The following is a 57671-nucleotide window of genomic DNA, read 5'->3' as shown; positions in this document are numbered from 1 at the left end:
TGGGTTTCCCACAGGTCGCGGGTGGTGAAGGTGCGGCCGGGTGCGGGGGTGTCGCGCACGGTGGTGGTCGCCGGGAGGTCAGGGGTGGGCGGAGCGTCGTGGATGAAGGTGACGTCGATGGTGGCCGCGTTGCGGGGCCGGTCTGCGTGGAGTGGGGCGCGGTCGAGTTCGGCCACGGGGTCGTCCAGGTCCGTGCGCAGGAGGATGGGGGTGTCGGGTGGGCAGGAGCGGCGGCCGAGGTAGGGGGCGAAGACCGGCTCGGCAAGGGCGTGAGCGGCGAGGGCGATGGTGTCACCGGGGCCCGTGACGGCGACGGTGAACGCGGCGTCCGCGAGGTACCACCGTTCGGTGATCATCGTTCCCTCCCCGGGCTTCTTCCGTTTGCCGTCGGCGGTGGGTGGGGTGAGTTCCCTGGGATAGCCGCCGCCGATGGTGTGGAAATCCATCTCGCGGTGCCCGGGGCGGTCGACGCGGATGACGTAGCGGAGTTGGGCAAGGTCAGTGTTCTCGTGGTCGCGGGGCCGGCCGAGCGCGGAGGCGAGAAGGCCCGTGAGGGCAGACCTGGTGGGCGAGGTGCTGGTGGGCCTCACTTTGAAGTCGGCGGGTCCACCCCAGCTTTGCAGTGGGGCGGACAAGTGCATCAGGAAGCCGGTCAAGGGTCCTCCTTGGTGTGGTGGGGCGGATGCGACCTCCGCGTGCGCGGAGCGGTCCCGGGACGGTGTGCTTCAGCTCCGCGGGTGCAGGTGGCAGGCCGGGTCAGCTGGTGTGCTTGGTGATGGTGGCGAGGGTTCGGGTGATCAGGTCATCGACCGCGTCCACGCGGTCTCCGAGGGCGGTGAACTCGGTGTCGCTGAGGGTGACGTGAGCGTGGTCGGCGATGCGGCTGGTGCCGAGCATGCGGGCGTGGGCGGCTGCGTGGGCGTTGAGGGCGTCCAGTGAGGCGGTGACGTAGCCGTTGGTGGTGGCGGGGATGGGGGTCTCGAACGCGCCGACGAGGTTGACGGGCCGGTCGGTGCGGACGGCGATGTGGATGAGGTGGGGGACGGTGTGGGGTGCGGTGCCGGAGGCCTTGGCGGGCATGATCGCCAGCGGGAAGGCCCGCAGGAATGCTTCGGTGACCTGCTGGGCGGTGGCGGTGTCGCCGTCGAGGTTGTCGATGAGTTCGCGGACGTTGAGGGTGGCGTAGCGGTAGAAGGTGGCGGAGGTGTAGCGCTGGTCGCCCATGTGGCCTGCGCCGGTTTCTTCTCCGGCGTCGTGGATCAGGTCGTCCACGGCGGAGAAGAAGTCGATCTGGGACGGGCCGGCGTGGGTGCCGATGCTGTGGGCCATCTGGATGGCGCCGGCGACGGTGGATCCGGCTTCGTTGGCAAGCATGCGGCCGTAGGCAGCGATGGATGCGTTGCGCTGGCGGAAGACTTCCAGCACAGCTGACTGGAGCTCCTTGCGCTCGGCGGCGGGGATCTTCTTGTAGGCGGTGGCGAGGGGACCGGTCTCGACGGCCTCTTCCTCCTCGGAGTCGGCGTCAGCGTCCTCGGTGTCGCTCTTGGCCTTCTTGGCTTCGGCCTTCGCCTTGGCTTCGGTGATGGCCTTTGCCGCGGCGCCGGCAGCCTTGGTGAGGACGTCGCGGCGGCTGTTGGCGATCTCGGCGAGGGAATCGAATGCGGTCTCCGGCAGGAACAGCAGGGCGTTGGTGCCACCGGCGTCCGACAAGCCGAGGCCTTTGACGTCGGCCGCGAGGATCAGCATCTGCGCGGCGGCAAGAGCGGTGGTCTCGTCCCAGCCGGTTGCGGTCAGGCGCTTGGCGACGGCGAGGGGGGTGCCGCGGGTGCGGATGGCGCGCGTACCGAGGGCCTCTTCCATGTGCGTGCGACTGTGGCGGCGTCCGTGCTGGGATGAGAGGCGAGGGCGGGACACGCCGCCGTAGGTGGCCATCTTCGGGGCGCCCTGCCGGTCGCGGTTGAGGTTGCTGTAGGGGGCGGAGTGGATGATGTGGACGTCGATGTAGAGCGGGGTCACTTACTGGTCTCCTTCGAGCCTGCGGGAGTGGTGTAGGAGCGGGCCCAGTCGATCCGGACGTCGGGCGCCCAGCGCTGGTAGCGGATGCTGTCGCGGAGCAGGACCGGCCACCTGACCGGAATGTTGCTGGAACGCAGAAGGCTGATGGTGGACGGGAGTTCGGCCATGAACGCCTCGTAGTCGAGTTCGCACAGGTGAGAGAGGAGGCCGGTGGCCGTCTCGCGGCGCATGCCGACGCGCGCAGCGCGGGCGAGGGACCAGCCGAGGTTCTCCCACGGCTTCGCCGGGGCGGGTTGCTTGACGGTGAGCGGTTTGTCGCCGGCGCGGGGGTTGGGCGCGTCGTGGACGGCGTACAGGGCCGCGACGAGCAGGAACGGGTGTTCGGCTTGGCGGAGAGCGTGGTGGGGGGTGTCCTCACCGACAGGGATGCCGCCGGCGGGCATGAGGTGCACGTAAAGGGGCCAGGGGTTGTCGAGATGGTCGGCGAGACCCTGCCGTAGGGTTGCGCGGCCTTCGGGGGTGGCGCAGGCGCGGCGGACGGTGTTCATGAACCGCTCGCAGGTGGCGAGACTGTTTTCCTTGGACGGCGGTGATTCGGTCGTCACGGTCGGGGCTCTTTCTCGTGGTCGCGGATCAGGTGGTCTTCTTCGTGGTGCGCCGGACCTTGGGGTGGGTGAGGGTGGCTCGCGCCTGGGCGATGGGAATGAGGCCCGTGGGCGTGGAGGCGTCGGCGCGGGTGGCGTCGTCGTACAAGGCGATGGCAAGTGAGTGCAGTTGGGGGTCGGTGTCGGCGTTGAGGGCCTGCCAGAAGCGGCTGTCGGCGCGGTCCCAGTAGGCGGCGATCGCGTCGTTGGTCCAGGGGCACTCGGAGCGAGGATCGGGACTCATCGCGTTCCACGCAGACCGCAGGGCGGCCGCCAGGGCCTTCGCAGTGTCCTCGGCCGTCTTGCGGGTGGATGCGACCAGAGCCGCCCTTTCGGGGTGGCGGCCCGAGGTGTAGTCGGCGATCGGGACCGGGGTGATTTGCTCGAACCAGATCTCTTCCTTCTCCTGCTTGTCCTGGTGACAGGCGAGAGCTCGTGCGCGGATGGGGCCGAGTCGGTCGAGGGCCTCGATGGGGAGGGTGTCGAGGAGCCGGATCCACGCCGGCGGGGTGGTAGCCGCCTTCGTGGTGTCACCGGGGCGCTGGATGTGGATAAGGGAGTCGAAGTCCCGTACAAGGGCGCGGGCGTGGTTGGCGCGGACGGGACCGCCCTTGCTGCGGTTGATGAGGAACGGGTCGCCAGCGGCGGCGACGGCCTCGGCCGCGACTTCGAGAGCCTTCTTCGCGCCGGCCTCCTTCACGGCGGTGGGTACGGGGGATCGCCATGCTGCCCAGACGGCGGTGATCTGGCCGGTGGCCGGGTCGGCATGGGTGAGGGTGGCGTGCGCGGCCCGGTTGATGAGCCGGGACACGGGGCCGGATGGCAGTTCAGGGTGGAGGGGGTCGGGCAGGGTGGCCTGTTCCCACTCGGGCAGGTCGGGTCCGGTGACGGGGATGTCGGTGGGGTGGGGTGCCGACAGCAGGAGGTTGGTGTATTCGTTGCCGGTCTCGGGGTGCCAGGAGATGACGGACCGAAGCGGGGCGGCAGCCATGGACTTGTGCGTGATGCCGTTGTGGCTGCGGTTCGCTCCGAGTCCGCACGGCCCGTACTGCCGCCACGCGAGGATCCACCAGAACGCCTCGTACGGCGTGATCGGTGCATCCTGCGGAGTCCGGTTCAGCCAGGGCTGATTGTTCCCGGACGCTCGGGTCATAACGAGCTTCGCCGGCGGCGCCGGGTCGCCGCACTCCTCAGCGAGGCGTGGGTCCTGGAGGAACGGCCGCTCAGGGTCGTCCAGGTTGAACCGGTGACCCCACCTGGCGACGTAGGCGCTCACCTCTGTGGGATCAAGGTGACCTTGATCAAGGAGTAAGTCCCAGCGGTCGTCCCACGCGTCGGGGCCAGCGATGTCCAGGCCGCTGACGCGGATGAACAGTGCCACGAGGAGCCGGCGCAGGGCGGAGGAGACGGCAACGTTAGGGACATCTAGCGTGCCGAGATGCGCAGCCGAGAGCACCTCACCGAGAGGAGTAAGAGTCGTCAGGCCCGGAGCGGCAGCAGGCAGCGCGCCAGGCACCAGACGCGAGAGTTCGGTGGGGTCGGCGGTGTGGCACCACTTCATCGGCACGCACGGCGACATCAGCACATTGAACACAGAGAGTAGCTCCAGCCGGGACGGTGGCTCCCGGTAAACGGGAGCGATAAAACGTCAACTGCCTGCGTAAATAAGGGTCGTTGACCTGCTGTCTGATCAGCGACAGGGTCAACATAAAGTGAGATAAGACGGGCGCGCAAGCGAATGAATTAACTGTCAGTGGCGACCTGTACAGTGGCCGCGGAAGCACTCCGCGTGCCCCAGAAGTAGCCACCGGGGGAGACCGCGACCTGAGCCGGACGCGAGTTCCAACCGAGCAAAAGTGGCCTCACCATTGCGGGCGGCCTGTAACAGCCACGCAACCTTCCAGGCACGCACTCAAGAGTCGCTGTCGCCCGTGTGACCTCGTAGGCGAGCGGGCCTCGCGTGACGCCCTTCTTCTGGGAGCGGCGGGAGGCAAGACAGCCGATCCGGCCGATCTGCCAGATATATGCAGCCATCCTCGCAGGGCACGGACACGCCAGAAGGCGCACTAGCTACAACCTGACCAAAGGTCTTCTTCTGGGTGGGGGTTGCTCGTGCTCACGATCAATGTGGCGGTGTTGCTGGCGGTCATCATCGTCGTGCGGCTGCGCCGGCGGACCGAGGCGCGCAACCGCAACGACGAGAAGCTGACGGTACTGATCGTCCTGGTCTTCGGCGTCCTCGTTGCGCCGACCGCGTTCGGGCGGGGCGTGTTGGACGTCGTGGCGAAGCTAGCGGCAGGCATCACCGACTCCAGCCGCTGAAGCGCGAGGGATGCCACCCGATGCGGCGGGGTCGCCCCGCGGGCGCAACGCGCAGCAGCTGCTCGCCGACGCACGCACGGGCTGACTGTGTAGCCAGCCCCGGGCAGTAGAAAAGGCCGGCACCGCTCAGTCCGCCGAAGCGGGTGGCACGGGGTACCGGCCAGCCGAAACGACATTCCGAGCCGGGTCGTCGACGCGGGCACGCGCGAGGCGCTCGCCGACTTCCTCACCGCATACCCGGCCGTCGCCCAGCACGACAGCTACGTCACCACGCACGCCCTCCGTCTTGGCTCCGAGGCACCCCCTGACTACAGCCGTCACGAGGACGGCCGCGGCGGACTGACGGTCAACTGGCAGATGCCCCACGGACCAGCCACCACAGACGAGCGCCGCGAGTACCTGCGGACCATCACGCGCTCCTACGCCGGGGAACGGTATTTCCTGCCCGTCCTCCCCTCAATGAAGCAAGAACTGCATCCACTCATGGCGTGGTGGGCCGTTCTGTACACCCTGTCCATGCTCGCCCGCTACCAGCCCGCGACCTGGGTCAAGCTCATCAGCGTCGATGACAGTCAGCACGCCCTCCCGATTGAACGGCTTCTGGAACGCGCGATCAGCCACCTTCCTGTCCTGATCGCGGACACCATCACCGAAATCAGCACCTGAGCGCGGGCACGACGACGCCCTGGCCATCACCCGAGACGGGCCTGTGCTTCCCCAGCGTCCGGCCGTCCTGTACAGGCTGGGTACGACCAGGCGCTGCCGCTCTCGGGAGGACAATGTCGATCTGATCGAAGGGGAGGCAAGATGAGCGGGTTGAGGGACCTCGAAGAGTGGGTCGGACGGGTACCAGACGCCGATGTTCGGCCACTGGTGAAGGAGGCCTACCGCGCCTACACAGCAGGCGCAGCCAGGGCCGCGATCGTCCTGACCTGGACAGCAGTCTGCGCCGACCTGATAGGCAAGATCCGCCAGCTCCATGAGGAGGGCGAGGGCGACGCAAAGCCGCTCGTGCAGCAGGTCGAGTCCGCCCAGGGCCACCTGGACGCCACAGCGGTGCGCACCATGCAGAAGGTTGAAGACTCACTGCTTGACACCGCCTTGACGCTGGAGCTGATCGACGCATCGCAAAAGCTCCAGCTGCAGCGCTTGCGCGAGGACCGCAACATGTGCGCTCATCCCTCGCTGCGCCCACTAGGAGAGTTGTTCGACCCCCAGCCCGAATACGCACGTGCTCACTTGGCCGCCGCCCTGGACGCAGTACTGGTTCACCCGGCCAGCCAAGGACGCAAAAGCATGCAAGCCTTCACGAACCACGTTACCGACCCAGGCTTCGTCGGCGATCCGGTCCACATTGCGCAGGTCTTCTACTATCGCGTACGCCCGACCTCCCGACGCCGCATCACCGACCTCGCTGCCAAGCACGCCCTCCTGGAGCTGCCCGCAGACGGGATCACAGACTCTGAACTCGCCGATCGAATGGCGACCTGCCTTCGAGTCTTCGCAGCCCAAGAACACGACCTCGTCCGCAACGCCATCACCCGAGCAGCACAACGCCTGCTCACCGCGCCGACACCGGTGCAACTACGGGCAGCCGGACGAATGGGAGACCTCGAACCATTCTGGTCAGGAACCGACGAGCCGATGCACAGCCAACTCGACGCCCTCATACGCACGGTAGGCGCCACCCACGCCGAGGAGAGCGCATGGCACAAGATGCTGAGCCCTGACGAACTCCAGGCGCTGGCCCTGGCCACAGACCCCCGCGTACGCGCCACCCTTCCCAGCCTAGAGAAGGCATTCACCGACCTGCCAGCCCACAAGCGGGCCGCGGTCATAGCGCAGAGCCCCAGCACCTACTTCGCAGAACATCTGGCAGCCCTCATGGCCGATGCCGGCGGCTTCGACCACGGCGAGTCCCTGGCGCGAACGGCAGTACTGCCCTGCGCCAGCTACCTGACGCACGACCAACTCCAAGCACTGCTCTCAGCTTGGGAAGAGAATCCGCAATGCTGGGGCCGCCTCATGCCCTACTACCTCGTCAGCCTTTACCAAGCGACCAGCCACCTCGGCGACTCCCGGAAGAAGCTGTGGCGCCAACTGCTGGAATCACTTGACCAGGAACGCCCGGCATACGCGGTGATCGCAGCGGCCATCGAAGAAACCCCAGAAACGGCCACAGAGGAATAGTCAACGGCCTTAAGCCAGATAAGCGGCAACGAGGCTTTGAGCGACGATAGACCGCTGAGGTGTCCGTGAGGCCCGCCACCGTCTTGGCGAGCCTCAGACTGGCCTAGTGACGACTCGTCCACCAAAAGGCCAGAGAAGACACTAAAAGCCCCCCAACAGCAGTTGACGCCCTGCGGATCAGTCCGTCGGGGGCCGTGCGCATGTGCGATCTATCGGTTTGGCGACAGCGGAGTGAGCGACAGCGAGGCTTGAGGGTGCTCATGCTGGGCGTGGGTTGTTTCGGGGCTGAGGGGGCACTGTCCGGGAGGTCAGAGATCCACAGAGCATCGCTGTCGTTGAGCGTTATCGCGTGAGGGGTGACGCTGTCTCAGTTTGGTTAGTTCTGATGCGCTGAAATCCACCACGGCGACTGCAGGTTCGGCCATGTGCTCATGCATCGCATCTGCGCTGAAGGCACTGGGGCATGTTCGAGCGATGGCAGTCAGCGGCGTGTGCGCCAGGTTCCGTACAGAGCCGCGACAGCGCTGATGACGCCAGCGAAGCCCGCTTCGCCGACGGCGAGGTAGATGCCGGCACAGGACGCGAGAAGCACCACGAGCACCACGGCGTCAGGAGCCGGCACCTTGCGTGTCCTGGGTGCCACCGTTGGGTTCTTTCGGGTGCGGGGCCGTGTGGAAGCAGGGTTCATAGAAGTGCTGTCTGCGTTGGTCATGACTCCAGGAGACCGCCTTCGCAGCCGTCTTCCCAGTGACTCGTACGACCCCGTACGGCCCCGGACAACACCATTGAGGATTGGCCCGATCCCGGACGAGGCTGGACGTCCGGATCCGTTCGGCACAATCCGCGTACGCACGCCGACACAGGGCTCTACCGTGGCTTTTCGTACCAGAGAAGGGAGATCTGATGATCGGCGAGGAGTCTGCAGTGGATCCGCAGGGCAACGAAGTGATCAACGCGTTCGAAGCCGCGCTGACCGCCTTCGCCGAAGAGCTGACCCTGCTCCATATTGCTAGCGGTTCCCCCTCCTACGCGACCATCGCCTCCGCCTCAGTGCGATCGAGACTGACGAAGTCCGGCCTGACCGAGATGCTCACTGGGAAGCGGCTGCCCTCGCAGGAAGCACTTCTAGAGTTCGTTCGGGTCGTTACCACCCCGAGCGGGTTGGACAAGCCGACCGCGGCGAAGTTCCGTGCAGATCCCGACATGGTCCAGGAGTGGCGCGACCGCTGGCAGCACGTCAAAGTGCTGCAGCGCCAGGCCCAGCGTGCGAAGAAGCGCCTGCGTGTGACAGACAAGCAGGTCCACGACGACACCAGCTACGAACCTGAATCCCTGCACATAGCCGAGCAAACCCGTACGAGCGAAGACACGAGCGGCGACGACACCTGCACGACGACGCAGCAGGAAGACTCGGGTGACGTGACGGCCGAGGAGTACGTCCGCATCGTCGAATCGACGTTCGATACCAGCATTCCGAAGGAAGCACGAATTACCGCCTGTATGGCTGGGAGCCTCGTGAGCCTTGTAACCATTTGTATCGTTGCGTTGGCCTGGGCTGATAATACCGAACTCTTCGTGAAAATTATGTACTCGGCTAGTGTTCTGATGGTGCCCTGGGCAGCCGCATTAGCGGACATCATCAACCGAACTCAGGTGTTGGACGCGAGACGGCAGATCGTTCTGCTTTACCTTCTTGCTGCCGGCGTTATGGCCGGACCTACAATTTCCTATCTGGAGGGCCATCTAGCCGAAGGCCCGCTACCGGTTCAAATCGTCATCTACGCGGTGATGTTGGTCACCACTACCATGCCGCTAGCGTTGCTGAGTGGTGCTGTGGACGGTCTCTTCCCTGAACTCGAGGATGAGGTGAAGGACCTGATCAGGAAAGACCGAGCGAGAGTCCAACAGCTCAATGCAGACAAGCAGAAAGCAATTCAGCGGGCCCGCAGCTGGCGTCGCTACTATGAGCTGCAGGGTGAGCCTCTGGTTTCACGGCCCCAGCCGGTTCCTCGTGAGGATGCTTCAAGCTGACTGTGGCGACTCAGAGGACTTTGTTCGGCGGTTATTCACTTGTTGCGGCCCCCCTGAAAGTGAGCAGCTCTTCGAGGGCTGACCTGCGCATTGCTCAGTTTGATGAGCGGGGCGCACTTGAAGTTACTCGTAGGTAGGTTGTTGGGGTGTGTCGGTTGAGTGGGTGTGATCTGCGGTTCTTTCTGGGTTGCTCACGCTGAGCGTTGACTGCTCAGATTTGCTGGGCGGCCGGTTGTGGCGGTCGAGAACAGGTGGGCTGGCCGTGGCCGGATAGTTTCTCTCGACTGGTGTCGGCTCTGCTGGTACCACCATCGTTCTCGCCGGGTCGCTCGCCACCTGGTTGCCGTCGGGCCCCTGACAGTGCCCACAGCGCAGGCCGGGGTGTGGTCGGCGGGACGTGGGTGCAGCGTGGCTTGTCCACAAGGTTCCGTACGCCGAGTATGAGCGGCATGATCGAACGTGACCACGCGCCGAATGCCGGCACGGGACTGCTCGGAGCGTACTTCAGCCGCCGCAACCGCCAGGCACCTACCGACGACGGTGTCGGCACCGGCAGGTGGATCGCCATCGATGAGTCCGGCTATAACGGTGATCAACTCCATGGCCGCGACCGCTACATGATCCTGGGTTCGGTGGCCATCGATGACGCCGAAGCCGCCGCGATCGTGGACACGCTGAGACGTGATGCGGGGATCCAGCAGTCCGCGACGGAGGTGAAGTTCCAGAAGATGTTCACCGGCGGGGGAGCCAGCCGGCGCCGCCGGCTCCTGGGCGAACTGCTGGGGCCGGGCGGGTCCTTGCACGATCGTGCTTCGGTGTACGTGATCGACAAGCACTACTTCGTGGCGGCCAAGCTCGTCTCCCTCCTGCTGGAGGAGCGGTTCAACGCCCTGGGTTACGACATCGACAGCAACGGCGTGGGCCGGCAGCTGGCTCTGGACCTGGCCACGGAAGGCCCCCGAGCCCTGGGCCGCGACGGCTTCGACCGGCTCATTGCCACCGCCGTGGGCTTCTTCTCCAAGAAGAACCGCACGGGCGACCAGGTCACGGTCGACGACTTCTACGCCGTCATCCGGGAGTCCTATGCCTACGCCCGCCGCCGCAAGGCGCCCCAGGCGAAGAAAGCGGCAGAGGTCCTGGACATGTTGCGCAAGACCCGCCCGGAGGCGGAGGAGTTCGCCCGTGAGCGTCCGGCCGAGGCTACACCGACCGGAGAGCACGGCCTTCTGGATGACGCGATGGACCCCCTCGTCACTGCGGTGCCCACGGTCATTCTCCACGCGTCGATACGCTACGGCGGCAAGCTCCAGGTGCTCGCGGACGATCAGCGGCTGCTGACCGATGACAAACTCGAGGTGCTGGAGCGCGGGGCCACGGCCGTGGGTCTGGTCCACGGCCTCATCAAGGAAAACCACCTTCAAGATCTGGTACGCGGCCGTTCGGTGGACCACCCCTCCCTCCAGCTCGCTGACCTGATAGCGGGCGCGGGGCGTGTGGTTGCGCGGTGGCATGACGGCGAGGATGAGCCCGCTGGAGACGAGCTTCACCTGGTGGTGGCGCCGCTGGTGGATCCCGGGGGACTGCTCATGGACGAAGGGCATGAGGATTTCGCACGAGTCGATTCCGCGCGTGCGAAACGCCGCTGACGCCAACAGGCTTCGGGAACCGGTGGCGTGATCGGCGTAAGCCGGCCGGTGTGGTGCGGAAACCGGCTGCTCCGCCGACTCCGCGCGTCATGTCACTGCCCCCCCGGGTGGACATGCCAGCCGTCATCCGGGGGGCTCTTGGCCTCGTCCTGCATGCGTGGCCTGGGTGAACCGCTGTGGTCAGTGGGAGTTGCCCGCTGTTCCCGGACGCAGTATTTCCGACATGCGGTTGAACGCTTCGGCGGTCCGGGCCTCCTGTTCCTCCTTCGGTAGTCTGACGAAGGCCAGCTCCGATGTGCACCGTTCGCGCAGGTCGTCCCGGTCGAACCAGCGCAGCGGGTGACGGGGATCGCCGGGATCGTAGACGCCTTGTCCGTACGCCTCCATGAGGGTCAGGTCATACCGCCGGTGGCTGTGACTCTCGTCCGGAGGGAGGAGGCCGCCCGCCATGCGGTTCATCCAGTCCTCCCGGATCGCGCGGTCGTCATCGGGTTCATCGACGTCGGGGTCGTAGCCGAACACGTCATCCGCACTCCGGAGTCCGGGGAACATGTCGAGGACGTCGCCGATCTGAGGCGGGTCGGTGTTCTGGATGACGATCCACAGGGCGTACTCGTCGGCCAGGCACTGGGGACGCGGGACACGCCCTTTTCCCAGTTCGCTGCCGATCCGCATGATGCGCTCACCCATGCGTACCAGCCAGTGGTTGTTGACCTGGGTGAGAGCCAGTTCAGGCAGGTCGCGCAGCAGACCGACGTCCCGGATCGTCGCCTCGCCTTTCAGGTAGGCGGCGAACTCGTAGGTGAAGGAGGTGTCCAGGTGCAGCTTGCCGTCCCGGGTGGGGGCGAAATCGGAGAAGTCGACGGTACTGGCCAGCGCCATGGCGTCTGCCGGGGTGAGCGGCTCACCTGTGAAAGACCTGTTGAACAGCTGCACGACATCGCTGACTGAGTGGTCGGTCTCGACGCGCTCTACGTTGCCCGGCGTGGCCCCGGCATCAGTCAGTTGCTTCAGCGCTGTGACGCTGAGCTTCAGTGCTCGGGCGAATCCTTGCAGGTTGTCCGCTCGGAACCCGTCCAGTGCGCCGGCGCTGTCTGCGTTGTTCTCGAAGCGCCGCCAGGTCGCCAGAGATACATCAGCGCGCCGAGCCGCCTCCTGCTGTGTGAGGTTCAGCTCGGCACGGCGCTGTTTCACCGCGTTGTTCGCCGATTCCTTGGCCATGCTCGCCCCTTCGGTGCCCGACAGACAGGCGCAACTTTAGCACTCATTGAGTGCTCATTTGATGTTGGGTGTGGGTTGATTGCGGTGCGGGACAGGGGGGGGCGTCCGTCGCGATCTCTTCGAAGCCAGCCAGGCCACAACGAGAGCCGTCGCTGCTCGGCTCGGCGAGCTTTACGGCTCCGTGGCGGGCAGCCGCCGCGCGAACGCGACGCCTACGGACGCAGCTCCAGACCGCGGATCTGAACGCGCTCAACGCCGTCCCGGCCGGCCGTCATCTGCTGGAGCCGCTCCATCGTCATCTATGCCGACGCCACCGACGAGAGCCACACCACGTACTCACTGATCACCAAGAAGTTCCTGACCAGGACGAGCGGGCCGCCGGGCTGGACGTCGGATGCGGACGATCGACGGGAATCCTGCCAGCGCACGCCTTCGGCTCGTCCCTCCGGCGCCGGTACTCGGCTGTACATCGGATTGCAGGCCAACTCGTCCGAGCCGGACGGATCGTCCAGTCGCCTCTCGGTCGGAGTCGGCGGGGCGTGTACACGTTTTCGGCGCCTGATTCCTCTACCTGGTGAAAGCACATCGAGCCTCGGGAGGCCAACGCCGTGACAGGACAGTGGAGTTGGGTGATAGTGGGCACCGGGGCGGCTGCTGCGGGCGCGGCTGTACGAACCTGCGGATACCTGCTCAGGGAGCAGGTGTGTGCCCGGGCGATGGTCCGGATGGCACGTGAGCTGTCCGCCCGCGGGGGGAGGGCCGAGGTGAGCGACCAGGACGGCACCGCATGGAGCGTCCGCCTGGACGAGCAGGATCCTCAATGACGGCCCCGCCCGAGGAGGAGTTCGACGCTCTGTTCCGTACGTGGTACCGGCCCCTTCTGGCGCAGGCGATCTTCGTCTCCGGAGGGCGCCGCACTCTGGCCGACGACGCGGTGCAGGAGGCCTTCCTGCAATGTTGGCAGCGCTGGAACGCCCCGCACTTGGAACCGGTCAGGGCCTGGCCCGCATGGCTACGCACCACCGTCGTGCGGGAGGTGCTGCGACTGCAGAAGGAAGCCGGCTCGATCGGCTTCGATACAGAGCACCACGACCGGGCCGCGGCGGAGGTGGACATGGCGTCCTGGACGGATGCGCGCGGCGCCTACCGCACCGTGCTGGAGCGCATCGTGTCCCTCAGCGACAAACAGCGCGAAGTCATGGGCCGCTGCGCGATTGCCGGACAGCCGCTGGGGGATGCCGCGAAGGAGATGCGAATCCAGGTAGCCACCGCGCGCGTGCATCTGCACCGCGCCCGCCAGGCGCTGGAAGATGTACGAAGCCAGCTGCAGGAGCTGGGTGTGATCGACACGGGCGAGGGGAGGCAGTGATGACCGGCCACCACGACGAGGATGAAGTTGCCGCACTGCCTGCGGGGGCGGTCCGTCGCGGGCGGAAGGCGGCGAGGGCCGACCACCACGACAAGGACGACATTGCCGCGCTGCGAGAAACCCTCATGGCCAGTGAAGGACCGATCGGATCGCTCATGGCCACGGCCCAGGACGTCGAGTCCGCGCTGGCCAGAGTCAAGCGGCGGACCAAGACACAGCCCACCCCCCAGCAGCCCCTTCGCACTACGTCGTCCGACGCCGACCGTAGTGACGCGCGAGCGATGTTCCTCCAACTGCGCGCGATGCAAGGCGGCAGCCCGGAGTACGCCGAGCTGCGCAACCGGCTGGTCCGGATGTATCTGCCGCTCGTGGAGCACCTCGCACGCCGCTTCCGCAACCGCGATGAGCCGCTGGACGACCTCGCCCAGGTCGCCACCATCGGTCTGATCAAGTCGGTCGACCGTTTCGACCCGGAGCGTGGCGTGGAGTTCTCCACGTACGCGACCCCGACGGTGGTCGGTGAGATCAAACGCCACTTCCGTGACAAGGGCTGGGCAGTGCGTGTACCCAGGCGCCTTCAGGAACTGCGCCTTGCGCTCACCACGGCCACTGCGGAGCTGTCGCAGGAACAAGGCCGACCGCCCACGGTCCACGAGCTGGCCACGAAGCTGTCGATCTCGGAGGAGGAAGTCCTGGAGGGCCTGGAGTCCGCGAACGCGTACTCCACACTGTCGTTGGACGTCCCCGACACCGACGACGAGTCCCCGGCGGTCGCGGACACCCTGGGAGTCGAGGAAGAGGCACTCGAGGGCGTCGAGTACCGCGAGTCCCTCAAGCCGTTGCTGGAAAGCCTCCCGCCGCGCGAGAAGCGGATCCTGCTGCTGCGCTTCTTCGGCAACATGACCCAATCGCAGATCGCGCAGGAGATCGGCATCTCCCAGATGCACGTCTCCCGGCTACTGGCGCGCACACTGGCCCAGCTGCGAGAGAGGCTACTTGCGGAGGAGTGAACTTCCCTATACAGAACCTTCCGTGCTCGCGTTACCCGCTCCCGGGCAGTGCCTTGGGACGCACTGCCCGGCGGCGAAGGCTGCGGGTACGCGAGGCACCCTGGCAGGGCGCCGGCCCCACCTGGGTTCGGGTCGGTGATGGTCTTTTGCGCGGAACCGTCGCTGGGCTACGCGTGGGTGGATGGCTGCCATGGGGGCAAGGGAGGAGAAGGGTATGAGCTCTGGAGAGACAGACGGATTACATGAGGGGGAGCAGTGTCGGCCTTCGGGGGAAGGGGCAAGCGGCAGCGCTGCGCGGCCGCGGTCAGGCAGACGAACGAGCGATGAGGGCGGTCAGGGCTCCACACGGCCGGAAGGTGATGCGGCGGCAGCGGAAACCGGGGACAGCGGCCCGCAGCCGGAGGGAGGGTTCTGGCACAAGCAGAAAAGGATGCTCGAGATCGTCGGCGCCGTTGTTACGGCGATTGCTGGGGTAGCCGGACTGATCTTTCTCTTCTGGCCCGACGTGCAGCCCAAACCTGAGCCCGAACCGGTGCCGGCGGTCGAACTGGTCGACTCGGACGTCCACCGGGAGCAGAACGTCGCTGCCGATGTGGTCTTCGACGGACAAGTCACCGAACAGGCTCGGGTACCCGCATCCGTCGTCAGCGCGACGCTGAGGAACAGCGCAGACAATCCCGTTCTGATCTCCCGTGCCGAAGTGAACCTTGTCTCCGCTGCTGAGGTGTTCTGCCGCTACGGGGCCGGGCCGACTGACATCACTGCGCAGTACGACATCAAGATCCCGGCCGAAGCCCGCGAGGGAGCCGTCATCCCCCGGAAAATGAAGTACACCCTGCCGCCGCATGCTCAGGAGCGGGTTGCGTTCACGGTGGGGCCGAGCGGTACGGAGAGGGATCGATGCCCTGGATCTACACCTTCACCATTTCCCTGTACATGGACGACGGTGCCACGGTCACGGTGCCCGAGGTCACCTACCTGGCTCCGACCGATAGAGCCACGGCGTTTCTCGCCATGGCGGATCAGGCCACGGGTCCGTGGCAGCCGGGCGGGCCGGGGCTGATGCCCCCTCCTGCATTTCCAAACAAGCCCGATTTGTAGCGCAGTTGGTCAAGTCTGCGCCACGCCCGTCGCCGGAATTGCGGGAATTCAGCGCAGACCTGGCACGCGTTGCTGCTCGGTGAGAGGGCCTCGTGCCCGTTGAGGCCATGGCGGGGCTTATCGGCTGCCCGGCGGCTTCGGCCACGGGCTCCCTGTGGCGGCTGCGTCCAGCAAGTCGCCCAGGCGCAGCCAGGCGGTGGGGCCGGAGTGAGTGGCGGGGCAGGCCGCGAAGCGGTCCCATGCCTCCTGGTCACTTCCCAGAGCCTCGCGTACGGCCGTGACCACAGCGGCGTGCGCGGTTGCGTGGTAGTCGCCCCGGGCGCGCAGCGCCGTCCAGGCCGGCGGGGCGCGCACGAGTGCCGGATCGGCCCCCGTTCTGCTCAGGACCAGTTGGGTCCAGGTCTCACGCCAGGAAGGCCCGCCGCCAAGGCGGGTGCGCAGGCGCTCGGTGAGGCGGAGCAGCACCGTGTCGGGACAGCTGTGGCGGCGCAGCACGTTGTCGAAGTCGTCACGCGACCGGTATCCGCTGGCGGCACAGGACAGCAGGGCCTTTTCTGCGAGGGAGTCGTTGCCGGCGTGCCGGGTCAGGTAGTCGCTCAGTGCCTGCGTCTGGAGACGGGCCAGGTCACGCACGGTCACCTCGTCGGGAGCGCCGACCAGTCCCGCGGCTTCTTGCCCGGTGCCTACCACGACAATCCCTTCTCGGGGGCTCGCAAGACCCGCCCCTCTTCAGTTCGTGCAGGCCCGTTGGCTGACATGGGGAACGGCTATGGGCAGTGGCAGTCAGTGACTCCTGGGACCTCCTTGACCTGACCGCGGCTAGGCCGCGTCTGACAAACGATCACGATGGGGGTGACCGCGTCGTCTAAAAAAGCCATTCGTCCAGGCCAACGATCTACGCTGGCTCGATGGGGAACGATCGACGTGTCCGCCACCTCGTGGTCGACGAGGCTGTCTGGTGTTGGACTGTCCGGCAGCGAGTGAAACCGGACTACGCTGACTGCCGGCTGACGCTTTCACTCTTCCCAGAGGTCACGGCGCAGGGCGTTCGACGTCGATTGGCCTTGGTCTTTGCCCCGGGCCCGGACAGAATCGTTTCGAACTCGCACTTCGAGGCGGGCACGGTCGTGCGCCTCCCGGACCGCGCCTGGCTCAACCTCTACGAGCCCGGAACGGTTCGACGCCTGCTCGACGCCGCGGCGCCTGCTCTGGACACCCGGCCATCGGTGCAGAACCTCAAAGTGAACGGCTGGCCCTACTTCGCTGAAGTCGTGGACTGCCCCAATGCAGCGAAGTCTCATACTTGATCTTGTGGCTGGTCGTGGTGAGTTGACGGATGCGGCGTGGGAGCGGATAGCTCCGCTCTTGCCGGCGCTGGATGGTCGAGGGCGGCGGTGGCGGGACCACCGGCAGGTGATCGACGGGGTGCTGTGGCGCTTGCGGACCGGGGCTCCGTGGCGGGACCTGCCGACGCGCTATGGGCCGTGACAGACGGTCTGCGAGCGGTTCGCCCGGTGGGAAGCCGACGGCACGTGGGCCCGGTTGCTGGAGCACGTTCAGGTCCGTGACGATGCGGTCGGCCGCCTGGAGTGGACAGTTTCGGTGGACTCCACCATCAACCGGGCTCACCAGCACTCCGCCGGAGCCGGGAAAAAGGGGACTTGGACGGGGACAAACTGGAAGATCCACAACGCTCGGCGGCGCGGCAGGCCCTCGGCCGGTCCCGCGGCGGACTGACCACAAAGGTCCACTTGGCAGCGGACGGCCGTGGCCTGCCCCTGTCGTTTGTCGTGACCGCCGGGAACGTGAACGACTCCACGATGTTCGACGCGGTACTGGACGCCATCAAGGTACCCCGCGCCACGGTCGGCAGGCCGCGACGCCGTCCCGACCGGGTGCTGGCCGACAAGGCGTATTCCTCACGGGCCATCCGAGCCAGCCTTCGGAAACGCGGCATCCGGGCCGCCATCCCCGAACGATCAGACCAGGTGGCTAACCGCAAGCGACGCGGCACCCGCGGCGGACGACCACCGGCCTTCGACAAAGAGCAGTACAAAGGCCGCAACGTGGTCGAACGCTGCTTCAACCGACTCAGGCAGTTCCGCGCAATCGCGACCCGCTTCGACAAGCTCGCCGTCCGCTATCAGTCAGGACTGCACCTGGCCTCGCTCATCTTGTGGCTCCGCGACACCACAGCGTGATCATTTGTCAGACACGGCCTAGCAGCCGGGTCTAGAGGAGGTGGACAGGCAGTCGAGTTCGTCGAAGATCTGATCACGGAGCCGTGCACGTGAACCCGTGATCTCAAGGCGGCCCGGGCCAGTCTCGTACGGAGCCAGGCGGGCGCGGATGAGCTGGTAGAGGGCGGGGTGACGGCGGACGAGCTCGTCGTAGGCCCGGGCCCCGGCCCTCTTCAGCACCTCATAACTGGGGTCTCGGCGTTCCGCCAGGGACATGGCGTCGTTGAGCGTAGTGATCAGCCGGATGCATTCCGAGCGTCGCTGCAGCAGCGCGGCAAACAGGCGCCGGCGGCCGTGGAGTCGCTCGAGCTGTGCGGCGCTTCGTGCCGTGCCCGTGAGCGTGAGGTCATGAAGGTGCCGGGTATGCGAGTTCTCTGCGCTCGGCGCGATGTCGGCGAGGACCTCGTTGAGTTGATCGCGCCATCGATTGAGCAGCAGCGGATGGCACAGTGCGTCGTCGCGAGTGTCGTTCCGGCCGGCATCGACCATGAGACGCTGCCGGAAGGCCCGCCTGTCCAGTTCGAGTAACTGCTCCACCGCGTCCGTGAGTGGCGCGACAAGCCACCCGTTGTCGATGCACCGCTTGATCTTCTCCGGAATGGACCTGATATGAACGGTGGCCGAGGGCGCCACTCCCGCCTCTGCCGCGAAGCCACGCACCAAGGCTTCCTTCTCATCGGGGAGGTAGCGGCCCAGCCACATCCGCGCCAGACGCCGTGGATCGCTGGTTGCTGTCGGGAAGGGCAGAATGCCCGCAGCCGTAAGATCCGCCACGCGTTGCTCCTTGAGGAGCCTTTCGGCATCGCGCAGCCGGCCACGCACAGACCGCCACTGTGCCGCCAACAACTCGCCCTCTTCCGAGCGGCCGCCGCCCAGGACGTACATCTCACGTCGGATCTGCCGGTCGTGCATCGCATAGGTGAGGGCGTCGATGCTCTGCTGGATGCAGTCCGGGCCGAAGAGCAGCTCATCCAGGCCGGTCCGCCGGAGCCCACATGCATGCGCCGTTACGACCTTGGCCAGGTCGAGGAAACTCACATGGACCAGGTCCGCCACTTCCTGCATCGGAAGCCGCCACGGCTGCGGGTGCGGTACCCGAGTCGCCTCCAGTCCAGCGCCCGCGAGTACGGGTCCGGTCCGGTGGCGAACTGGCCGGACATGCGGCTCGACCAGATCCAGGGCGAAGCGCATCTTCAGATAGCGGACGGTGCGGCTGCGGTGCAGGGCCCGCGTGGGCCGGTCCCGCAAAGTGCGGCACGCCTGACGCCTCGCTGCCCCGCAAGTGGGGCACGCGATCGTCGAAACCTCGCACGAACGCACGCTCCACAGGGCCCGCCGCGCGGAGGAAGCATCAATCGCACCATCAGGCCACACAGAGTCATGAAAGCTAGAGGACATGCGCTGGAGGCTGCCAGCCGCATACGGTCTGCAGGCCGGGCCGCGCCGCCTCGGCGCCCAGGATGAACGAGAAGCCAGTGCATACGTTCGAGGGATGGGTCTGAGTTCGCCTTGCCAACACTCGATCGAACGACTTCGCGGGTTTCCCGCCATCTGCGGCAACTTTCGCGACGGTCTGCACCGACTGCACTTCCCAGGCCCAGGCTCGGGCCTGGTCGGGGCGGAGCCTCAGGGCGCGAGATCATCGGGTTCCTGACGTCGAAGCCGGGACCACCGTCGACGTGAACGGCCGCAGTGCTCTTTGCCCGAGCGGGCTCAGACCACCCTCCCGATCACGCACTTGGAGGCGACATCATTCGGACCACCGACGAAGCCGCAGGACCTGCTTGCTGGCAAGACACTCCGCCCCCACGGGCCGGGGCCCGGTGCGGGCCTGAGCGGATGCCTGGACCGTGCGCCAGGAACAGATGAGTCCGGCGACGGCCTTCTGTGTTCCGCATCGTCGTCGCCGGGCTTTGACTCCTGTCCGGGTGATCACTAGCATCCCAAATCAAATATGTGATCTGGCATGCAAGGGTGTGCGATGCTACTGACGACAGGCCAGGCAGCGGAAGAACTCGGCTGTGCCATCACCACTTTCCGGCGCCTCGTGCGCGCGGAGCTCCTACCCGGCCTGTCCCGGCGCGGTGTCCGCGTCATGGTCCCGCTAGAGGCCGTCCAAGCACTCAGTACCCGCCACCACGCCCCCCTCGATCAGCTGGACTCCCCAGAGGTCGCCGTCCTGCGTGTCGACACCGTCCAGCCAGCCAAGGAACCCGACCGTGCCTGGACGGGGTTCTCCTCCTTCCTCGCACCAGATGACCTACTCAGCGCTCTGCGCGGCTGGTGGCGCTGTGATCCCGCCGCAGTAGCAGCCGGACAGGTGCTGCCGGTCACCCTGTCCGGTTACGTCGTGGCCGTACTGACCGGCCTTCAACAGTGGGAGAAGAACACCCAGGGCCGCCACGCGTTCCCCAAGGCCCGCCTCGCCGGCTACGTCACCGACCTGGTCACTCCGCACACCGTCATGACGTCCCACGTCAACGACGACCCTCACCTTGCCGGACTGCTGCTGGGCACCCGCCTCGTCTCACACTCTGGCGGCGCGGTCGCCTACGTCCCGGCAAACGCCACAGCCTGAGCCCGGCCCGGAGGAAACCCGATGGACGCACAGAGCTACAACGCCGCGCTTGCCGAACTGCGCACCGTGCGAGACAAGATCAAGAAGCTGCGGACAGAGCTGGCAAAGCTGGAAACCGACCGCGACCAGCGGATCACCCGCGTGGCGGCCTACGGCAAAGCCAAGGCCGAACGCATCGCCCCAGCAGCCGGGATGAGCGTCGCCGACATCGTCGCCCTCGCCCCCGAGTTGGCCCCAGACGACCTTGCCGCCCGCGAGGCCCTAGAGCCCACCACACCCTCCGAAGCCACCATGCACGAGACCGACGACCGGCCGGTGGTTCACCCGCAGACAGCAGCCCCCGCAACGAACAACGCACCGCCCACCCCGCCGCCTCCGCAGAAGTTCACAGAACCGGTCGGTGCCCCGGCCCCGCCCGAGGCACCGGACACGCCACGGACCCTGCCGACCCTTCCTCCAGGAGAAGTGGGCGACGCCTGGTTCTCCCACACCGCGGACCTGGCCTCCACACGACCGAGCTTCACGCAGCAGGCACGGTCCACCGTCTTCCTCGACACCGCCACCGGCGTCCTCGTGCATCGCCACCAGACCCACCACCTGGACCTCGCAGGCCGCTCAGCAGCGGACATCCTCACCGCCGTCTTCCACACCGTCCCCGACGGCGTGGAGCGGATCTACATCACCGCCGGAGACCCCTGGCACCGCGAGGCAGACCGCTACCCCTACCTCCGCGACGCAGTCACCGCCTGGCTGAACGCCCCCACCCCCGGCTGGCGCACCGACACCGGCCGCGGCCGCGACCGCATGGCCGGACACTTCGTCCACGCCCGCAACCCCGTCGGCCGCTACCAGAGCAACGACGGCACCACCCACGTCGAAATCCGCTCGGTGGGGGAGTGGTTCGACCTCGACACCAACGACACCCCCGCCACCGTCCGCGACGCCTTCGTCCTCCTGTGGCAGGCCCTGCGCCGCCACTGGAACGACGCCGTCCTCATGGGCTCCCCCTCGCAGACCGGCCGCGACCTGTGGACCCGCACCATCCCCCAACGCGGCCAGCACGCTGACGGCTTCCCCGTCCTGTCCGAAGAACTGCGCGGCCTGCTCCACGCCACCGCCGGCCAGGGCCGCAACGAACTCATCGCCCCGCCCCGCGTACCTGAACAGCTTCCCGCACTGGTCGAATACGACCGTACCTTCGCCTACGCCAAACACACCTGGAAATCCCCGGTCGGCACCCCCCGCCGCATCCCCTCCGCCACCTTCGCCTCCTGGAGTGAGAAGGAACAGATCCGCGCCCTGTACGGCTGCGGCCACTGGCACGTCCGCGTCACCGTGCCCGACGGCTGGAACCACGTCGGCCTCCTCCCGGCGCCTGCCCCGGGCGACCGGGCCTGGCACTACCCCGCCACTGCCGGCACCACCTTCACCACCTGGGCCGGTGGCCCCGAACTCCACACCGCCCTGACCAACCCCCTTCAGCCGTGGAAGATCGAAATCCTCGACGGCATCCTCTGGGAAGACGGCAAGCCCCTCGACGACTGGGCCAAGAAACTCAAAGACACCTGGACCAACCTCACCGCCCAGGCCCAGATCCACGGCGACCCCCAGCAGGCCCGCGCCGCCCACCTCGCCTCCCGCGCCGTACGCGCCATCCTCCTGTACGGCATCGGCTCCTTCGCCCAGCGTCCCCGCATGGTCACCGGCACCACTCCCCGCACCATGGAACGCGACCTGCCCCCGGACGCTGAGATCATCGGCTTCGACGACGAGCAGATCACCTGGCAGCGCCCCACCGGCTTCAGCCGTGACCCCAACGCCCACCCAGAATGGGCCGCCGCCATCTGGTCCGGTGCCCGCGCTGCCCTCCTCAGCCAGCGCCACCGCGACGACAACGCCTACGCCGGAGCCCTGCACACCCCGCCCGGCACCGTCGTCGCCTTCCGTACCGATGCCCTCTACCTCACCCAGCACCAGAACTGGCCCTATCACCACCAGCCCGGCGACTACCTTCTGCGCGGCCACCTCACCGGCCCCGTCACCGCTCCCACCACCGAGGAGGAACTCCTCACCCTTCGGGACGCTGGAAGGGCCACCCACGCCATCACCCGGCAGGAGGCCTGATGCCGCCCCGCACTCGTCGCCGACGCTCCTCGCAGGACACAGGGAGGAACGAAGCTGCTCAGCTCGCCGACCGGCTCCAGCAGGCTGGCTACACCAAACGTGACATCGCCCGCATCATCGACCGCGACCCCTCCCTGGTCTCGCAGTTCTACTCCAGGAACAAAGGTGCAGCCTTCGTCCCCGCCCTGCGCCAGGTCCTCACCGCCGTCGAAACCGGCGGGATCACCGACCTGCCCGAACTTGCCGCCATCGCGGCCCGCCACACCACCCGCCGTACCACCGCCTCCGGCACCCGCGCCCGCGTCCGCACCAAAGCCCTGCTGATCACCCCGACCGGCTCCGGCACCGGCCGCGTCGCCTCCCAGGCCATCGCCTCCGGGTCCGCCCGCCTGCGCCCCCTTATTGCCGAAGCGGCACTCCGCGGCCTGCGCCTGGCCTTCACGGTCCGCCTCGCCAAGACCGCCTATGTGCATCCCTCCGGCAGCCGCACCGACTCACCCGGGATCCGCCGCGATGTCACCCAGCGCGCTGACCACACCGAAGAACGCTCCTACGGCTCCGCCCAGACCGGCGGCTTCGATGCGACCGATTTCGCCCGCCGCGTGGACGCCGCCGGCGGTGACGTTACCGCCGCCGTGCACCAGTGGCTCTCGGAGACCGGCCGTATCCGCCCCGAAGCCCAGATTCTCCATCTTGAAGTACGCACTTGGCGCCCTCGCTGACGGCTCTGTGTACTCGTGCGGCCAACGGCCCCCCGCTGTGTGCGAGGCGTAGAGTGAAGGTTCCTCCCGTCTGAACTGGATCGGCATCGGTCGGTCACGGGCGGTCCGGGCGGTCCGTTCCACTTCTGGCGGATGCAGAACCAAGTGAGCCTCGCGTATGAACGCACCCAGAGCCTCGTTCATGGGCTGAAGCTGCTGCCGACCCCGTTCCAGCGGCTCATCATCGGGCCATTGGACCGAGTATGATGTGATCCGTTCAGCATCCCTCGGGGGCAGAAGGCCAAGCTGGACGGCCTCCTTCAGCGCATTCGGGTGCACGCCGCCTCTGAGCAGAGCGACCAGCGCGGCCAAATCCTCAAGCTCAGAAGCTTCGCGCGGGGGACGGCCTTCGTTCCTCTTCCCAGCGCTCCCGGAGACCAGGCACGTTGCTCCAGGCTCTCGCCAGCATTCGCCACTCCGGTGGCAACTTCCCAGCGGCGCGCCGAATCCGTTCAACCTGCTGGTCCACGTGCAGGACCGCCTCGGACCGCGCCCCGGGCGAACTCTGCATACACAGTGCGGCGGGCTGTGAGTGCCTGCTGGTCGGCGGCGCTTCGGGTCTGTTCGCGGACGGCTTGCACAGTGGCCTTCGCGCCGGCCCGGGCACCGAAGTAGCGTAGTGGCGCAGCCGCAAGTGCGATGGCGGTCGCCACCGCATCAGGTGAGAAGACGGCGCCACGATCGGTATAGCCAGAATGGCAGCATGATCCCCTCACGGGGAGGACAGGGAACCCAACCGGCCAGGACCCTTGGGACTTTGGCGGAACGACGGCTGCCGCCATGCGGAAGCGCAAGCGATGGACGTCATGACGCAGTGCATCGGGCGCGATCCAGCTGTGGCCGGCCTGCTTGACCCGAGTTGGTGGCTCAGCCGTGATATCAAGCAGGGCTGCAAGCTGGAGAGGGCGGACGTCCTTGGCTCTCCGCCGCCCGCTCCGGGCCAGGCCCGTCGTGCCAACGCTATGTCGCCGGTGATGTGACAACCACACAGCCCAGTCTGCGGGCGGCGAGCGCAGCGGGCTTGGGCTTCTACTTGCTCTTCTCGGCTTGTGCAGCGACCTCGGAAGCAGCAACGGGCTCGGGCCCACCGGTGGCGGTGTAGTAGACCGAGGAGCCCTGCTTGGTGCGCTGGGCACGCTGCTTGGCAACGAGACCTTCGAGCGTGTTGCGAACCACGGTGGTCTGGACAGCACGTTCGGGATGGGCCTGGTTCAGCCCGGCAGAGACCTCTGCGGCGGACCGCGGTTCACTCTGCGCGGCAAGGTGAAGGCGGACGAGTTCGACGAGGGTGGGCGCGTCGCTCTTCGCCCCTGTTGCCTTGGCCGGAGCCTTGGCGGCACGTGCCTTCTTGGCGACGGGCCCCTTGGCCGCTGTGCGACCCCGCGAGGCCGTGGTCTTCTCGGCCTGCGAGCGCCTGCCGCCGGTAGGCTCAACGGCCGTCTTCTTGCGGGGCGAGGGCACGGTGGTGCTCTCAGCAGCCGGTGCGGGCACAGTGGCGGCCAGTGCCTGCTGGATGTTTACCAGCACATTGTGGTCCTGCTGCAGGGCGGTGAGCTTCTCCTGCAGCGTGGCGATGTCCGCGCCGATGCGCTCCTGCTCCTTGGCGTTGCGCTCGAGGTCGCCGGCCACCTGGACGGCATACTGCGAGGCCACTTCGGTTGTGTTCGATGTCTCCGACATGGCGCTGGTTCTCCTTGGTTGCGTGAGGGACGGGGAGGGGAGGTAACTGCCGGGCGCGGATGTGCTGGCTGCGCCTGAGAGGAAAGCCGCTGCACAGCACCTGCCGCGCATACCCCCGTGCGGAGATAGTACGGATGAGAGATGAGGATTGGTCATCCCGGACCACGTCCATGCGTACTCCTGGTCCGGACGCCGCGGGTTGCAGCGTTAGCTGTCCCGGTCTGCCGAATACCGTGGTAGCTGTTGCGGGAACTGCCAGAGCACTTCATCGGTGTCCTGGTGGTGATGCCAGGCCGCCAGTGTGCGAGCCGACACCAGCCGGTCGAGCAACTCCATGGTCTGCTGCGGGGAGTTCCCGCACAGGCGGGACACAGCATCCAAATCCTCCGTGCGGAAGGTATGTGACGCGAGCGCGAGAGCGGTCAGCCGCAACACAGCGGGAGCCGCAGCCGGCAGCACCAGGGGCGTCGGGTGCAGCGCCCAGTGAGCGGCGCGGCGCCGCGCGCCGCGGCCTGGCGCCTGGTCGAGCACGGTGGCGTCCAGTAGCCGTACGGCCACGGATCCGGGCCGGGGACTGGTCGTCTCCAGCCATCCGGCCTGAGCCAGCTCCAGCCACAGTTCCCGGCGCCCGCGCAGCCGCATGCTGCGCAGTAGCCCGTCCGCGACAGTGACATGTCCCCGGGTGTCCGAGCGCAGGGCGCACTGCAGGGCGAGCAGCCGGGCAGCGGGTGAGGTGAACTGGGGGAGCGTGGCAGACAGGTAGGTGAGCATCTCCCGCACACGGGCCCGTTCGTCGGGCCCCGGAGACAGGCCGTGGTGGGCGCGCCGCAAGATGCCTCCCGCCGGCTTGGGCCGGCGTGCGCCGAGCAGCGTGTCCGGCACGACGGCGGTCTCGCTGGTTGCTGCGGCGCAGGCGGCGCAGGCGTCGGCCAGGCGCCAGGAGCGCCCGCCCGCCTGGCGGGTGAGCGCCAGGAGCACCAGCCCCCCGCAGCCTCGGCTGCGGGAATGCCACGTACAGCCCAGGGCGCGGCACTGGCACGTGCGCAGGTGCCCGGGCAACGCCTCGGCACGAGCGTGGCTGGCCAGATGTGTCAGGGCCGCCGAACGGGCCGAGGACACATCCACCGGGTGTGTGTGGGCCTTGCACTGGATGCAGAACAGTCTCGGCCCTCCCGCTCGCGGGCGTAGCTCGACTGTCCAGACGCGCCGCACCGCGGCCTGTGTACCGGCCAGCCTCATCGGCTCGTCGTCCTCCCGTGAACACAACTGGTCTGACAGGCGTCCTGGCAGCAGGCGCCAGGACGGCCAGAACGCTAGTGCAGATTTCCGCACCGTGAATGTCACTCTCGTCAGCGCAGATAGTGCAGAAACCCGCACTGACAGGGCAGGCTTCTGCACCGTCGGATGGTGGAGTGACGATCTTGCCCCCCGATCCCGACTTCAGCGCACTACGCGTGGAATTCGCACGCCTGCGGGGCGAACGCGGCTGGACCTTCGACGAACTCGCCAACCGCAGTGGCCTGGCCCGCCGCACCCTCATCGACCTCGAACACGGTCGAACCCCCGGCAACCTCACCACCTGGCACGCCCTCGCCCACGTCTTCGACGTACCCATCGAGCACCTGCTTGCGGTGCTCTGCGGCAACCACACCCCGCCGGGCGGCAACGACACCTGACCAACCGGCCACGCCCTGAAAATCACGCCGCAGCGAATCACCCGAAGAGGCGAGGGAGAGTCGCACTCGCATACGCACCTCCGCTCACACGTTCGCGAGTGTTGGGCCGTTCGCGGGATCCTCGGCTGTCGTTGCGCCGATCACAGCGTGTCGCCTGACACGGTCCGCGCATGCGTTCCCACCTCACCCGCCTGCACGGCATCCCTCACACCGCGCGCCCCCGCAGGCGACCGCTACGAACAACCGCCACCAGCCCAGACCGATTTCCGACTGCCGGTCAAACTCGCCGCTGCTACGCCTGCGGCAACCCGATCGAGCTCTTCCCGCGCGCGGATCACCGACTCATTGCCCTGCACCCCGCAGAACTGGCCACTGCCGTAATCCCCGAGGACTGCCGCTGGCACCTCAGCGCAGGCATCGCCCACCCGAGCGGTGACGGCAGCCCGTGGTGCCGTATCCCACACCGGCTCGTCTGCCCCCGCCGAACGGACTCGTCACAGTCCCGGCCCCACCTGGACGCCCTCCGCCTCCGGCTCGCCCTGCGAACCCGCCGCCTGATCGACACCGGCCTGCTCACCCCCGCACCGCACCGCTCAGAGCAACCGTCCACCACCCCTGCCCGCCCGGTCGTACGAGCCCTGCTGACCCTCTACCTGGCCAGCGCACCACTGGACAACATCCGCTGCATCGCACAGCGTCCTCACCATCCCCTGTGCGGCCAGCGCCTCCTGGACGCCGGCTTCCCGGCAGGCACCTGGCGCCTCCTGCCCGTCCGCGCCAAGCACAGCCCAGGCCAGTCTCCGCTCCCGGTGGCCGTCTACGATCTCGACCGACTCGACCCGGTCCAGCAACTGCGCTGGCGCGCTCAACACTGCCCGGACCACGTTGCCAGTCCCGTCGAACTCGACCAGACCGAATGGAAGGTCTTCGACCCCCTCCTGCACGCCGACCACATCCACACCCAGCTTCCACGCCCGTCGCGCCGACCCTGCCAAGGAGCGTGATGATGCCCCACCACGCCCTGGAAGTCCTGCTCACCCGTTCCGCTCGTCCGGCCGAGCTCCGCGCAGCCACCCGCTCCATCCCACTCGCTGCCAACCACGACGCCACACGCCTGATGGCACTCTGTCCCGGAAAGACAGCCCGGCGAGCCGCCCACCGTCTGCGCCGCCGTCTCGGTGAACACCTGCCGGTCGACGTCATCACCACCCACTACCCGGACACGCATGGCCAGGTTCTGCTCAACGTCTCTGTGCCGCCCGCCACTCGAGCCGTCCTCGGCCGAACAGCAGAGCAGGCCGGTCAAACCCCCGAACAGGTGCTGGAACGGGCGCTGCACCAAGAACTGACCCAGTACGACAGGGAGGAAACCGAGCGTCTCAGCCGCGCTGTGAATCACCTCCTCATCGGTACCACGCCCGCCCGCCTTCTGACGGCCGTCGGCCACGCGCTGACCCGTTTCCCTGGAGCAGTACCATGGTGACCGCCACTGACGAGCAGACCGCCGCAGCCGACACCTTCCGTAACGGCGATCACCTGTCCTTGCAGGCCGGTGCCGGGACCGGCAAAACCACCACCCTCAACCTGCTCGCTCGCACCACCAGTCGCCGAGGCCGCTATCTCGCCTACAACCGGGCCATCGCCCAGAGCGCCGCCGCGCAGTTCCCCAGCAGCGTTCAGTGCAGAACTGCCCACGCCCTGGCCTACGCGGCAATCGGCCACCGATACCGCCGCCGTCTGAACGCCCCCCGCCGCCCCGCATGGAAGAGCGGGCAGGACCTCGGCATCACCAAGGCCCTCCGCATCGACGAGAAGGAGGTGAGCCCTATGGCTCTCTCCAACGCGACCCTGCGTACCGTTTCCCGCTTCTGTCATGCCGCCGACGAGAGCATCGCTCCTCACCACGTGCCCCGCCTGCGCGGCCTGGAAGATCCTGGCTGCCATACTGAACTCGCCGACCACATCGTTCCGTTCGCCCGTAAAGCCTGGGCCGACCTGCAGCACCCCGACGGCGGCGCCGTCCGTTTCGACCACGACCACTACCTGAAAATCTGGGCACTCACCCGACCTCGGCTCGACACCGACTTTCTCCTGCTGGACGAGGCACAGGACACTAATCCGGTCGTCGAAGACGTCTTCCTGGCCCAGCGCGGCCACGCCCAGCTCGTCATGGTCGGTGACTCTGCACAGGCCATCTACCACTGGCGCGGCGCCAAGGACATCATGACCGGCTTCGACGGCACCCGCCTGGCCTTGTCGCAGTCCTTCCGTTTCGGCCCCGACCTTGCCGCAGAGGCCAACCGCTGGCTCCACCTCGCCGGCGCTCCGCTCCGCCTTACCGGCACCCCCGACATCCCCACAGAACTCGGGACCGTCACCCAACCAGATGCCGTTTTGTGCCGCACCAACGTCGGTGCCATGGCGCAGGTGATGGCGCTCATGGCCGTCGGCAGCCGAGTAGCTCTGGCCGGGGGAGGAGAGAGTCTGCAGGCCCTTGCCCTGGCAGCCCGGGACCTCAAAGAAGGCCGGCGTACCCACCACCCGGAGCTGACCCTCTTCACTCACTGGGGCGACCTCCAGGACTACGCAGCCTATGACCCGGCGGGACGTGATCTGCAGCCGCTGGTCAACCTCGTCGACAGCCACGGCACCGATGCCATTCTCGACGCCGTAGCTCGGCTCGTCTCCGAGCCACAGGCGCAGGCGACTGTCTCCACCGCGCACAAAGCGAAGGGACGGGAGTGGTCCCGCGTGCTCATCGCCGACGACTTCGCCCCAGTCGACAGCTATGAGGGCGCTCCGACGCCTCCCGAACCGATCGACGAGGCAGAAGCCCGTCTGGCGTACGTGGCGGTCACACGGGCACGCCAGTGTCTCGACCTCGGCGGGCTGTCATGGGTCCGTGATCACCCCGACGGTGCTGCGGCGCAGGACGCGTCATGAAGGCCCGCGTACGTGTGAGGGTGCGGAGGGGTGACCGTCATCACCAAGTCAGTGCGCGTGCGCGTTCAGCCGTGCCCAGACGGTCTTTCCGGGTGCTGCCTCGGCGTAACCCCATTGGCTGGTCAGGGCGTCCACGATGAGCAGGCCCCGGCCCGCCACGGCCATACCCCGAGGCGGGTGAGGCAGTGGGGGAGCCGGACTGGGGTCGGAGACAGCGCACAGCACCGTGCCCGCAGTCTGGGCGATACCCAGCCATGCCTTGGCTTCCCGTTGAGGGCTCGACCGCAGCGCATGCCGAACCGCGTTGGTGGTCAGCTCGTTGACCACGAGAGTCAGGTCTTCGGCCACAGCGCCGATGCCCCATGCCACGGCGGTGTCGCGGACGAAGCAGCGGATGCTTTTCAGACTACTCGGGTCCCGCGTGAATGCCCGAGCGGCAAAGTCGGATGTGCTGATGCCCAGGGCAAGTCCCCAGTCCGGTGCCGTGGGTGGCGTCAGCGGTGAACGGGAGGGGCAGCTCATGCTCCGAAGTGGCAAGAGCGCCTCCGCATTCGGCCCTTGGCTCGGCGCCGTCGCCGCATGAGCTGACACTGTTCATCCCCCCGGAAGACGTCCAGTTGTATGGGCCGCGGTCCTCTGCCCTGACTGATAAGTATCCGCGTCGCCCCGCTCCGGATGCAATTGCATCCGTGACTTGCATCCAAATGAGGAGGGGAGGGAAAGCATGTCCCCAGCAACCAGAGCAGCGTCACCCAAAAATGAAAGAAGTCGGAAACGATCGAAAGAGGTCGGACATGGCCCGTGCCTTCAACGGTGTCTCGGCGGACTCTCTTCCAGGAGTGACATGGGTCAAGAGCCGTCACAGCACAGCAGACGGCAACTGCGTCGAAGTGGCGCTACTGATAGGAGGTGAGGTGGCACTGCGCAACTCCCGGCACCCTGACGGACCGGCGCTGGTCTACTCGAGGGCAGAGATCGCGGCCTTCATCGCGGGGGTGAAGGACGGTGAATTCGACCCGATCGCCAGTTACTGACTTCGGCTCGTCAGGGTGAGGCAGGTTCGTCGAGAGTCAGGCCGGTGCCGGCTATGAAGCCGTCGAGGGTGCCGGGCCGGTACTGAAGGCGCTTGAGTCGGTTACGGACGAGTGCTTCGAGCCGGTCGAGCGCGACGACGGCGAGGTTGGCCAGGCTGCGTTTGATGTGTGCCCATACCCATTCGACGGGGTTGAGGTCGGGTGAGTAGGCGGGCAGCAGGAACACTGTCAGCCATGCGCGCTCGGCGATCAACTTGCGCATGGCGTGAGAGACGTGGGTGTTGAGGCGGTCCCAGACCAGCACGATAGGTGCCTTGAGGAGCTGGTGGACGCCGTCGACGAGCGCGATGAAGTCACGCTCGCCCATGCTGCGGCGTTTGCCTCTGCCCGCCCGGTGGGCGCGCAGGCGGTGGCACAGCCGGGTACGGGAGCCGGGCCGCATGGCGATCAGTCCGGCCACCGACAGCCGCCCCGAGCGTCGCCCGCTGACGGTCACGACCGGGGTGTGCCCGCGCCGGCCCCAGGTTCGTCCCCGGGGCGGCTTCCGCGTGAACCCTGCTTCGTCCTCGAAGCAGATGTAGCCCCCGCAGGCCGCCCGGGCTCTTTTACCTCCGCCCAGGTCACCTCCTTCCACACGGTGACGGCCCTCTCGTCGCGCTCGGCGACCCGCCGTGCGGGGACCTGCGGGCTGAAGCCGAGCCGGTGCATCAGCCTCGTGGCACCGGAGACGCTGTAGGAGACGTGGAACTTCCGGCCGATCAGCGTGGCCACCCTCGCCGCGGTCCACACCTGGTCCTCCACCCAGCCGTGGGCGGCCGGGCCCTCATCGAGGTACGCAGCCAGTTTCTCCAGACAGCGCGGGGACAGCCGGCAACGGGATCCGCTCGGGCCGCGGGAGGCCAGAGCCTCATGACCACCGTCCCGCCACAGCTGGTGCCACTGGTAGGCCGATTTCAGGCTCACCCGCAGTCGCCGTGCCACCTCCGGCGGCTTGATCTCCTGCTCGAACAGCTCGGCCGCCTGCATCCGCACCGACTCCCGGCGCCGACGTCCCGCAGCGGTCAGCCCGCCCCCATCCGCATATCTCACACACCACGGAATACAGCCACCGCTCCAGACCCATCAGGGACTTCGCAAAGATTCACCCTGGCGAGCCGAAGTCAGTAACGCCAGCCTGAGACAGTCCAATTGACGCGCCCGTCGCATCGTCTCCTGGAAGACTGACGCTCGTCGTCCGGCCACCACAGGAGACATCATGCCCGTGCCCGCCCCTCCGGTCGATGCACCGACCCTGGAGTACTACCTCGACGCCTCCGCGCGCAGCCCCATCGCGCTGCGGCTGGTCCTCGGGTACTACCTCCGTCACCTGCGCAAGGCGGCACACATCGACGCGGAGCCGGCGGGCAAGTCCATCAGAAGCTCGGAAGCCAAGATTTCCCGGATGGAGCGAGCCCAGGTCACCTGTAAGCACGACGACGTGATGGACCTGCTCACCCTCTACGGTGTCAATGACAAGCACGTCCGCGCCTGCTTCGCCGAGATCGTACGCATCTCCCGCCAGCCCGGTTGGTGGCATCGATTCGACGGAGTCCTGCCGGACTGGTGCGGCAAGCTGATCGGACTGCAGGAGGCAGCCTCTGTCATCCGAACCTACGAAGTGCAGCTCGTTCCCGGACTGCTGCAGACACCCGCCTACACAGAAGCCCTGGTACACCAGGCCTACCCCGCCGCTCCTCCGGAAGAGGTCAAAGACCGGCTGGAACTCAGGGCCCTACGCCAGAACGTCCTGATCCGCCAGGACCCGCCCCGCCTTTGGGCCGTCCTCGACGAAGCCGTGCTGCGCCGGCCCATGGGCGGCGATCTGGTCATGCGAGAGCAACTGCGCTCTCTGATCAGCATGTCTCGCCTCAGCCACGTCACGATACAGATCGCGCCCTTCAACCGGCCGGGGTGCATCGCCGGAGGCTTCCCGATTACGCACCTGCGCTTCGACCTTCCCGCCTTGCCCGACGTCGTCTACCTGGAGCAACTGCAGGACGCCGAGTACTTGGACAAACCAGACGAGACTCAGCACTACCGAAGCGTCCTGGACGGCTTGGCCCAGGCCGCTCTGTCCCCGCAGGAGAGTGTGGAGCTCCTGGACAGCATCATCAGCTGAACCCGGCCAGTCCGCACCTCAGTGCACCACGGCCACCGCTCCGCGCTCGGCCCACCTCAGACTGCCGCCACCCGCAGCACGGTCACCGCCCGGCCGCCACTGGTGCACATCCACCAGCCCCGGAGCCATCTGCTGCAAGCCGCCGAAGAATGCGTCGACCTCCGCCCGCGGGCGCACGCGCCCCCACCGGCCCGCGGCCGCTTCCCGCAGCAATGCACCAGCCTTCCGACGCACCTCGGCATCCTCACTCACGAGATGACTTGCTGCGATGAAACTTCCCGATGCCAGTATTCTCGATGCCTGTTGCAGCACGGTCGAAGGACCAGCGTCTTCGGGAACGTTGTGCAGTCCTGAGACAAGAAGCACGGCCACCGGCGACGCAAAATCGATCATCTCGCGCACCGCTGCACTTCTCAGCAGAGCAAGTGATTCAGCCGGAGCAGCCCGCATGACCAGCGTGTACCGGTCCTCCCACAGCGCGCGGCCATGGACCAGAGCCAGCGGATCGTGATCGGCATAAACGGTGCGCGCACCCGCCTGGATGCGCCGAGCAACGTGGTGTACTCCCACAGAGGTCGGCAGTCCGGCGCCGAAAACCACGTACTGGCGCACCTGGTGATCACGGGCCAGATGGCTGGTTGCCCTCAAGAGGAACCGATGCGCAGCCTGAGCCACCCGAGGTGCTTCGGGAACGAGCTGCGTCAGCCGCTCGCACGCCTCACGGTCGGCGCCGTAGTGGTCCTTGCCGCCCAACAGGTAGTTGTTCATCCGGGCAAGGTTCGGTGATTTGGAGTCGATTACGTCCAGCCGCGGCGTCTGCCCGCGCTCCAAGGTGGCACCCCGCCCCGTGTTGGTACCCGCAGCACGCTGCGTGCTGCGGGTACCCATGGTAAGGAGGCCGCTTTCACCGCGGGTAGTTCTTCGCCGAATCAGCACCCGTGGGTCGAGGCGCGCTGCAGAATCTCTTCCGGAACCCTCTCACTGGCGCGCGCGACCGGATGGCGGATGCGCGGCCGCGGCGGAGGCCGTCAGCTTCCCGGGCAAGGCCCGCTGAGCCATCCGTAACCGGGTAGCGACAACCGGCGGCTCGACACCCATCAGCTCCGCCGCCTGCGCCTCACTCAAATGCATCCGGCATCGCAGGACGACCGCGTCTGCCTGCGCGGGCGGCAACACCTGGCGCACCGGATCCGGCCCGGTGACACCTGCATCACCGTTGCGCAGCACGGAGGAGATCAGGGCGTCCAGCAGCCGCCACGCCACCGCAGCAGGCCGCGGGCTGCTGATGACCGTCGGCCAGATCGTGGCAAGGTTGCCCAGGAGCGCCCTGACCACCTGCTGGCTCATCAAGGGGTCGTGGACCCGCTCCCGCGTGTAGTGCAGGTACCGCTCCTGATACAGAAGGCAGAAGGCGGTGTACTCCAGCGGCAGAACCAGCTCGATAGACGGCGCAGTGGTAGTGGTCTCCACCGCGCCGGCTGCCTGCACCAGCCGGTCCGTCCGACGCAAACGCATGAACATGGCATCCCACTTCCTGCAGCACACAGGGCATCAGGTGGATTCGGACGGGTCAGCAGACCGCGGCTGCGGATCCTTGGGCGGATCCATGCAGAGCAGGAATGTGTAGTGGACCGCCTGCCACAGCGGCCGCACGTCGGCGGGCCAGCCGCCCAGCGCGGTCACCAGCGCCGACGTCTGCTCCCAGCCCGGAACCAAGACGCCCTCGAGGATGTCGTCGATCTCCTGGACGCTCAGCGCGCCATGTGAAGCGCTGCGGACCACGCCGACACGGGGACGTCCTGCCGCCAGGTGCAGACCGCGCAGTGCGGCGTGGAGCCGGTCCACCGCGTCAGTGATCGCGTACTGCGCTGGCGGCACCTTCCCGTGCGCACTTTCGAACAGCACGCTCAGCTCTGCCGGGTCGCCTCCGAACAACTCGGTCAGCGCACCCACCACGGCCCAGGCCGGGGTTCGCTCTCCGGAAAGGATGCGCGAGACATACGAGGGAGACAAGCACGTCCGCTCGCCCACGTCCCTGATCGTCAGGCCACTGGATCGGTGGAGATGCGACAGCGCCGAGGCCAGTTTCGCCGACGCCCGCTCGGCCACCTTGGACAGCTGACCGTCTGCCGCGGCGTTCGGGCCCTCCGTCATCGGGGCAAGAGGCTGCTGCACCTCAGCACGCTCGGCAGCCCGCCTTCCCAGGCGTTCTCGCACCCGGTTCTCCGGCCACCGTGTACGGGCCGTGGTCACGCTCAGCTGCGCCGCCTCGGCTACCTGCTCCCAACTCGAGCCCTGGGACCGCGCGTCCTGAACGGCGGCCGCCGTGTAGTAGTCCACTTCCCGTGCCACGCTGCTGGCGCAACGCAGGAGCTCCTGAAGAGGCCGTCCGTCGTACTCGGCCTCGAGGAGAGCGGCCGACAATGCCTGCAGGTCCTCTGCGATGCGCCGGCCCAAGGGGAGCGCCGTGGGCGCCTTGTGCTGGCCTGTCTTGCCAGACCGGTCGCGCTGCGCCTTGCTCCGGCAGCCGACGCTGCAGTACTCCCGCTTGCGGCCCGGACCGATCGTCTGAGCGAAGCGCTCCTGGCAGTAGCGGCAGATGCCATAGCGGGGACTTGAACCCGCCATCCTTTCCTCCCACGTGCTGTGACCGTTTCTCTCCCATGTGCGCGGGGTTCTGCGCAAGCTGAAGAGGAATGGACTCTTCCCGTGTCCGTCCCGGCGGCAGCCGCCGGGACGGCGGGCGGCGCGCTGTGCAGCGCGCCGCCACGATCAAGCACGGCTCAGATCAGTCGAATTCGCTGGTAGCGGAGTTGCGACTGGCGCATCATCACCGAGAGGCCGGCCATCAGCGCTGTGGTGGCAGGTCCCGTCCACTCGTCTCGGATCAGGAGCACGGGGAGCACGGTCACTGCCAGGAACGCGCTCGCCTGCACCGTGACAGTCCAGGCACTCATGCCACGGGTTTCAGGCTGGGAGCGACGCGGAATGCTAGCGTCGTCGCGAGTTGCCGCCCTGGTTGCGGCAGCGGCGAAGTACGGGACAAGCATAGGTGGTTACCTGCCTTCCTTGGTCTCGTTGAGGAGGGGCCCCGGAGTCGGTAGCGAGCCTGCCCGGGGTTCCCTCGCGTCAACGGACGGTAGCCCCTCCGTCACAGATGGCGCCATATAAACCGTTCATCGCGCAAAGTTCGAATCTCCTCGCGGTGAGCAATTGCAGTCTGTGGCCTGCGAAGGCGTCGAACATCGTCGACTTCAGCCCATCCTTGATCGGTCTCGACCGCGAATGACAACCCCCCGCTGTGCTGCATAAATGCGACTGATCCAGACGAATGGACCGTCTTGCCTCCCTGACGTACGCCGGGGCGCACTCCGCCGCCGCAACGTCTGCGGACATGGTGCGCCCCGCCCTCGCCTATGCATTCGCGCAAATTTGCAGGTATCGCCCTTACTGGCTCTAACAAAAGCTGCTGATCATGAGTCGGTCGCCCTCTCTGCTCGTATGTCTGGGCATGGGAAACCGTCAGTCGCGGCCGTGGATCGTGTCGGATGAACTGTGGTCGCTGATCGAGCCGTTGCTGCCGAAGCCGGGTCCGAAGAAGGCCGAGGGCAGACCGCGGGTGCCGGACCGGCAGGCCCTGTGCGGGATCCTCTTCGTCCTGCACACCGGCATCCAGTGGGAGTACCTGCCCCAGGAGCTCGGCTTTGGCTCGGGCATGACCTGCTGGCGGCGTCTTGCGGCTTGGAACGAGGCCGGCGTCTGGGACCGGCTGCACCAGCTGCTGCTGAACGAGCTGCGGTCGAAGAACCAGCTGGACTGGGAACGGGCGGTGATCGACTCCTCGCACGTGCGGGCCGCCCGGCGGGGCCCAAAAGCGGGCCCAGCCCGGTCGACCGCGCACGGCCGGGCAGCAAGCACCACCTCATCGTCGACGGCCAGGGCATCCCGCTCGCGGTGTCGCTGACCGGCGGAAACCGCGGGCGACGTCACCCCACTCGAGCCGTTGCTCGACAAGATTCCCGCCGTCGCGGGCCAGGCCGGCAGACCCCGCCGCCGCCCCGACGCACTCCTGGCCGACCGCGGCTACGACCACGACAAGTACCGCCGCCTGCTCTGGCAGCGAGGCATCCGCCCCGTGATCGCGAAGAGAGGCGAGCCGCACGGCACCGGCCTGGGCATCTTCCGTACATCGTCGAGCGCACGATTGCCTGGCTCCACGGCTTCCGCCGCCTGCGCATCCGATGGGAACCACGCGACGACATCCACGAAGCATTCCTCGGCCTCGCCGTCTACCTGATCACCCACCGCCACGTCCAACGCCTTTGTTAGGGCCTCTAAGGAGGCGACGGCATGCCGAGGCTGGCATGCACGGAGTTTGCGTGCTGTCCGGTCTGTAAGCGTCAACACCTCTACGGGACCACCGCGGGTGCACTGCGCAGGGTCAGACAGAACAGTTTGCGGAACCCTGCTGAGTGCAGCGGCCCGGTGCTGACGCAGCAGGGATCGCAGGCGGGGGAGAGGCGCGGTGGCGCCCAGGGCGCCAGGAAGTCGGGCACGTTCCATCTCAGGAGGGCTCCTTGCCGAGCGAGGTAAAACCCGACCCGGTCGATCGCTACGTGTCGCCGTATTCGAGCAGGAGGTATCCGGCGAGCTGCTGGATGGAGGAGCTGGTGATCTGGTGGGGCGGACGGAGGCTTTGCATGCGGTCGGCGATGACCTGATCGTCTATCGAGTTCATGACGACAACGAGCGCGAGGAGTTCTTCGACCGGGTACCGGTCCGGCGAAATGCCGAGGCCATGATCCCACAGCGCCATTTGGGGTGCGCCTGGTCAACGTGAGCGGAGGCTTCCGGCCGCGCCGGAAGCCCCACCACCTGTACGGCAGCCGCGATCATAGAGGGCGCGGGCGCTACGACTCAGTTGCAGTCGGGTCGGACGACCATGATGAGCTCGGACACTCGGGCGGTGGCTGACGACCAAGGTGAGTCCGGGGACAATGGCGGGATGCGATACGCATGGCGACGGGTCCTGGAAGCTCTGCCTGCTGAGAGACCGGGCCAGCAGCAGGTGGTCGAGCGTCAACCAACTGCGGGCGAAGAGACCTACTTCGGCGAGGTTCGGGATGTTCCCGTGGTGGTGGTGCTGGGGGAGCGGGGCTGCGGCAAGTCAGTAGCGTTCGAGCAGGAACTCGCCCGCCTGCTCGATGATGCAACCCCTGCGACGCTGATCGATCTGGGGCAGGACGTGTATGACACAGCGACCGCGAGTACACACCTTCACCACCGTCTGAACCCCGAGGGCGACGGAACACATCATGTGCTGCTGGACGGCCTGGATGAGGGCCTGAGCGACATCCCAGCCCTCAACAAGGTGCTGCTGACCCAGCTCCGCGCCCTGTCTCCGGAGGAACGGCGCCGGCTCCGGCTGCGGATAGCCTGCCGTTCCACCCGGTGGCCAGAACACCTGGAAAGAGGTCTGCGCGACCTGTGGCCGGAGCCGGGACAGGTCGCGATGGTGACACTGGCGGCCCTCAGCCCAGCCGACGCCCAGTACGCCGTCGACCAAAGCGGCCTGGACGGTGCTGCGTTCACGGAGCATGTCCTCAGCCGGGGCCTGCAGGCCCTCGCACAACAGCCGGCCACTTTGATTCCCCTCATCACGGCCCGGACAGAGGGACGAGAGCTGCCCACCACGGTGGCGGAGGCCTTCGCGCAAGCCTGTCGCACCCTGTGCACCGAGACCCGACCGCAGAACTTCTCGCAGCGCCAGGAACGGCCCTCGGTGGACCATCTCCTCGACGTGGCCCGCTGGGCCGCGGCCGCCCTGCAGTTCAGCCCGTGCGCCGCGCTCACCGACGGAGCCCGCCCCGGCCCGGGAGAGCTGCACCTGGACACCCTGTGCGGAGATCACGTGCCAGGAAGCGACGAGACAACGGCGTGCGGCCGGCATGAACTGCTCCACCTCACAGAGTCGGGCCTCCTGGCCCCGGTGGGCCAGCGCAGATGGGTGTTCGCCCACCGAAGCCTGCAGGAACACCTGGCCGCTGAATACATGGCAACAGCCGTAGAGCCGGCCGTGCGCGGCGCGCTGCTGTGGGCCGGAACCGGCCAGACCCGTCACATCCTGCCTGAGCATCAGGAGATAGCCGCCCGCCTGGCAGTCATCGACGACACACTCTTCGACGACCTACTCAGGCACGACCCGTACATCCTGCTCCTGGCCGACCTCCGGGCCCTGCCCGCAGAGCACCGCCGAAGGACAGCCCGGGCCATACTCGAGTCGGTACCCGACCAGGAGCCCTACCGCATCGGCTGGGACCAACTCGACCGGCTGAACCATCCGGACCTCGCCCCGCAACTGCAGCCGTTCCTGACACCGCAGTCAGACCCGGACCAGCGCTACCTCGCCCTGTGGATCACGGGGAAGTGCCAGCCTGCCGGCCTGACCCCACACCTGCTGGCCCTTGCAGAAGAGACAAACGCACCCACCCGCATCCGCGCCTTCGCCCTCAACGTCCTGCACGAGGTCGAGGACCCAGCGGCTGTAGCCCGGCTGCGCACCCTGGCATCCGACCTCAAGCCCAGCGTCGCCTGCGCAGCCCTCCAGCACCTGTGGCCGCACCACCTGTCCCTCACCGACTACCTCGACTTGCTGCCCGACCTCGATGAATGGCCCTGGCGCCTCACCCTCGACAGACTGGACACGATCACCGGCCAGGCCGGTAGCCTCCTCGACTGGTCCGTCAATGCACTGAAAGAGAAAAGCCCCAAGGCCGCCATCGCGGCCACGGCGCTGGCCACCTGCATCAGCCAGATGAGCCACACCCCCACACAGCCGGCCCCCCTGCTGGAAGAACGGGCCGGGCAAGCCCTCGTGGCACTCGCCGCCGATCACCAACTCGCCTACCGCACCGACGCGCGCACCGCTTTCGAGTCCCTCAACAACGCCCTGCACAGCGCACCGGAACTGCGCCGCCGCCTCGCCTCATACGTGCTGCAGCACGCCGACCCGGACGATATGCTGCATCTCGCCCACCAGAGTCCGGACACGGGCTTGTTCCCCGACGAAGACCTCCTGCACTGGGCCACCGCCTGGCCCACCCTGTCCCAGGAATCACGTACCGCGGCACGCCCCCTCATCAGCCACCGCCCACGACCTGAGGACACCGAACTGCGCCAGGCCGTCGATCAGGCCCGGCAGACGGACAATGCCCTGAAACGGGCCACCGCCTGGTGGGACGGACCGGAGCCGGAATGGCAGCGCCGCAGCCGCGAACGGCAGGAAGACGAACGCCGCAACAACACCTTCGACGAGCACGCGCTGCGCACCGCCCTGCGCACCGCGCAGTCAGCGGGCCCGGACACGGTACGGGAAGCATGGCTCGCTGTTCTCGGGCACCTGCACCGCACCACCGACGGCACACGCCCCCCGAATCAGCCCACCTCCCAGCCCCTGCTCACCGCGGTCACCCAGGCGCCATCCCTGCCCGCTCCAGGCAGCGACCTGCACGAAGAACTGACCAGGAGCGCATTGCACGTGCTCGTCACGGCCCCCGCGTGGAACAGCCAGGACATGGACCCCTGGGGGCCGAACGTCACCGAGGTACCGGAACTGACGGCCCTGGGATTCGTCTCCCCAGACGAGGCACACACCATCCTCGGCCACCATCAGGCCATCCGCTGGGCCGGCTGGACAGTGGCTCTGGCCACAATGACGCCCCGATCACAGGAAACCGCACAGCACCACACTCTCCTGCGGGACTGCGCCCAACAGGCGGGCCCCGCCTTCGATGCCGCACTGGAGCCATGCCTCGACGTACTCGACGCCCATCGTCTTGCCGAAGCGGTCCGCATTCTTGCGCAACTGCCGCTGCCGGCAGCCTGCAGCATCATCCAGCGCTGGGCGACCACTCCAGGCCGGACAGCTGAATCATGGGCCACAGCCCTGGCCGCACTGGCCCACCACGGCCACACGCCAGCGCAAACACTCCTGACCGACGCCGTGCAGGCAGGCCCACACGGGGACCCGCAACAGCAGGAACGCTGGATCAGAGCCGTACGCATCGTGATGTCCTTCGACGTTCTGCCCAGGCTGTGGCCCACCATCCGTCATTACTTCGACGAGACCCCTCAACTCTGTGACGAGGTCATCGGCCGTACTGCTACACACCTCACCCTCCGGCACCACTGGCCCGACGGCGTGGCCGCGCTCAGCGAAGCCGATCTCGCCGACCTCCACCGCCGCCTGCACACACGAGAAGAACTTCAGCAACCTCGCCCCGAACACGAGCCCGGCGTCGCTTACCCCATCACCACGACCGACCGGCTCCACGACCTCGCCGACAGCCTCCTCCAGTTGATGGCAGACAAGCGCACCCAGGCCGCAGCCACCCAGCTCCTCGCCCTGGCAGACTCCGTGCCCCACCAGACCCGCCGCCTGCGCCGACTGGCACTGCGCACCATGCGTCAAGCCGCCGAACGCCAGCTGCAGCCCCTGACAGCCGACCAGCTCCGACGACTGGCCGACGATCACAGAAAGCGCGTGATCGGCAACGAGGTCCACCTCCTCGACGTTGTCATGGAAGCCCTGGACAGCGTCCAGGAAGCCCTCTCGGCACCGAACGGACTGGCGACCCTGTTGTGGAACCGCAGCGCATCGGCTGCCGGCAGCTCTTCCTGGTGGCCGATGTGGGAGGAAGACTTCAGCGACCTGGTGACCGGTCTGCTGAAGATGCAGCTTGAACACCGGCGCGTCATCCTCAACCGCGAAGTGCAAGTCAACCGCCCCGGCGTCGGGGGAGGAGGCCGCACCGACATCCACATCCAGGCCGCCACCGCTCCCGACGACCCGGCCCCGGTCACGGTCGTCATCGAGTGCAAGGGATGCTGGAACCCCACACTCCCCACGGCACTGACCGACCAGCTGGTAGCCCGCTACCTGTGCCACCCCCGCACGGCTGGCATCCTCCTGGTCGGATTCTTTGACTGCGACATCTGGGACACCAGCTGGCGGCCGGGCTGCTCCCCGGCTCACAGCCGGGAGCAGATCGAGCAGCAACAGCACCAACAGGCCGCAGTCCATCGGCTTCCCGTGCAGGCCAAAGTGCTGGACTGCAGGCCACCAGGGCAGCAGACCTGACCATGACGACCTGCCACCCGGACCATCACCTGCCTGCTTGCCTGTCAATCAACGGAAGAACGGGAATGCAGCCGCTGATTGCCAGACGCCAGAGCGCTGCGCTCTCTTCGAAACAGCGAGTATGCCTCGGTTCGTGATTCGACAACCCACCTGGCGAGCAGGCTGAACCCGTGCCTTGCCTATGCCGCAGCTCGCAGTGTGACGCGGGGTGTTGCCGTCGAAGGAGGCCAAGGGGCGGCTCCGGCGCGCGGTAGGACCAGGGTGGCGCCCCGCCGTATCTCGCCGTTTCCGGCGCGGTGACCGGCTGACTTCAAGGGAGGCTGTTCATACAGGTGACAGCTTCTGCGACATACATGCCACAAAGAAGATCTAGGCATCGATCCGATGCCGATCTCCCAAAGCCGAGCTCGCATACAGCGAGGTCAGCACACGGAAAGCTGCCGCCTCCAGCCCGCCTCTCGCATCGGGTGACCGTGGCCGGATGAAGTCGTGCCTGGTCAATCAAACGCGGAGTGCTGTCAGTGCCCGCTGTTACACCAATTCCTGGGACGGGACGCACTCGGCGTCCCGCGCCGATGGGAGGGGAAGCATGGCGAAGGTACCGGACGGATTCCACCAGGTGCGCGCACACATCCGCCGTAACCCGAAGCCCAGGAACGCCAAGCGGATGAGCGGATGGATGATCGCCGGCCTGCTCGCGGGAGCATGGCTGTGGGGACAGGTATTCGGCTTCGACACCGCGGCCCCCGCTCCGGCCGACCCGAACCCGGCAGTCAGCACACCGGCGGACCGATGAGCCGAGGATGGCGCCTGCGGCGGCCCCGCGGTCCGCTCGAAGTGGCATCAGCCGCCGTCGTGGCACTTGCCGTGCTGGTGATGGCCACCCAAACGCTCACCGTGACGGCCGGTGCGCTGATCGATGCCTGGCCGGTACCGCTGACTCTTGCCTTGGTGGGGGGAGCCGCGGCCGTGTGGAGGGTCAGGCGGTCTGTCGGAGGACGACGACGGAAGGACGCGCGCCTGGCCGCCTTGCGGATCACGCTCGCCGAGTTCGACGCCATGGACGACCGGCGTTTCGAATGCGTGCTGAGGGACCTGCTTGTCCGAGACGGCTGGACGGCCCGAAGGGTAGGAGGCGGTGGGGACCAGGCCGCCGACGTCATCGGCGACCACACCGTCCTGGGGCGGATCGTCGTGCAGGCCAAGCACACCCGCGTCGGAGGGAAAGTCGGATCCGCGGTGATGTACGGAGTGAAAGGGACGGCCGGTCCCGCCCACCGAGCCGACCACGCGGTGGTCGTGACCAACGGGTTCCTCACCCGCGATGCCATGACGTGGGGAAACCGGCACACCGTCCACTGGGTCGACCGGGAGAGGCTGCAGCGCTGGGCCGAGAGCGGGGCCGCGCTGCACGAGCTCCTCAAACTGCCCACCCGCTCGCGCAGCAGCTGGTTCAAACGGGCCGCATGACCAATCCGACTCGGCGTCGTCGAGAAATGGGGGGAGTGGTGTTCGACGAAGACGGATCCTTGGACCCCACACTGAAGGTCCTGCTGTCCGCCGTCCTTGTGCTGGCTGTCGGCAAGATGATCTGGGAGTGGCTCACCGAAGACGTCAGCCGGTGGATCACAGACGATGTGTGGGGCCTGATCACCGGCCACCCCTGGTGGACGGGACTCGTCGTTGCCGGCGGCCTTGCTGCGCTCATCGCGCTGGGCGCGATCTTGTCATTCCGGTCTGGTGCATCCGTGTATGCGGGCTGCGACGACGCTTCCGCCGCGCAGTCCAACGACGTGGGCGAGCCGGAAGAGCTGACCTTCCGGATGCGGGAGCTCGCGGCGATGAGCGCGACAGGCTTCGAGCAGGCGTGCGCCGATCTCCTGGCGCGTGATGGGTTTCTGCGCCCCGTACGGGTCGGAGGCGCCGGCGACCTCGGTGTCGACGTCAGCGCACATGACGGCGAGGGCCGACTTCTGATCTTGCAGTGCAAGCAGTACCGGAACCCGGTCGGCTCCGGACACGTGCAGAAGTTCAACGGAACAGCCCGCCCGCATCACGGTGCTGACATCCCCGTCATGGTTGCGCTCAACGGCTTCACCCAGCCTGCCGTCGACTTCGCGCAGCACCATCGGCTCATCCTCGTGGGTCGGTCAGAGCTGAAGAAATGGGCCCACGGCCAGCACTTGTACGACGTCATCGGACTCCAGAACGCCACGCTGTAAGGGACAGAAGCCCGGCCGGCCACGCCCAGCACCGAGGGGTCTTCTCCGGCCGGTTGGAAGGGGGAAGTGGCCACCATCCTGTCTGCCGGGCTCCGCGCATGCCTGCAGGGACCGTGGAGGCCGTCCCGTACGCCCGCCGCCCGACTCCAGCGACTGGTTCCGCCATCCGTCCGTCCGGAGCCGAGGCGTATGCCTGCGCGGCAGGAACGAGGTGCTGCATCTCGCGGCAGCGGCGTGCGAGCGGCGAGTCGGTACAAGTGGTGGAAAACGTGCGGTTGTTGTGAGGGATACCTCTAGTATGACCATCTGCGCTGGTGTCTCAAGCGCCTCTTCTTCCCGTCCAACACCGCACGTCACCCCTTACCGGCCGGGGAAGGGGAGATTCGGAGCACGCCGACTGTGTACCTCACCCGTTTTTCCGCCCGCGGTTTCCGCTCCCTGGCCCGCATCGAGGACATCCCGGTCAGCAGTCCGACGATCCTGGCCGGTCACAACGACGGCGGGAAGAGCGCCGTACTGACGGCGCTGGCCTTCCTGCTGGGCGATCACCGGCTGACAGACGAGGACCGCACCTACGAGCAGGCGGAAGGATCGGCAGGCGGCCGCCGCTGCTCCAGCACCTCGGTCGAAGGGGACTTCCGCCTCGACGCCGGGGAACAGGCCGCTACCGGCCTGCCGCAGACGGTCCGGATCCGCCGTATCTCCGAAGAGGGGCAGCCGCCCCAGTGGCAGTACTTCGGTTCCCGGCCGGCCGACAGCCGGCTCCACGACATGCCCCGCCTGTTGAAAGGCCAGCTTGCCGAGCTGGCAGCCGAGTTCTCAGTCTCCCCGGACGGTCCCCGCAGAGACGACTTGCTGCAGGCCCTCACCGCCTACGCGGCCACGGCGCCGCAGGAGGAGCAGTGGCAGCCGCTGCCCCAGGAACTCCAGGAGCGTCTGCCGCGCCTGCTGCCGTTCGGAGGCAAGGACGAAAGGCCCGACGACGCGGTGCGGACCGCGCTGAGCAGCTGCTACGAAACCTACCTGGGGGACGAAACGCTCCAGGGCCGGGTCCGGGAGATCGAAACGGAGATCACCCAGCGCCTGGAGAAGGAAGCCGACTCCCTGTGCCGGCACATCCGCCAGCACTGCCAGGAGTTCGTGGGCGTGCAGGTCAGGCCCGAGGTCTCCTTCAAGGGAGGCTTCAAGCGCGCCCCTCTGGAAGTCTCCAAGGCCGACGGCGAGCCGGTGGACCTCACCCGCTCCGGGCAGGGCAGCAACCGCCGGATCGCGCTCGCGGTGTGGGAGTGGACCAGCAACCTCCTCGAGCACAGCGAACTCGCCACGGGGGAGGGGAGTGATGCGGAGCCGACCCAGACCATCGTCGTCTACGACGAACCCGACACCCACCTGGACTATCGCCACCAGCGCACCGTCATGGACATCATCCGCAAACAGTGCGCCCTGCCCCACGTCAGCGTCGTCGTCGCCACCCACTCGATGAACCTCATCGACGGAGTCGACATCGCCGACGTCGTCCACCTCCGCCTCAGCGAGAGCGGCCGCACCCTCGTCGAACGCCTCACGGACCAATCCCACGAGGGGATCGACTTCCACCTCGGACAGATCGCCTCCGTCGTGGGCCTGCGCAACTCCGTCCTGTTGCACGAACGGTGCTTCCTCGCCGTCGAGGGCCCCACGGAACAGCAGTGCCTGCCCCTGCTGTTCCGCCTGTCCCAGGGCCTGCCCCTCCAGGCGGCGGGCATCGCCCTGTGGGCCTGCGGCAACAACGAAGGAGCCCTCCACCTGGCCGGGTACCTCGTCAAGAACCGCCGCACCGTCATGCTGATGGTCGACGCCGACAGCCGCACCAACAAGCACTTCAGGACGGAAAGACTGATCAAGGCCGGACTCGACCTCGACACCCAGGTCACCTGGATCGGCGAGGCAGAGGGGTTCAACGAACTCGAGGAACTCTTCACCGACGCCCAGTGGGCCACAGCCGCCAACACCCACTGGACCCGCCCGGAAGGCATCCAGTGGACCGCCGAGGACTTCACCGCACACCGCGGCGGCAAGTTCAGCGCCCACGTCCTGACCATGATCAAAGAGAAGGCCGAGCACACCAGCCCCGACGGCAAGGACGACATGCTCTACGGCCTGGTCACCACCCTCAAAACCCGCGAAGACGTCCCCTCGCAACTGACCAAGGCCTTCAGCGACCTCCGGGACCTGGCTTCCTGACCGGCCTCACGGCGCGCCGCTGCAGCATCCGCTCCTTGCGCTGCTGCAGCGTCGGCGCTGTCCAGACATGCCAGCCCACCCCCACGACGTGCTGCCGGCCGTGCCCGCGCGCCTCAATCCCACACCACCGGCACCCACTCGGTGCAACGGTGGATCCAGTACCGGTAGAACGCGATAACGACATCACATCCTCCTTCCCCCACCGCATATCTTGCCGCCTGCCACTGACAATCGCCCGGTGGCGCAGCAGCCCGCAAGCCCGCGGCACGGCACGCGAAGAAACCATTCCTCACGCGCATTGTGCACCCACTCAGGAACACCGTTTATCAGGAAAACCACCCACAGCACTCCCCACAGTAGTTACCTTCTGTGCTCATGCGGTTTCTGCACACTTCGGACTGGCACCTCGGTCGCCGGTTCCACACAAAAGACCTGATTCTCGCCCAAGAAGCTTTCCTCGACCATCTGGTCGACACAGCCCGGAGCGAGAACGTCGATGCCATCCTCGTGGCCGGCGACCTCTACGACCGCGCCATCCCCAGTCTGGACGCCGTGCGCCTGTTCAGCCGCGCCCTGCACCAGCTCGCTGACCTCGATGTACCGATCATCATGATCAGCGGCAACCATGACTCGGCCCACCGCCTCGGTGTCGGATCCGGCCTTTTCGCCCGCGCCGGGATCCATCTGCGCACCGATCCCGCCACCTGCGACGTCCCGGTCGTCCTCGACGATGCCGACGGCCCGGTCGCCGTGTACGGCATCCCCTACCTTGAGCCGTCGATGGTCCGCACCCAACTGGAGGCAGAAGCGACCTCCCACCACGCGGTGCTGACCGCAGCCCTGGACAGGATCCACAGCGACCTCACCAACCACCAGCCGGCCGGAACCCGCTCGGTGGTCATTGCCCACGCCTTCGTTACCCCCAGCAGCAGCCCGAGCGAAGACCAGCAGGTGACGGAGTCCGACAGTGAACGCGACCTCAGCGTCGGCGGTGTCGCCCACGTCGGCGCGGACGTCTTCGACGGCATCGACTACGTCGCCCTCGGCCATCTCCACGGCCCCCAGAAGGTCACCGACCGAGTCCACTACAGCGGCTCCCCGCTGCCCTACTCCTTCTCTGAGGCCACACACACCAAGTCCTTCACCCTGGTCGACGTCACCTCCTCCGGCACCGCTCCCGCCGTCAGGCGCCTGACTTGTCCGACCCCTCACCGCCTGGAACGCGTCGAAGGCATCCTCGAGGACCTCCTCACCAGCCCCGTCCACGAACACCTGAAGGACGCCTGGCTCGAGGTCACCCTCACTGACACAGCCCTGCCCTTCGAGGCCATGGCCCGGCTGCGCCGCCGCTTCCCCGACACGCTCAGCCTCAAGCACGAGCGGGCCTTCATCCCCGCCCAGGCCACCGACCCCCCGACATACACCGAACGCCTCCGCGGCCGCAGCGAACTCGACATCGCCAGCGACTTCATCACCGACATGCGCGGCACCGCCCCCACCCCCGACGAACACGCCCTGCTCCAGCAGGCCGTCGACGCCGCCCGCGTGAACGAACTGCAGAAGGAAACCGTCTGATGCGCCTGCACCACCTCACCCTGCAGGCCTTCGGCCCCTTCGCCGGCACCCACACCGTCGACTTCGACGCCCTGACCGCCGACGGCCTGTTCCTCCTGCACGGCGACACCGGAGCCGGCAAGAGCACCCTGTTCACCGCCATCTGCTTCGCCCTGTACGGCGAACCCCCAGTCGACCGCGACCTGCTGCTGCGCAGCCACCACGCCCCGGCCGACCTGCTCACCCAGGTCACCCTGGACGTCACCATCGCCGGCCAGCGGCTGCTCATCGACCGCGTCCCCCAGCAGACGCGCCCCAAGAAGAACGGCACGGGTGACACCGTCCAGAAGGCCGAGACCCGGCTCAGCCGGTTCACGACCGACGCCCTGGGACAGGGCCACTGGGAGGCCTCCAGCAAGTCCCACCAAGAGGCCGGCAAGGAAATCAAGGACCTGCTCGGCATGAGCCGGACCCAGTTCTGCCAGGTGGTCCTCCTGCCCCAGAACGAGTTCACTAAGTTCCTCTACGCCGATGCCAGCAAGCGCCGCGAACTCCTCGGCAAGCTCTTCTACAGCGACCGGTACGCCTTCATCGAACGCTGGCTGAACGACCACAGCCGCACCACTCAGAAGAACCGCGACGCCGCCCGCGACGAGGTGCTGCACCTGGCGGCCCGCATCCACCAGGCCGCCGGCCCGGACCTGAAATCGCAGTACGACGCCCCCGCCCCTGACACCGCGCACGCCTTGACCGGCCCCGCCCTGGCGTGGGCCCAGGACCTCTTCCAGGCCAGCCAGGCCGACGCTGCCACCGCCCAGGCCGAGGCCGAGAAGGCAAAGAAGAACCAGCTCACCCACCAGAACCTGGAAGCCGTCACCCGCGAACTGCACGGGCGGCAGACCGCCCACGCCACCGCCCGCACCCAGCTCAACCGGCTGGACGAACAGACACCCCACCAAGAAGCCCTCGGCAGGCGCCGGGAACAAGCCCGGCGCGCCCAGCAGCTGGCACCGCTGCTGCACACCGTCAGTACCGCCCGCACCGACCACACCCGAGCCCAGGACAGCGAAAGCGCCGCCCGCACCCGGCTGCTCCCCGAACACGCCACGCTCCAGGCCGCCGACCTTGCCACGGTCGGGCAGCGCACGCGCGACGACATCGCCGTGCTGAACACCCTGCTTCCCGAGGAAGCCACCCTCGGCCAGCTCACCACCGACCTCAAGCGCATCGACACCGAGCGGCAGGACTTCACCGTCCAGCAGCGCACCGCCCGTGACTGGCTCGAGCAGGAGACCACCCGGCGCACCACTCTGCAGGCCCGCCGGGAAGCCGCCCGCGAGGCCGAGGAAGAAAGCCGCCGCCACCAGGCCCAGTTGGAGATCCTCAACGGCCGCGTCGCGGCCGCCGAACGCCGCGACGCCCACCTCGCAGAGATCACCATTACCGAGCAGCGCCTGGCCGCCGCCCAGAAGGAAACCGAACAGGCAGCCCAGGCCCACATCGGCATCCGCCGCCGACGCACCGAGGGCATGGCCGCCGAACTCGCCGCCGGCCTCACCGACGGCGCACCATGCCCGGTCTGCGGCTCGTGCTCCCACCCGGCTCCCGCCCAGGCTCCCGACGGGCATCCCACCCGCGAGGACGAACAAGCCGCCGAGAAAGCCCACCAGCGCGCCCAGCACCAGCGCGACAAGATCGCGGCCGAGCTGCAGCAGCTTCGCGAGAACGCCGCCGGTGCCACCGGCGAAGCCGGCGACACCCCGCTGGCCAGCCTCAAGGCCGAACACGAGGCACTCGCCGCGCAGCTGGCCGACTCTCTCGAACGTGCCGCCGACCGCGGAACCGTCGAGGAGGAACTCCTCGCGCTGGACCGCGAACACATCACCATGACCGAGCAGGACAGTGTCGCCACCGCCGGCCTGTCCGCCCGCAACGCCAGCTACGACACCCTGTCCCAACGGCAAGCGGAGCTCACCGAGAAACTCGATGCCGCCCGCGGCACCGCCCCCACCCTGGCGGCCCGCATCGACGACCTCACCCGCACTGCCGACCGCCTTGAGCAGGCAGCCGAGGCATCCCGCACCGCCGCCTCCGCCACCCAGGTCCTGCACACCCGTACCAGCCAAGCCGCCAACGCCGCCACATCCCAGGGCTTCGACACCCTCGCTGCCGCTGAACAAGCCGTGCTCAGCGACAAGGACCTCCACGAACTGGAGGAAGAGATCAACCAATGGCGCGAGGCCCGCGCCTCCCACCAGACCGTCCTCGACGACCCCGTCCTGCAGGAAGCAGCAGCCCAGCCGGCCGCCGACGTCGAAGCTGCGACAGCTCTGCGCACGGCCGCAGACGACCAGCACGCGCTAGCGGTCACCACCGCCAGTACCGCCCGGGCCCGCACCACCGATCTCACCGACCTCAGCACCACCCTGGCAGGGGTCGTCGAACGCCTGGGAGCACTCGAGCAGGCCCACAGCACCGCCCGCCACCTCGCCGACCTGGCCACCGGCAACGCCTCCGGCACCCGGGTCCGCATGCAGCTGGAGGCCTACGTCCTGGCCGCCCGCCTCGAACAAGTCGTCGCTGCTGCCAACACCCGCCTGAGCCTGATGTCCGAAGGCCGCTACACCCTCCGCCACTCCGACCACCAAGCCGCACACGGCGCCCGCTCCGGCCTCGGCCTGGAAATCACCGACTCCTGGACCGGCCGCCCCCGCAAGACCGACACCCTCTCCGGCGGCGAATCCTTCTTCGCCTCCCTGTCCCTCGCCCTCGGCCTGGCCGACGTCGTCACCCACGAAGCCGGCGGCAACCCCCTCGACACCCTCTTCATCGACGAAGGCTTCGGCACCCTCGACGACGACACCCTCCACAACGTCCTCGATGTCCTCGACTCCCTGCGCGCCCACGACCGCACCGTCGGCGTCATCAGCCACATCCCCGAACTACGCCGCCGCATCACCCAGCGACTGCACATCCGAAAAAGCCCTACCGGATCCACCCTCGCCCACCTGACCGAAGCAGCCGAATAACCTGAACTCCGGGAGAGCAGAGCCCCAGCCCCGCCCTCCCGGAGCAGCCAGCCGACTACCACGGAGCGATACACCTCCATGGCCCCCGATATCCAGCTACGGCCCCACCAGAAAGAAGCGGTAGCCGCCACCACCGCCACGCTCCGCGACCACGCCCGCGCGAGCGTGATCGCCGCCTGCGGCACAGGTAAGACCCTCATCGCCGCCCGCACCACGGCCCGCATCGCCCCGCGGGGGCGGGTCCTGGTGCTGCTGCCGACGCTGGATCTGCTGTCCCAGACGATCCGGTCCTGGCGCCTGGCCGGCCGCAAGGGCACCGCCATTGCCGTGTGCTCCCAACGCCAGGCCCTCGATCACGAACCGCTCGGCGCCGACATCCCCCTCACCACCGACCCCGCCGAACTGGCCGCCTTGGTCGGCCAGTCCAGTCCCAGCCCGGCCACCGTCTACGCCACCTACGCCTCCCTGCCCGGCGTCATCGCCGCCCACCGCGACCACCGCCTGCCCACCTGGGACCTCGCGGTCGTCGACGAGGCCCACCGCACCGCAGGCCGCCTGGGCAAGGCCTGGGCTGCCGTCCATCACGACGACCAGGTGCCGGCCGCCCGCCGCCTGTACCTGACCGCCACCCCCCGCATCTGGGACCCCGACGACGCTTCGGCCGGCGACGGGTCGGAGACGGTGGCCTCCATGGACGACGAGAACCTCTTCGGCCCCGTCGCCTACCACCTCAACCTCTCCGACGCCATCGACCTCGGACTGCTCGCCGACTACCAGATCCTCGTCCCCGTCGTCACCGACGCGGACCTGCGTGACTGGCTCGCCACCGGACCCGGTGCTGGCGCCGACGGGCTGCGCCTGGCCGGCCGTCAGGTCGCCGCCCTGCGCGCCATCCACGACCACAAGCTGCGTCGGATCCTGACCTTCCATCACCGGGTCGCCGATGCCCGCGCCTTCGCCACCACCCTGGCGCAGACGGCCGCCGCTCTTCCTGCACCCCTGCGCCCCCAGGGACTGTGGGCGGACTGGGTCGGTGGCAGCCACACCCCGCAGATCCGCCGCCGCCTGCTGCTCGAATTCACCTCCCACACCAGCCCCGACGCGCCGGCCGTCCTGTCCAATGCCCGCGTACTGGGGGAGGGCATCGACGTGCCTGACATCGACGCGGTGATCTTCGTCGATCCCAAGAACAGCCCCGTCGACACCATCCAGGCCGTTGGCCGCGCCCTGCGTCAGCACCCTGGCGCTGGCAAGAAGGCCACCCTCGTCGTCCCCGTCTACCTCACCCCCGACGAAGACCCCGACGACCTTCTCGGTGCCGACGCCTACACCCCGCTGTGGCGCACCATCCAGGCTCTGCGTGCCCACGACGACCGCCTCGATGCCCGCCTGTCCGACCCGCGCACCCACCGCCCCACCATGCCCCCCGAAGACCCCGAAGCCTGGCTGCGTTTCGACCGCCCCACCCAGGCCGACGAGATCGCCCTCGCCCTGTCCCTGCGGGTCCTGGCTCCCAAGAGCGCCGAATGGCGCCGCGGCCTCGCCGCGGCCCGCCGCTTCCGCCACACCCACCGCCACCTCGACGTCCCCCAGAACTACGAGGACCCCACCAGCTACCCCTTGGGGCGCTGGCTGACCTGGCAACGCCACCTGCACACCAAGGGCACGCTCGACGCCGTACGCGTCCACGCCCTCGAACGTCTCGGCATCATCTGGGACCCCCGCCAGCAGGCCTTCGACCGCGCACTGGCCCACGCCGCCGCCTATGCCGCCCGCTACGGCCACCTCGCCGCCCCCGTCGACGAGATCCACGACGGCTTCCCTCTCGGCCGCTGGCTGGCCACCCAGCGCACCCGCGCCGAGACCCTCACCGGCCAGCGCGCCGCCGCCCTCACCGCCCTTGACCGGTGGTGGAACCCGCCCTGGCCGATCACATGGCAACGGGCCTACCACGCCGCCCGTCAGAGCCGGGCAGCCTACGAGACTGCCTCCGAGGCAGAGAGCTGGCTTGAGTCACAGCGCGCCCGTTCCGACCGCCTGCACCCTGAACAGAAGTCACTGCTCGAGGAGTTGGGGTTGATCGGCCTGCCCAACACATCCGGCTGTCCGGCGACGGAGAGTCGCCCGCCGGCGCGCGAACGGGCCTTCCAGCGGGGACTGGTCGCCGCCCGGGCCTTCCGCGCCCGCGAAGGCCATCTCGACGTCCCCCAGCGGCACATCGAGGAGGTGGAAGGAGACCCCGTGCGTCTGGGGCAGTGGCTGAGCAACCTGCGCCGCCGCCGCGCGAACCTCAGCTCGCAGCGGCAGGAGGCGCTCGCCGAACTCGGCCTGTGAGCAGGCGAACGCATCTGATTGAGGAGAACGGCCAAACACCGGCCGACGACCTCGAATGGCTGCGCCACGGAATCGTCAAAGCCGGTGCGACTTCGGCAGGCCGGTACGTGACCCGGTCGGGTGATGCCGTGACGTCGGGAGAACCTGCCCGGATGCGGCGACGTCGTGTGGGGCATGAAGCCGACCAGGGATGTGCACGTGGCCGAGCCGGGTCTGCTCGTGGTGGACTTTGCGGCTGCCGATGACGACACGGCGTTCGCCATGCAGAACGCGATTGCCCGGAGGTGGGCCACCGCGCCGGCCGAGCACGTCACACGCCAGCCCGGGGAGCCGGGTGTGCGGCTGCGCTGTTACGTGGACCTGCGCCAAGAAACTCGCTGCTCCTGAAAACTCCGCGGGGCGATGACCAGACAGCCGGCAACCGTGTCGGCTCCTGCACAGGGCAAACCGCCGGCCCTGTGCAGCCGGTCGGCTCGTGGGCCCGGCCGGGCTGTGCACGAGGCCCGTCCGGCCGGGACCAAGGTCGGATGGTTCCAGGACCCGGAGCCGGACTCCGTCCGGCTGTCGACGCACGCGAGAGTCCGCTGTTCCTGCGTGACGGTGCGTGCCCCGTCGGTTGATGCGGCAACTAGGCTGGTGGTCCGCAGGTGGGGTGTCTGGAGGGCGTGGGGCGGGGGCCGTGCGCGGGGGAGGGGAGAGCGGTGCGCCTTTCAAAGGTCAGGATCGTGAATTTCCGGAATTTCCGGGATCTGGTGATTGATCCTTTCCCGACTCCCGCGGTGATCGTGGGGGAGAACGGGGTTGGCAAGAGCAATCTGCTGTACGCGCTGCGCCTGGTCCTCGACCCGGACCTGTCCAACCGGTGGCGCAGACTCCAGGCCGACGACATCCATGACAGTGCGCCGCCCTTGCCTCAAGGAGTCGAGGTCAGGGTCGAAGTCGAGCTAGCCGACTTCGACGATGATGACGACGCCATCGCGACCCTCGACGGCGCGATCATCACCGAGGACGGGCAGCCCCGCGTCGCCCGGCTGACCTATCTGTTCCAGCCCAAGCTGGCAGTCGGTGCAGTCTTCGGCGCCCAGCCCAGCGAGCCGCTGACGCCCGACGACTACTCCTGGACCATCTACGGCGGCGACGATGCGGGCGTCGACATGCGCCACGCCAAGGAATACGTCCCGTTGTCCGTGCTGCCCGCCCTGCGCGACGCCGAGGGCGACTTCTCCCGCGCCGACCGCAGCCCCCTGGTCCGGCTGCTGCGCGAGCGGCCCCCGGCCCCCGACATCGTCGCCTCCACTCTGGACGCCCTGAAACAGGCCCGCAACCAGCTGGCCCAGGACGCCTCCATGCAGCAGGCGGTGGACGAACTCACCTCCCGCCTGGCTGCCATGACCGGCCCCCAGCTGCCGCTGACCCCTTCGCTGGACTTCGCCGGCCGGGAAGACGACCTGATCCGCAGCGTCCAGCTCTTGATCGACTCGAGCAGCCGCGGCATCCAGCACACCTCCACCGGCACCGCCAACGTCGTCTACCTGGCCCTGCTGCTCGAGCGGCTGAAACTGCGCCGCCAGGCCAGCGACGGCGAGGACACACTCCTGGCCGTGGAGGAGCCCGAGGCCCACCTCCACCCCAGCCTGCAGCGCAAGGTGTTCGCCCACCTGCTGCACGAGCCCAACCGGCTGCTGCTGACCACCCACAGCCCGCACATCGCCGCCGTCACCCCCCTGTCCAGCATCGTGCTGACCAGCAGCCAGGGCGACCACACCGTCGGCTCCGTCGTACCGCCCGGCGTGCTCACCGACGCCGAGACGGCCGACCTCGAGCGCTATATCAACGTCACCCGCGCCGAGATCCTCTTCGCCCGGGGCACCGTCCTGGTCGAGGGCGCAGCCGACGCCTACCTGCTGCCCGCACTCGCCGAGGCAGCTGGCTTTCACCTGGACGATCACGGCATCGTCGTCTCCAGTGTCGAAGGCACCGACTTCGCCCCCTACGCCACCCTGCTGGGCCCCCGGGCGCTGCGGCGCCCGCACTGGATCCTCACCGACGGCGACGCCGCAGACGGCGAGCACCGCCACCAGAGGGAACCGGGCCTGTGGAGGGCTCGCGACGTGGCGCGCATCGCACGCGAGGACGCCCTGCACCAGGCACTCGACCGCGGCATCGATACGATCACAGTCCAGAAACTGCCCGAGCGCGGCGTACGCGCCGGACGGCAGCAGGTGGTGACCGCCGCGACCCGGGTAGGCGTCTACGTCGGCGACAACACGCTGGAACCCGACATCGCTCCTTTGCTGCATCCCGAAATGGCCGCGGCCTACTGCGCCTTCCGGCAGCGCGAGAGCAGCCGGTCCGCCTTTCGTGATGCCCTGGCCCCCTTTGAGGACGGCACAGCAACCGGCCAGCAGCGCGACACTCTGGTGGACAAGATCGAGGCCATCGGCAAGGGACGCTACGCCCAGCGGATGGCCGCGCACGTCGCCAGCATGACCGGCTTGCACGACCGCGTCCTGGAACTGCTCGGCCGCACGGAAGGCCTCATCACCCGCGACAACCTGCTGACGATCGAAGGTCCGGGAGCCATCCTCGGCCTGCTGGACGATCTTAGCTGCACCTTCCGCGGCCGGCCCCTGTTCCCCGCAGCCCCCACCCCGGGCCACAGCTGATGACGGCCCCCCACCAGCAGACGCCTGCGACCGTGCCGGCTCTGCTGCCGCCCGCCCTGGCCGCCGAACTGGGCGCGCTGCACCCGGACCAACGCGCCGCCGCCACCCACCACGCAAACATCGCCGTGCTCGCCGGACCTGGCGCCGGCAAGACCCGAGCCCTCGTCGCCCGCGTCGGATACCTACTGGCCACCACCAGCCGCCACCGCGGCGTCGCCGCCCTGACCTACACCGAAACAGCCGCCCACGAGACCACCGTGCGCCTGCACCACCTCGGACTGCACCCGGGCCGCCGCCTGTCCAGCACCACCGTGCACGCCTTCTGCCTGCACCACATCCTGCGCCCCTACGGCCGCCTGATCGGCGACCCGCTTCCCGCCGACCTCACCATCCCCGACACGTCCGCCTGCAGACAGCTGTGGGACACCGCCGCCTACGAATCCGGCCTGGACGTCAACCCGAACAACCGGACCACACTGGAGCGCCTGCGCCGTCTGATCGCCGCCGGGGAGCCGATCGCCGACTACCCGCGCCAATACCCGCGCGCCGTCCGCCGCTACGAACAACTGCTCCGCGACCACGACACCCTCGACTTCGAGGCCATGACCATCCGCGCCCTCGACCTGCTGCGCGAAAGCCGCACCGCACGCGAGCAACTCGTGGCGCGCTTCCCGCATTTCGTCGTCGACGAATACCAAGACCTCGGTCCCGTCCTGCACGCCCTGGTGCTCACCTTGCTGGACGCCGGCGTGGGCATCACCGCCGTCGGCGATCCCGATCAGGTGCTCTACGCCTACCAGGGCGCCAGCCCCCGCTACCTGACCCAGCTCAGCAACCGGCCCGACTTCCGACGACTGCGCTTGCGGGTCAACTACCGCAGCGGCAGCGCCCTCATATCCGCTGGCCACGCAGTCCTCGGCCAAGACCGCGGCTACCACGCCGCACCTGGCCGCGACGACGCAGGCGCCGTCACTATCCTCCACGCCGACGGCGACATCGACTCCCACGCGGCCCGCACCGTCGAAGTCCTCAACAACCGCCTGGCAACAGGCACACCGCCAGAAGACATCGCTGTCCTCTACCGCTCCAAAGGCCCCCTGCTCGACGCCCTGACCACCGCGATCCGGGCCGCCCAGATCCCCCTCGACAGCGAAAAGCAGCGCCGCCGTCCCAGCGGTCCCCTCGCCGACCTGATCGCTGCCTGCGCCACGCGGCGACTGACCGGGCCTCTTCCCGGCCCACCACCACAGACCTCGCAGCACCGCGCTGCAGAACAGCCGGCATCGCCCCTGCCCGAACCCTTCGCGAGCTGGCCGCAACCTGGCATCGCCAACTCCAGCTGGCCCACCACAACGACCCGACCGACACCCAGCGCACCCTGTCACGACGCCTGGCGGCGCTCCTGGACGCCCCCGACCGCGAAACCCCAGCCCACCCGGCGAGGATCTTCCTCGCCGCACTGTGGGACACCCTGAGAGCCACCCACCTCGCCGATCACAGCCCCGACGAACGCGACCGGGACACGGCCCAGGCCCTGGCCGATCCCGGCGACCTCACCATGGCCGAACTCGCCGGAGGACAAATCCCCGGCCACATCGCCCTGACCACCTACCACAGCGCCAAGGGCCGCGAGTTCCGCATCGTCATCCTGCCCGGCCTCGTCGAAGGACTGCTCCCACGTCACTACCCCGGCAAGCCTCCCGCCCCCAAGAGGTCGCCGAAGCCCGCAGAGCCTTCTACGTCGCCCTCACCCGCGCCAA

The 57671-nt window shown here is 67.8% G+C and carries 46 protein-coding genes and 3 pseudogenes (1 of these 49 running past the window's edge); 32 read left to right on the top strand and 17 right to left on the bottom strand.

The window, feature by feature from the left end; translation table 11 throughout:
• From cas5e to casA, 4 genes are all read right to left on the bottom strand, one after another.
• Nucleotides 1-656 carry the 5' portion of a type I-E CRISPR-associated protein Cas5/CasD gene (gene cas5e, locus B1H29_RS00260; RefSeq protein WP_055422292.1) on the bottom strand. Its footprint begins 100 nt before the window's first position, so the window shows 656 of its 756 coding nt (coding positions 1-656); it begins with the start codon at nt 654-656; its stop codon lies beyond the left edge, outside the window.
• 100 nt (nt 657-756) lie between these two features.
• The gene (locus B1H29_RS00255) at nt 757-2016 is read right to left on the bottom strand and encodes a type I-E CRISPR-associated protein Cas7/Cse4/CasC (RefSeq protein ID WP_055422293.1); all 1260 of its coding nucleotides are present in this window, start codon (nt 2014-2016) and stop codon (nt 757-759) included.
• Nucleotides 2013-2621, bottom strand: a complete 609-nt coding sequence (gene casB / locus B1H29_RS00250; RefSeq protein WP_159027743.1) for a type I-E CRISPR-associated protein Cse2/CasB — start codon at nt 2619-2621, stop codon at nt 2013-2015. Before casB ends, B1H29_RS00255 begins: the two co-directional genes overlap by 4 nt.
• Before the next feature lie 28 nt (nt 2622-2649).
• The gene (gene casA, locus B1H29_RS00245) at nt 2650-4221 is read right to left on the bottom strand and encodes a type I-E CRISPR-associated protein Cse1/CasA (protein WP_234393225.1); all 1572 of its coding nucleotides are present in this window, start codon (nt 4219-4221) and stop codon (nt 2650-2652) included.
• Between the two features lie 551 nt (nt 4222-4772).
• Between casA and B1H29_RS00240 the strand changes: the two genes are divergently transcribed.
• The 5 genes from B1H29_RS00240 (at nt 4773) to B1H29_RS00220 (ending at nt 10849) form a co-directional block, all read left to right on the top strand.
• Nucleotides 4773-4982, top strand: coding sequence for a hypothetical protein (locus B1H29_RS00240; RefSeq protein ID WP_055422352.1), 210 nt, complete (start codon nt 4773-4775; stop codon nt 4980-4982).
• A 174-nt stretch (nt 4983-5156) separates the two neighbouring features.
• Nucleotides 5157-5648 carry a YaaC family protein gene (locus B1H29_RS40105; protein ID WP_079159906.1) on the top strand — a complete coding sequence of 164 codons (492 nt, stop codon included), beginning with the start codon at nt 5157-5159 and terminating at the stop codon, nt 5646-5648.
• A 141-nt stretch (nt 5649-5789) separates the two neighbouring features.
• Nucleotides 5790-7172 (top strand): hypothetical protein, encoded by a 1383-nt coding sequence (locus B1H29_RS00230; RefSeq protein ID WP_055422296.1) that lies wholly within the window; start codon nt 5790-5792, stop codon nt 7170-7172.
• A gap of 903 nt (nt 7173-8075) precedes the next feature.
• The gene (locus B1H29_RS00225; protein ID WP_055422297.1) at nt 8076-9203 is read left to right on the top strand and encodes a hypothetical protein; all 1128 of its coding nucleotides are present in this window, start codon (nt 8076-8078) and stop codon (nt 9201-9203) included.
• 449 nt (nt 9204-9652) lie between these two features.
• Nucleotides 9653-10849, top strand: coding sequence for a DUF3800 domain-containing protein (locus tag B1H29_RS00220; RefSeq protein ID WP_055422298.1), 1197 nt, complete (start codon nt 9653-9655; stop codon nt 10847-10849).
• 180 nt (nt 10850-11029) lie between these two features.
• Here B1H29_RS00220 and B1H29_RS00215 read toward each other — a convergent pair whose 3' ends face one another.
• The gene (locus B1H29_RS00215; RefSeq protein WP_055422299.1) at nt 11030-12070 is read right to left on the bottom strand and encodes a helix-turn-helix domain-containing protein; all 1041 of its coding nucleotides are present in this window, start codon (nt 12068-12070) and stop codon (nt 11030-11032) included.
• A gap of 820 nt (nt 12071-12890) precedes the next feature.
• Between B1H29_RS00215 and B1H29_RS00210 the strand changes: the two genes are divergently transcribed.
• The 3 genes from B1H29_RS00210 to B1H29_RS00200 all read left to right on the top strand — a co-directional run bounded on the left by B1H29_RS00210 (nt 12891) and on the right by B1H29_RS00200 (nt 15550).
• Nucleotides 12891-13439 (top strand): RNA polymerase sigma factor, encoded by a 549-nt coding sequence (locus B1H29_RS00210; protein ID WP_055422300.1) that lies wholly within the window; start codon nt 12891-12893, stop codon nt 13437-13439.
• A 125-nt stretch (nt 13440-13564) separates the two neighbouring features.
• Entirely contained in the window at nt 13565-14449 is an 885-nt protein-coding gene (locus B1H29_RS00205; RefSeq protein ID WP_079160662.1) for an RNA polymerase sigma factor SigF, read from the top strand.
• Nucleotides 14450-15349: 900 nt separating this feature from the next.
• A complete protein-coding gene (locus B1H29_RS00200) occupies nt 15350-15550 on the top strand; it encodes a hypothetical protein (protein ID WP_055422301.1) in 201 nt (66 codons plus the stop codon).
• A gap of 117 nt (nt 15551-15667) precedes the next feature.
• On the opposite strand, the gene B1H29_RS00195 is transcribed toward B1H29_RS00200, so the two are convergent.
• Nucleotides 15668-16240, bottom strand: a complete 573-nt coding sequence (locus B1H29_RS00195; protein ID WP_055422302.1) for a hypothetical protein — start codon at nt 16238-16240, stop codon at nt 15668-15670.
• 218 nt (nt 16241-16458) lie between these two features.
• Here B1H29_RS00195 and B1H29_RS00190 point away from each other — a divergent pair, with 218 nt between their 5' ends.
• Together B1H29_RS00190 and B1H29_RS00185 are read left to right on the top strand one after the other, a co-directional pair.
• Nucleotides 16459-16857 (top strand): hypothetical protein, encoded by a 399-nt coding sequence (locus tag B1H29_RS00190; RefSeq protein WP_079159903.1) that lies wholly within the window; start codon nt 16459-16461, stop codon nt 16855-16857.
• A gap of 4 nt (nt 16858-16861) precedes the next feature.
• Nucleotides 16862-17773: pseudogene (locus tag B1H29_RS00185) on the top strand (IS5 family transposase).
• Here B1H29_RS00185 and B1H29_RS00180 read toward each other — a convergent pair.
• Nucleotides 17770-18981 (bottom strand): hypothetical protein, encoded by a 1212-nt coding sequence (locus B1H29_RS00180; protein WP_159027742.1) that lies wholly within the window; start codon nt 18979-18981, stop codon nt 17770-17772. The pseudogene B1H29_RS00185 and the gene B1H29_RS00180 overlap by 4 nt on opposite strands.
• Before the next feature lie 790 nt (nt 18982-19771).
• On the opposite strand from B1H29_RS00180, the gene B1H29_RS00175 reads away from it, so the two are divergent.
• From B1H29_RS00175 to B1H29_RS00165, 3 genes are read left to right on the top strand one after another with little or no spacing between them, the layout of a single operon-like run.
• A complete protein-coding gene (locus tag B1H29_RS00175) occupies nt 19772-20368 on the top strand; it encodes a helix-turn-helix domain-containing protein (RefSeq protein WP_055422304.1) in 597 nt (198 codons plus the stop codon).
• A 21-nt stretch (nt 20369-20389) separates the two neighbouring features.
• Entirely contained in the window at nt 20390-22492 is a 2103-nt protein-coding gene (locus tag B1H29_RS00170) for a hypothetical protein (RefSeq protein WP_055422305.1), read from the top strand.
• A complete protein-coding gene (locus B1H29_RS00165) occupies nt 22492-23214 on the top strand; it encodes a hypothetical protein (RefSeq protein WP_055422306.1) in 723 nt (240 codons plus the stop codon). Before B1H29_RS00170 ends, B1H29_RS00165 begins: the two co-directional genes overlap by 1 nt.
• Nucleotides 23215-24282: 1068 nt before the next feature.
• Here the strand turns inward: B1H29_RS00165 and B1H29_RS00155 are convergent.
• Both B1H29_RS00155 and B1H29_RS00150 read right to left on the bottom strand, forming a co-directional pair.
• The gene (locus B1H29_RS00155) at nt 24283-24933 is read right to left on the bottom strand and encodes a hypothetical protein (protein ID WP_055422308.1); all 651 of its coding nucleotides are present in this window, start codon (nt 24931-24933) and stop codon (nt 24283-24285) included.
• Nucleotides 24934-25140: 207 nt separating this feature from the next.
• Complete coding sequence (locus B1H29_RS00150; protein WP_234393220.1) at nt 25141-25911, bottom strand: hypothetical protein; 771 nt, start codon at nt 25909-25911, stop codon at nt 25141-25143.
• Between the two features lie 434 nt (nt 25912-26345).
• On the opposite strand from B1H29_RS00150, the gene B1H29_RS00145 reads away from it, so the two are divergent.
• Together B1H29_RS00145 and B1H29_RS38965 are read left to right on the top strand one after the other, a co-directional pair.
• Complete coding sequence (locus B1H29_RS00145) at nt 26346-26609, top strand: helix-turn-helix transcriptional regulator (protein ID WP_055422310.1); 264 nt, start codon at nt 26346-26348, stop codon at nt 26607-26609.
• A gap of 170 nt (nt 26610-26779) precedes the next feature.
• Nucleotides 26780-27112: pseudogene (locus tag B1H29_RS38965) on the top strand (DUF6083 domain-containing protein); the annotation flags it as partial.
• Between the two features lie 90 nt (nt 27113-27202).
• Here B1H29_RS38965 and B1H29_RS37850 read toward each other — a convergent pair.
• Nucleotides 27203-27568 (bottom strand): hypothetical protein, encoded by a 366-nt coding sequence (locus tag B1H29_RS37850; RefSeq protein WP_055422311.1) that lies wholly within the window; start codon nt 27566-27568, stop codon nt 27203-27205.
• Between the two features lie 44 nt (nt 27569-27612).
• Between B1H29_RS37850 and B1H29_RS00135 the strand changes: the two genes are divergently transcribed.
• Together B1H29_RS00135 and B1H29_RS00130 are read left to right on the top strand one after the other, a co-directional pair.
• On the top strand, nt 27613-28092 hold the full coding sequence (locus B1H29_RS00135) for a hypothetical protein (RefSeq protein ID WP_324611064.1): 480 nt from the start codon (nt 27613-27615) through the stop codon (nt 28090-28092).
• On the top strand, nt 28089-29552 hold the full coding sequence (locus B1H29_RS00130) for a UvrD-helicase domain-containing protein (RefSeq protein WP_107095413.1): 1464 nt from the start codon (nt 28089-28091) through the stop codon (nt 29550-29552). The genes B1H29_RS00135 and B1H29_RS00130 overlap by 4 nt, the downstream gene beginning before the upstream one ends.
• A gap of 48 nt (nt 29553-29600) precedes the next feature.
• Here the strand turns inward: B1H29_RS00130 and B1H29_RS00125 are convergent, their stop codons facing one another.
• On the bottom strand, nt 29601-30074 hold the full coding sequence (locus B1H29_RS00125; protein WP_079159900.1) for an ATP-binding protein: 474 nt from the start codon (nt 30072-30074) through the stop codon (nt 29601-29603).
• Between the two features lie 272 nt (nt 30075-30346).
• On the opposite strand from B1H29_RS00125, the gene B1H29_RS00120 reads away from it, so the two are divergent.
• Nucleotides 30347-30586 carry a DUF397 domain-containing protein gene (locus B1H29_RS00120; protein ID WP_079159899.1) on the top strand — a complete coding sequence of 80 codons (240 nt, stop codon included), beginning with the start codon at nt 30347-30349 and terminating at the stop codon, nt 30584-30586.
• A gap of 10 nt (nt 30587-30596) precedes the next feature.
• Here B1H29_RS00120 and B1H29_RS40100 read toward each other — a convergent pair.
• Nucleotides 30597-31675 (bottom strand): IS630 family transposase gene (locus B1H29_RS40100; protein ID WP_432280061.1). Its coding sequence is split into 2 segments (ribosomal slippage): nt 30597-31174 and nt 31174-31675, totalling 1080 coding nucleotides; the frame shifts between segments, so codons are not numbered across the junction.
• A gap of 166 nt (nt 31676-31841) precedes the next feature.
• On the opposite strand from B1H29_RS40100, the gene B1H29_RS00105 reads away from it, so the two are divergent.
• Nucleotides 31842-32744, top strand: coding sequence for a DUF5753 domain-containing protein (locus B1H29_RS00105; protein WP_055422315.1), 903 nt, complete (start codon nt 31842-31844; stop codon nt 32742-32744).
• Between the two features lie 18 nt (nt 32745-32762).
• Here B1H29_RS00105 and B1H29_RS00100 read toward each other — a convergent pair whose 3' ends face one another.
• The 4 genes from B1H29_RS00100 to B1H29_RS00085 all read right to left on the bottom strand — a co-directional run bounded on the left by B1H29_RS00100 (nt 32763) and on the right by B1H29_RS00085 (nt 35701).
• A complete protein-coding gene (locus B1H29_RS00100; protein ID WP_079159898.1) occupies nt 32763-33632 on the bottom strand; it encodes an SAM-dependent methyltransferase in 870 nt (289 codons plus the stop codon).
• A 90-nt stretch (nt 33633-33722) separates the two neighbouring features.
• The gene (locus B1H29_RS00095) at nt 33723-34265 is read right to left on the bottom strand and encodes a sigma-70 region 4 domain-containing protein (RefSeq protein WP_055422318.1); all 543 of its coding nucleotides are present in this window, start codon (nt 34263-34265) and stop codon (nt 33723-33725) included.
• A gap of 30 nt (nt 34266-34295) precedes the next feature.
• Complete coding sequence (locus B1H29_RS38960) at nt 34296-35372, bottom strand: helix-turn-helix domain-containing protein (protein ID WP_055422319.1); 1077 nt, start codon at nt 35370-35372, stop codon at nt 34296-34298.
• A 155-nt stretch (nt 35373-35527) separates the two neighbouring features.
• Entirely contained in the window at nt 35528-35701 is a 174-nt protein-coding gene (locus B1H29_RS00085) for a hypothetical protein (protein WP_159027741.1), read from the bottom strand.
• A 554-nt stretch (nt 35702-36255) separates the two neighbouring features.
• Here B1H29_RS00085 and B1H29_RS36965 point away from each other — a divergent pair.
• Nucleotides 36256-37073, top strand: a pseudogene (locus tag B1H29_RS36965) (IS5 family transposase).
• 283 nt (nt 37074-37356) lie between these two features.
• On the opposite strand, the gene B1H29_RS00075 reads toward B1H29_RS36965, so the two are convergent.
• On the bottom strand, nt 37357-37560 hold the full coding sequence (locus B1H29_RS00075) for a hypothetical protein (RefSeq protein WP_055422321.1): 204 nt from the start codon (nt 37558-37560) through the stop codon (nt 37357-37359).
• 150 nt (nt 37561-37710) lie between these two features.
• On the opposite strand from B1H29_RS00075, the gene B1H29_RS00065 reads away from it, so the two are divergent.
• The 12 genes from B1H29_RS00065 to B1H29_RS38730 all read left to right on the top strand — a co-directional run.
• Nucleotides 37711-41883 (top strand): NACHT domain-containing protein, encoded by a 4173-nt coding sequence (locus B1H29_RS00065; RefSeq protein WP_159027740.1) that lies wholly within the window; start codon nt 37711-37713, stop codon nt 41881-41883.
• A 589-nt stretch (nt 41884-42472) separates the two neighbouring features.
• Entirely contained in the window at nt 42473-42679 is a 207-nt protein-coding gene (locus B1H29_RS00060; protein WP_055422323.1) for a hypothetical protein, read from the top strand.
• The gene (locus B1H29_RS00055) at nt 42676-43353 is read left to right on the top strand and encodes a restriction endonuclease (protein ID WP_055422324.1); all 678 of its coding nucleotides are present in this window, start codon (nt 42676-42678) and stop codon (nt 43351-43353) included. Before B1H29_RS00060 ends, B1H29_RS00055 begins: the two co-directional genes overlap by 4 nt.
• 26 nt (nt 43354-43379) lie before the next feature.
• Entirely contained in the window at nt 43380-44105 is a 726-nt protein-coding gene (locus B1H29_RS00050; protein ID WP_244209059.1) for a restriction endonuclease, read from the top strand.
• A 399-nt stretch (nt 44106-44504) separates the two neighbouring features.
• Nucleotides 44505-46328, top strand: a complete 1824-nt coding sequence (locus B1H29_RS00045; protein ID WP_079159895.1) for an ATP-dependent nuclease — start codon at nt 44505-44507, stop codon at nt 46326-46328.
• A gap of 375 nt (nt 46329-46703) precedes the next feature.
• Nucleotides 46704-47903 carry an exonuclease SbcCD subunit D gene (locus B1H29_RS00035; RefSeq protein WP_055422357.1) on the top strand — a complete coding sequence of 400 codons (1200 nt, stop codon included), beginning with the start codon at nt 46704-46706 and terminating at the stop codon, nt 47901-47903.
• Nucleotides 47903-50911 (top strand): AAA family ATPase, encoded by a 3009-nt coding sequence (locus tag B1H29_RS00030; protein WP_055422326.1) that lies wholly within the window; start codon nt 47903-47905, stop codon nt 50909-50911. The genes B1H29_RS00035 and B1H29_RS00030 overlap by 1 nt, the downstream gene beginning before the upstream one ends.
• 78 nt (nt 50912-50989) lie before the next feature.
• The gene (locus tag B1H29_RS00025; RefSeq protein WP_055422327.1) at nt 50990-53245 is read left to right on the top strand and encodes a DEAD/DEAH box helicase; all 2256 of its coding nucleotides are present in this window, start codon (nt 50990-50992) and stop codon (nt 53243-53245) included.
• Nucleotides 53246-53419: 174 nt separating this feature from the next.
• On the top strand, nt 53420-53632 hold the full coding sequence (locus B1H29_RS00020) for a DUF6207 family protein (protein ID WP_055422328.1): 213 nt from the start codon (nt 53420-53422) through the stop codon (nt 53630-53632).
• Between the two features lie 260 nt (nt 53633-53892).
• On the top strand, nt 53893-55911 hold the full coding sequence (locus B1H29_RS00015; protein ID WP_079159894.1) for an AAA family ATPase: 2019 nt from the start codon (nt 53893-53895) through the stop codon (nt 55909-55911).
• Nucleotides 55911-57386 (top strand): UvrD-helicase domain-containing protein, encoded by a 1476-nt coding sequence (locus tag B1H29_RS00010; protein ID WP_079159893.1) that lies wholly within the window; start codon nt 55911-55913, stop codon nt 57384-57386. The genes B1H29_RS00015 and B1H29_RS00010 overlap by 1 nt, the downstream gene beginning before the upstream one ends.
• A gap of 83 nt (nt 57387-57469) precedes the next feature.
• Nucleotides 57470-57671, top strand: a 202-nt coding sequence (locus B1H29_RS38730; protein ID WP_208638324.1) for a 3'-5' exonuclease, incomplete at its 3' end; no start/stop codon positions are given.

This window comes from Streptomyces pactum, assembly GCF_002005225.1.
GTDB lineage: Bacteria > Actinomycetota > Actinomycetes > Streptomycetales > Streptomycetaceae > Streptomyces > Streptomyces pactum_A.
This window is presented reverse-complemented; position numbering and strand designations above follow the sequence as displayed.

Excerpts from the sequence above, each read along its gene's own strand:
- casA (WP_234393225.1), bottom strand. The coding sequence starts at position 4,221 with ATGAAGTGGTGCCACACCGCCGACCCCACCGAACTCTCGCGTCTGGTG.
- B1H29_RS00230 (WP_055422296.1), top strand. The coding sequence starts at position 5,790 with ATGAGCGGGTTGAGGGACCTCGAAGAGTGGGTCGGACGGGTACCAGAC.
- B1H29_RS00225 (WP_055422297.1), top strand. The coding sequence starts at position 8,076 with ATGATCGGCGAGGAGTCTGCAGTGGATCCGCAGGGCAACGAAGTGATC.
- B1H29_RS00220 (WP_055422298.1), top strand. The coding sequence starts at position 9,653 with ATGATCGAACGTGACCACGCGCCGAATGCCGGCACGGGACTGCTCGGA.
- B1H29_RS00215 (WP_055422299.1), bottom strand. The coding sequence starts at position 12,070 with ATGGCCAAGGAATCGGCGAACAACGCGGTGAAACAGCGCCGTGCCGAG.
- B1H29_RS00210 (WP_055422300.1), top strand. The coding sequence starts at position 12,891 with ATGACGGCCCCGCCCGAGGAGGAGTTCGACGCTCTGTTCCGTACGTGG.
- B1H29_RS00205 (WP_079160662.1), top strand. The coding sequence starts at position 13,565 with ATGGCCAGTGAAGGACCGATCGGATCGCTCATGGCCACGGCCCAGGAC.
- B1H29_RS00200 (WP_055422301.1), top strand. The coding sequence starts at position 15,350 with ATGCCCTGGATCTACACCTTCACCATTTCCCTGTACATGGACGACGGT.
- B1H29_RS00190 (WP_079159903.1), top strand. The coding sequence starts at position 16,459 with ATGGGGAACGATCGACGTGTCCGCCACCTCGTGGTCGACGAGGCTGTC.
- B1H29_RS00180 (WP_159027742.1), bottom strand. The coding sequence starts at position 18,981 with ATGCGCTTCGCCCTGGATCTGGTCGAGCCGCATGTCCGGCCAGTTCGC.
- B1H29_RS00175 (WP_055422304.1), top strand. The coding sequence starts at position 19,772 with ATGCTACTGACGACAGGCCAGGCAGCGGAAGAACTCGGCTGTGCCATC.
- B1H29_RS00170 (WP_055422305.1), top strand. The coding sequence starts at position 20,390 with ATGGACGCACAGAGCTACAACGCCGCGCTTGCCGAACTGCGCACCGTG.
- B1H29_RS00165 (WP_055422306.1), top strand. The coding sequence starts at position 22,492 with ATGCCGCCCCGCACTCGTCGCCGACGCTCCTCGCAGGACACAGGGAGG.
- B1H29_RS00155 (WP_055422308.1), bottom strand. The coding sequence starts at position 24,933 with ATGTCGGAGACATCGAACACAACCGAAGTGGCCTCGCAGTATGCCGTC.
- B1H29_RS00135 (WP_324611064.1), top strand. The coding sequence starts at position 27,613 with ATGATGCCCCACCACGCCCTGGAAGTCCTGCTCACCCGTTCCGCTCGT.
- B1H29_RS00125 (WP_079159900.1), bottom strand. The coding sequence starts at position 30,074 with ATGAGCTGCCCCTCCCGTTCACCGCTGACGCCACCCACGGCACCGGAC.
- B1H29_RS00120 (WP_079159899.1), top strand. The coding sequence starts at position 30,347 with ATGGCCCGTGCCTTCAACGGTGTCTCGGCGGACTCTCTTCCAGGAGTG.
- B1H29_RS00105 (WP_055422315.1), top strand. The coding sequence starts at position 31,842 with ATGCCCGTGCCCGCCCCTCCGGTCGATGCACCGACCCTGGAGTACTAC.
- B1H29_RS00100 (WP_079159898.1), bottom strand. The coding sequence starts at position 33,632 with ATGGGTACCCGCAGCACGCAGCGTGCTGCGGGTACCAACACGGGGCGG.
- B1H29_RS00095 (WP_055422318.1), bottom strand. The coding sequence starts at position 34,265 with ATGTTCATGCGTTTGCGTCGGACGGACCGGCTGGTGCAGGCAGCCGGC.
- B1H29_RS38960 (WP_055422319.1), bottom strand. The coding sequence starts at position 35,372 with ATGGCGGGTTCAAGTCCCCGCTATGGCATCTGCCGCTACTGCCAGGAG.
- B1H29_RS00085 (WP_159027741.1), bottom strand. The coding sequence starts at position 35,701 with ATGAGTGCCTGGACTGTCACGGTGCAGGCGAGCGCGTTCCTGGCAGTG.
- B1H29_RS00075 (WP_055422321.1), bottom strand. The coding sequence starts at position 37,560 with ATGGCGCTGTGGGATCATGGCCTCGGCATTTCGCCGGACCGGTACCCG.
- B1H29_RS00060 (WP_055422323.1), top strand. The coding sequence starts at position 42,473 with ATGGCGAAGGTACCGGACGGATTCCACCAGGTGCGCGCACACATCCGC.
- B1H29_RS00055 (WP_055422324.1), top strand. The coding sequence starts at position 42,676 with ATGAGCCGAGGATGGCGCCTGCGGCGGCCCCGCGGTCCGCTCGAAGTG.
- B1H29_RS00050 (WP_244209059.1), top strand. The coding sequence starts at position 43,380 with ATGGGGGGAGTGGTGTTCGACGAAGACGGATCCTTGGACCCCACACTG.
- B1H29_RS00035 (WP_055422357.1), top strand. The coding sequence starts at position 46,704 with ATGCGGTTTCTGCACACTTCGGACTGGCACCTCGGTCGCCGGTTCCAC.
- B1H29_RS00030 (WP_055422326.1), top strand. The coding sequence starts at position 47,903 with ATGCGCCTGCACCACCTCACCCTGCAGGCCTTCGGCCCCTTCGCCGGC.
- B1H29_RS00025 (WP_055422327.1), top strand. The coding sequence starts at position 50,990 with ATGGCCCCCGATATCCAGCTACGGCCCCACCAGAAAGAAGCGGTAGCC.
- B1H29_RS00020 (WP_055422328.1), top strand. The coding sequence starts at position 53,420 with ATGAAGCCGACCAGGGATGTGCACGTGGCCGAGCCGGGTCTGCTCGTG.
- B1H29_RS00010 (WP_079159893.1), top strand. The coding sequence starts at position 55,911 with ATGACGGCCCCCCACCAGCAGACGCCTGCGACCGTGCCGGCTCTGCTG.